The organism is Mesorhizobium sp. WSM4976, from assembly GCF_029625685.1.
GTDB lineage: Bacteria > Pseudomonadota > Alphaproteobacteria > Rhizobiales > Rhizobiaceae > Mesorhizobium.
Genome location: NZ_JARTVT010000001.1, coordinates 114,619 through 171,560 on the forward strand (window position 1 = coordinate 114,619; position 56,942 = coordinate 171,560).

A 56,942-nucleotide genomic window follows, 5' to 3' on the forward strand; every position below is an offset into this window, starting at 1 on the left:
CGGACTGCATTTGGCGGCGCCGTAGGTAATGGAGGGCGTGCAGGCGATGGCAAGCACCAAGCCCATCAAAGCAATGCCAATCCGTTTCCGGTCCATTTACCCTCCAGGCCGGGCTACCTCACAGCGCCTTCACCCACACCTTCACCGGCTTTTCGATCTCCAGCGGATTGCGCAGCGGCAGGCCGAAATCGGGCGCCTCGATCTCGAAAATATCGCCGGCTTCGGTCCTGATGCCGTCGGCGAAGGAAAGCGTCGCGGTGCCAAACATATGCACATGCACGTCGCCCGGCTGGCGGAAGGCGGAATATTTGAAGTGGTGGTGCTCGAGATTGGCGATGGTGTGCGACATGTTCGCCTCGCCCGACAGGAACGGCTTTTCCCACAGCAGCTTGCCGTCGCGCCAGATGCGCGATGCGCCGCGGATGTCGGCCGGCAGGTCGCCGATCAGGATCTCGGGGCCGAACGAGGCGTTGCGCAGCTTGGAATGGGCGAGGAACAGATAGTTCACCCGCTCGGTGACGTGATCGGAGAACTCGTTCGACAGCGTGAAGCCGACGCGGAACGGCGCGCCATCGTCGCCGATGACATAGATGCCGGCGATCTCGGGCTCCTCGCCGCCGTCCTGCGCGAAGGCCGGGGACATCAGCGGTGCGCCTGGCGCCACCGCCATCGTGCCGTTGCCCTTGTAGAACCACTCCGGTTGGACGCCGACCTGCCCCTTGGCGGGCTTGCCGCCTTCGAGACCCATGCGGAACATCTTCATGGAGTCGGTGAGCTCCTCCTCACCGCCCTCGCTGAGCTTCTTGTGCATGGAATCGCGCGTCGCCGCGGAGCCGAGATGCGTCAGCCCGGTGCCGGTGAGATGCAGATGCGCGGGGTCCGGATGGTTGATCGGCGACACGAGTCGGCCCCTCTTATAGACGGCATCGAGATCGACCGTCTCGCCATAGCCCTTGCGCTCGATCAGCGCTTCGAGGCCAACGCCGGTGCGCGCGGCCTCCATCGCCAGCGAATAGACACTGCGCGCGCCATTGATGACCCTTGTCTTGCCGCCGCCATTGCGTGCGACGACGCGGATCGTTTCGGCGTCGTCGAGGATCTGGGAGATCAGCATGTTCGAATCCTCTCTCATTTAGCGGCCGCCCGCGGGCAAGCCTTACCCAGCGCGGCGTGGAGCGATCCCCGCCACGGTTGAAACTTTTCGTCCGGATTGCGCTCGCGAGCTCGGTCCTTGCCTGGACTTCTTGGCGCCGACGGGTTGCCGGCAGCGTCGCGATCTGAAACCCGTATGCCTCCTGAACTTGTTCCGGCCCTTAAGCCTTGTTCTTGTTGTAGACGTCGAAGATAACGGCGCCGAGCAGCACCAGGCCCTTGACCACCTGCTGCCAGTCCACATTGACGCCCATGATCGACATACCGTTGTTCATCACCCCCATGATGAAGCCGCCGACCACGGCTCCGATCACCTGTCCGACGCCTCCCATTGCAGAGGCGCCGCCGATGAAGACGGCCGCGATGACGTCGAGTTCGCTGCCGAGGCCCGCGGCCGGCACGGCCTGGCCGAGGCGTGCTGCGATGATCAGGCCACCCAGCGCTGATAGGACGCCCATGTTGATGAAGACCAGCAGCGTCAGCCTTTCGGTGTTGATGCCCGACAACTGTGCAGCCTTGGCGTTGCCGCCCATGGCATAGATGCGGCGGCCTATGGTCATGCGCTTGGTGACGAAGACGAATAGCGAGATCAGCACGCCCATTACCAGCAGCACGACCGGTAGGCCTCTGTAGCTCGCGAACTGGAAGACCAGGAACAGCGCCAGCGCGCTGCCCACCAGCGTCTTGATCACGAACAGCGGGAAGGGCTCAGCCTCATAGCCATGGCGCTCGCGCTTACGCCGCGTCCTGAAGCCGAAATAGGCGTAGGCGAGCACTGCGATCAGGCCGAGCACGATCGTCGTCATGTGCAGCGTCAAGCCGCTGCCGACGATGGTCTTGCCGGCGGCATTGACCGTTGGCGGGATCAGCGTCAGCGGGCCGATCACGTCCGGGATGAAGCCCGAGCTCAGCGCCTTGAAGCTGTCCGGCAGCGGTCCGACCGACGAGCCGCCGCCGAGCAGCGCCTGGCAGATGCCGCGGAAGATCAGCATGCCTGCCAGAGTTACGATGAAGCTGGGTATCCGGTGATAGGCGATCCAGTAGCCTTGCGCCGCGCCGATCACCGCGCCGACGATCAGGCAGACGATCGAGACCACCAGCGGATTCGAGAATATGCCGAGCGGCCAGATGACCATCATCATCGCCGCTAGCGCGCCGATGAAGCCTGCCACCGATCCTACGCTAAGATCGATATAGCCGGCGACGATCACCAGGAGCATGCCCAGCGCCATCACGATGATGAAGGAGTTCTGCTGCACCAGGTTCGAGAGGTTGACCGGTTTGAACAGCGTTCCCGACGTCGTGTACTGGAAGAACAGCATGATGACGATCAGCGCGATGATCAGGCCGTATTCGCGCAGGTTCGTCGTCAGCGCCGAGACAGCGACGCGCGGGCCCTGCTTGACGTCCTCGGCGACGCCGCTTTGCGGCGCGGGAGCGCTTTCTGTGCTCATGATGCTTTTTTTCCTTCTCCCCGAACAATGGCGCGCATGATTTTTTCCTGGCTGGCGTCGCTTGCCGCCATCTCGCCGACGATACGCCCTTCGTTCATCACATAGATGCGGTCGGTGATGCCGAGCAATTCGGGCATTTCCGACGAGATGACGATGATCGCTTTGCCCTCGGCGGCAAGGCGCGCGATGATCGTATAGATTTCGTACTTGGCGCCGACGTCAATGCCGCGCGTCGGCTCGTCGAGGATCAGCAGTTCCGGGTCGGCGAACAGCCATTTCGACAGCACCACCTTCTGCTGGTTGCCGCCTGAGAGATTGCCGGTCAGCTGATAGACGCTGGAGGCGCGGATGTTCGTCTTCTTGCGGTAGTCGTTGGCCACGCTCATTTCGCGCATGTCGTCGATGACGCCGCGGCTCGAAACGCCGCCCAAATTGGCCAGCGTCACATTGTGCTTGATATGGTCGATGAGGTTGAGGCCGTAGGTCTTGCGGTCCTCGGTGACATAGGCGATGCCATTTGCCACCGCCCTGCTCACCGTCGAAAGATCAACGGGCTTGCCTCGGTGCAGGACCTCGCCGGTAATATGCCGGCCATAGGAGCGGCCGAACAGGCTCATCGCGAATTCGGTGCGGCCGGCGCCCATCAGCCCGGCAATTCCAACCACCTCGCCCTTGCGCACATTGAGGCTTACGTTCTTGATCACCTGCCGCTCGGCATGGATCGGATGGTAGACCGACCAGTCCTTCACTTCGAAGATCACCTCGCCGATCTGCGGCTCGCGCGGCGGATAGCGGTCGTCCAGCGAGCGGCCGACCATCGAGGTGATGATGCGGTCTTCCGAGATGTCCTTCCTCGGCAGGGTCTCGATGGTCCGCCCGTCGCGGATCACCGTCACCTTGTCGGCGACGCGGTTCACCTCGTTCAGCTTGTGCGAGATCAGGATCGAGGTCATGCCCTGGCGCTTGAACTCGAGCAGGAGGTCGAGCAGCGCCTGGCTGTCCTTCTCGCTGAGCGACGCGGTCGGCTCGTCCAGGATCAGGAGCTTCACTTCCTTGCTCAGCGCCTTGGCGATCTCGACCAGCTGCTGCTTGCCGACACCGATATTGGTGATCAGCGTCTTGGGATCTTCCTTCAGCCCGACCTTCTTGAGCAGGGCGGCCGTGCGTGTCTCGTTGGCGTCCCAGTCGATGACGCCATAGGTGGCGTGCTCGTTGCCGAGGAAGATGTTTTCCGCGATCGACAGCATCGGCACCAGCGCAAGCTCCTGATGGATGATGACGATGCCGATATGCTCGCTGTCGTGGATGCCTTTGAAATGGCATTCCTGGCCGCGGAAGATGATCTGGCCATCATAGGTCCCGGACGGATAGACGCCCGACAGCACCTTCATCAGCGTCGACTTGCCGGCGCCGTTCTCGCCCACGATGGCGTGGATCTCACCTTCCTCGACGCTGAGATTGACGTTCGACAACGCCTTCACGCCGGGGAACGTCTTGGTGATGTCGCGCATCTCCAAAATCGTCGAGGCCATCGGGTCTGCTCCTTGGCGCATGCTTTCCATCATCGGAGAATGCCATGCGCGAACTCAAAATGCTGCGGCTGCCTTCGCACCATGACGGAGCGCTGCGCTGCAGAAGCCGGCAAAAACAATACCGGGGTCGCTTCTGAACGAAAAGGGGCCCTGCGTCGCGCAGGACCCCTTCCTATGAGGCCGGATTACTTCAGGTCTTCAGCCTTGATGTAGCCGGAGTCGACGACCTGCTCCTTGTAGTTCGACTTGTCGACCTCATGCGGCGTCAAAAGGATCGAAGGAACGACCTTGACGTCGTTGTTGTAGGTCTTTTCGTCAAGGCCCTCGGGCTTGCCGCCGGAGAGAACCTTGTCGACCAGCTGCACGGTGGCCTTGGCCAGTTCGCGGGTGTCCTTGAACACCGTCGAATACTGCTCGCCCGAGATGATCAGCTTGACCGAGGCGGTCTCGGCGTCCTGACCGGTCACGATCGGCCAGGGCTGAGCATCGGTGCCGTATCCGACGGCGCGCAACGAGGCGGTGATGCCGCGCGACAGGCCGTCATAGGGCGACAGAACGCCGTCGACGCGGCTGCCGTCCGAGTAGTTGGCGGAGAGCAGATTGTCCATGCGCGCCTGCGCGGTGGCGGCGAGCCAGCGCAGCGTGCCGACCTTGTCCATGCCCATCTGGCCCGACTTGATCTTGATCGTGCCGTTGTCGATCAGCGGCTGCAGGACCGACATCGCGCCATTGTAGAAGAAGAAGGCGTTGTTGTCGTCCGGCGAGCCACCGAACAGCTCGACATTCCACGGCTTGGTGTTCGGGAAACGCTCCTTGAGGCCCTTGACCAGGGAATTCGCCTGGATCACGCCGACGCCGAAATTGTCGAAGGTGGTGTAGTAGTCGACATTCTTGGTCTTCTTGATCAGGCGGTCGTAGGCGACGGTGACGACGCCGGCATCATTGGCCTTCTGCAGCGCGTCGGCCATGGTCGTGCCGTCGATGGACGCGATGATCAGCGCCTTCGGGCCCTTGGTAATTTCGTTCTCCAGCTGGCTGAGCTGGTTCGGGATATCGTCCTGCGCATATTGCAGGTCGACCGTATAGCCGAGCTTCTCGAGCTGGGATTTGACGGCGTCGCCGTCGTTGATCCAGCGCTGCGAGGTCTTGGTCGGCATCAGCACGCCGATGAGGCCCTTGTCGGCGGCGTGCGCCGAATAGGTCATGGCGGCGATGCCGAGGGCCGCGACGGCGGCCAGTGTCTTGATGATCTTCACGATTACTCTCCCTGGTTGATGGACGCGACACCTCGGGGCTTCGCGGGCCGCGCAGTCGAGCAGGAGCGCTGGCGCGCCACTGTCGGCTTTATCGATCTCCGGTATCCTCCCAATCGGCTCCGGGACGCTTTTCAATCGATACGATTTTACTCGCTGTCGACCTTCTGGCCCCGGAACGCGCGAAGGGTGTGGCCCTTTGACATAACTGTCAAATGCGATCTTTGGTGGTTGATATATTGAAACTGATATGACTTAAACGGTTCGGGGGCAGCCTGTTGGAGAGACTTGGGACTATGGCTGAACTGCAAAATACTGTTGTAATTTCAGATAGTTACGAAAAGTCAACCAGAGACGGCGAGACGCTGCTGCGCAGCGGCCTGAGCCTCCGCCACATGCGCATGATCACGGCGCTGGACGATCACGGACGGGTGAGCGCGGCCGCACAGGTCATGAACATCTCGCAGCCGGCCGCCTCGCGCATGATCGCCGAGATGGAGGCCGTGCTCGACGTCAAGTTGTGCGAGCGGCTGCCGCGGGGCGTGACGCTGACCCCTTACGGCAAGGCGCTCGCCCGGCGCGCCCGCTCGATCCTGCTCGAGATGCGGGAGGCCGATCGCGAGATTTCCGAGCTCAAGGCCGGCAAGGGCGGCTCCGTATTCCTCGGCGCGGTCACCGCTCCGGCAATCGAGTTGGCCGTGCCGGCGATTCGCGAAATCCGCCGCATCTATCCGCGCATCGAGATCACCATGCAGGTCGAGACTTCCAACGTGCTTGCGCGCGAGCTGATTGCGTCGCGCCACGACTTCATCATCGCGCGCATTCCCGACGACCTTAACCCGCGGCTCTTCGAATCGCGCGTCATCGGCGTCGAGAAGGCCTGCCTCATCGTACGCCGCGGGCACCCTCTGGCTAGCGGCAAGACGGTGAAGCTGGAAGACACGGCAGCCTATGACTGGGTGTTCCAGTCCGGCGGCTCGCCACTGCGCCAGGCGATGGAAAGCAATTTTTTGAACCGCGACATTCCGCTGCCCGACCGCATCCTCAACACCTCGTCGCTGTTGCTCACCCTGGTGATGGTGGCGCAGTCCGATGCCATCGCGCCGGTCTCGATCCAGGTCGCCAGGTTCATCCAGGGGGCCGACGGGCTGGCCGGCGCCATAGACGTGGTTCAGACCGAGTTCGATATCGAGGTCCGGCCCTACAGCCTGATCACAGTCAAGAATCGCGTGCTCTCGCCCGCCGCGAAAATGCTGCACGACTTCATCTTGCGCGAAGTGGGCTGATGGAACGAGAATGCTACTTATACGTTCAAACCCATCGGTGGCTCGCTGGAGCCCGTTGCGGGTGAGGGAAGAGCTGCCGATGCTCAACAGCTCGGGAGGTTATTGATGGAACGTCGGTTATTTCTGACTGGAATGCTTGGCGTTGCGGGGGCAGCGGCACTTGCGAGCCTGGCCGGACCCAGCAAGGCTGTCGCCGGTATTCCGACTGGCAACGGAATTCTGAACGAACTCGACAAGCCGGACAACGCGGTCTTCGAAGGCGACGATCCGGCCGAAGTGGAGCTGGTTTCCCACCGGCATCACCATTACGGAGACTGGCGCTGGCGGCACCGCCCGCGTCGCCGTCGGCGCGGCTGGAGGCATGTCTGCCGCCGCTTCTGGCATCGCGGCCGCTGGCACCGCCGCTGCCGGCGCGAGCGAGTATGGGTTGGCGTCTGGCTATAGAACAACCCGTTCCCGACTGGATGTTGGATGCGAGGCGTTGGGTGTTGCACGACCGTGCAGGACCCAACGCAGTTCAAGACGAATACGCCACCGTACGGTGCCGAGGCCATACCACACTGATTGAAGGTGAGAGACTGGAGCGGGTAGCGGGAATCGAACCCGCGCGTTCAGCTTGGGAAGCTGACAGGCTACCATTACATCATACCCGCGCGGCAGCCTCGTTACCACGATGGCCGGGCTCCAAGCAATCGGCAAAACAGAACCGCTGACGACGGCGTCGACGGACGAGGCTGTCCTTTAGTCATGGAAGCATGGCCGGCATTGCCCGAACCTCTCGACATGAATTACAAAAATGCCGCTGCCTGAAAGGCATCGGTGTTCGCCGCAGCGGCGGTCTGGGGCATTGTGTTGCGGGTCATCTACTTCCATTCCGATACCCATCCTTATGACAAGGCGATCTATCCGGGCGTCGGTCCGGCTTTTGCGCGGCCGCTCGGCTGGGAAGCCAGGCCCATCAGCGGGATGGACGGTGGCGATTTCGATACCGGCGTCGTCGACAACCGTCTTGAGCAGGCAGACGTAGCGCGCCTCAGGCGGTATCTTGAGTATCCAGCGAAGTGCCGGCGTCCGATCTTCTTTCGGATCAGCGACCCGGACATGCCCGACACGCTCAACCCAAGCGTCCGCTTCATCTTCGATTGCGCCGACCTGCCCGGCGTTCATTACGCGACGACCTACGACCCGGAAGGTCCGTTCCTGGCTTTCACCAGGCGGCTCAAGGCCTCCGGCGTCGCTCGTCTCCCATTTGCCTATGATAGCTCGCGCGAGATCGACGCCCCTCTTCGAGGCCGCAGCCGCCGGCTCTTCCTGTCGGGCGCCAATTCACGAGAACTCTATCCAGTCCGCTACGCCTTGCGCCGCAGGCGGCGCTGGTCTCCGTTGCTGAGACACCTCATCCACGATCTGGAGCATCCGGGCTATCCCGAACAAGGCAAGCCGCAGCGGCACGACATCACCCATGACCGTTTTGTCGCTCTTGCCGCTCGTTTCACGCACTTCCTCTTGTGCGGCACGCGGTTCAATGTCGAATTGATGAAATATGTCGAATGCGCTTATGCCGGTTCGGTACCCGTTGGCGTCCCGGCGAACTCCCTCAGCGCGGCCGCTAAGCGATGTTTTCGGCCGTATACGGTCCGCTCGCGGGACCTTGTGAGCGATCTGCGCGAGCCGATCTTAGGGCTGGAAAAGCGTGCGGCGGCCTATCGCGACGCCATGCGCGAGTTGCGGTCGCCGTCAAGGATCGTCGGCGAATTCGTTGCCCAGGCGAGCGCGATCGTGGCCGGGCGTGCCGCATGAGACCGGCGGAACCCGTCGTAAACGCCCTTTGGATCGGCGACGCGCTTGGGGAGATCCATGCTGCCTGCCTGCGTTCCTTCCTGCTCGCCGGGCACCATGTGCTTCTTCATTGTTATGATGTCCCGGGCAACGTGCCCAAGGGCGTCGAGATTTTCGACGCCTCGCAGTTGATGCCGAGGGAACGCATCATCGCCTATAGATCCAATGGCAGTCCTTCATTGTTCTCCAATCTCTACCGGCTGAAAATCCTCGAGGCCGGGATGGGCCTCTATGTCGACTGCGATGTCTACTGCCTGAAGCGGATCCCGCAGGCTGCTTATATCTTCGGTTACCAGACCGACACCGAGATCAACGGCGCCGTGCTCAAACTGCCCGCGGACAGCGACATGCTGCGCGAGGCGCTAAAGATGGTGGACGATCCCTACTTCATCGCCCCGTGGCTCGGCGAGCGCAAGCGCCGACGCTACCATTTGCGTAGGGCGATAGGCCTGCCGATCGATATCTCACACTATGGATGGGGCATGCTTGGGCCCTGTGCGATGACCTACTTTGCCGGCAAGGCCGGCGTCATGGGTCACGCGTCGTCCATCGATGTCTTCTATCCGGTCCACTACAGCCAGGTCTCGCTGTTGCTCGATCCCGACCTCTCGCTAGCGGACATCGTGACCTCGCGCACGCTCTGCATCCATCTCTGCGACAACTCGCTCAAGGTGCCGCTCGGCGACCGTCCTGTCCCCGCCGGTTCTCCGCTCAGCCAACTGCTCGAGCTTTCCAGCTTGCCGGCCGTCGGCTGACGACACAGGCTCCTCTCACATGCCGTCAGCTTGATGGAAGACAGCCGAGTGCGTATCTCTGATACCGCGCTGCCGAATCGGGCGGCTCGTACCGGAGAATGGCCTTGTCCGCACTGACGCGCTTTCTCGGCGACACGCCGCTCAGGGTGTTCCTGAAGCTGCTCGTGGTTTCTTTCCTCGTCGGCCTCGTCATGCATGCCTTCGGCTGGTCGCCGATGGACGTCTTCTACGGCGTCCGCCAGTTCTTCGTGGATCTGTGGAATCTCGGCTTCCACGCCATCGACCGCTTCCTGAACTATATCCTGCTCGGCGCGGCGATCGTCGTTCCTGTGTTCATCCTGCTCAGGATCGCCAACTACCGGAAATAGCGTGCGCCTTGATCACGCATATCGGGAGGCGACCTCGAACAACATGGCGTGACGCGCGGCCAGCGCCGGCACATCGGTCGAGTAGCCGCCGCCGATGACGCCGCACAGCGGAACGCCGTGGTTACGGAAATGGCCGATGACCATGTCTTCGCGGGCGCGGAGGCCATCGTCGCTCAGCGCCAGCCGGCCGAGCCTGTCCTCGGCATGCACATCCACGCCCGCATTGTAGAAGACGATGTCCCAATGCTTTTGCGCGGATAGTTCCGGTAGGACGGCGGCGAGCCGATCGAGATAGGCGTCGTCGCTGGTGCCGTCCGGCAAGGCGATGTCGAGGTCGGAGGCGATCTTGCGCACCGGGTAGTTGCGCTCGCCATGCATGGAAAAGGTGAAGGCGCGCGGTTCGTCCTTCAGAATGTCTGCCGTGCCGTCGCCCTGATGCACGTCGAGATCGACAATCAGCACGTTTTCGACGGCACCTTCCCCCAGCAGCGCCAGCGCGGCGACGGCGACATCATTGAAGGTGCAGAATCCGGCGCCTTGCGCCCGCCTGGCGTGATGGCTGCCGCCGGCGGCGTTGCAGGCGATGCCGTGTTTCAAAGCCAGCCTGGCCGCCAGCAAGGTGCCGGCGGTAGCGAGCTGCGCCCTCAGCGACACGCGCGGGCCAACGGGAAAGCCGATCTCGCGCTCTATCTTCTCCGCCACCTGGCAGGCGATCACCTGGTCGACGTAGTCGGCTGCGTGGGCAAGCTTCAGCCGTGATGCCGGCGCCGGTTCCGGCATCGAGAGAGCGCCCGGCACGGTCAGCCCGCGCAGGCGCAAGGCCTCCATCAAAAGCGGGTATTTGCTCATCGGAAAGCGATGGTTCACGGCGAAGCCGGCGTCATAGTCGGGGTGATGGACGATCTGCAGCGGCATGGATCGAGAGGCTACGCCAGCTATGGAATTCGGCTGGCAGTCCGACGGATGTGGTTGCGTGACGCCGGCAAACTGGGGCACATCGGGTCCTCGATCAAGCCGCAATCAGACAGGCAGCAATCCCCTTGGACGCGACTGAAGCCAATCCCAGGTCCTTCGCCGTGACCAATCGCTCGGTGCTGGCGATCGCCGTGCCGATGACGCTCGCCTATCTGACGACGCCGCTGCTCGGCATCGTCGACACGGCGGTGGTCGGCCAATTCGGCGACGCCGCCCTGCTCGGCGGCCTGGCGGCGGGCTCGCTGGTTTTCGATGTCGTCTTCACCACCTTCAATTTCCTGCGCTCCGGCACGACCGGCCTTGTCGCTCAGGCCTTCGGGCGCGGCGATGCGCTGGAAGAGCAGGCGGTGCTGTGGCGCGCCGTGCTGATCGCCGTCGTCGCGGGCGTCATGCTTGCCGCTCTTTCGCCGCTCTTTGCCGTTGCCGGCCAATGGTTCATGGGCGCCGAGCCGCGCGTCAGCGCGGCCATGTCGGTCTATATCCGCATCAGGCTGCTCGCCGCCCCCTTCTCGCTGATCAACTACGCCATACTGGGCTACGTGCTGGGACGCGGCGAAGGCGGACTCGGCCTGATGCTGCAGGCGGTGCTCAACGGCATCAACATCGCGCTCTGCTTCCTGCTCGGCCTTGAGCTGGGCTGGGGTGTTGCCGGGGTCGCCTGGGCGACGGTCACCGGCGAGTTCCTGGCCATGCTGCTTGGCCTTGCCATCGTGCTCAGCCGCTTCCGCACGCTGGAGCGGCCGTCGTGCCGGCGTATCCTCGATTTGTCGGCATACCGACGCATGCTGTCGCTCAACCGCGATATTATGATCCGCTCCTTCTCGCTGCTTGCCGCCTTCGCGCTATTCACCAGGCAGGGCGCGCAGTTCGGCACGGTGACGCTTGCCGCCAATGCCGTGCTGATGAATTTCTTCCTCATCGCCGGCTATTTCCTCGACGGGTTCGCCACCGCCGCGGAGCAGTTGGCCGGCCGCGCTATCGGCGCGCAAGCGCCTGCTCCCTTCCGGCAGGCCGTGCGGCTGACGCTGATTTGGGGTTTTGGGCTCGCAGGTCTCGCCACGCTAACCCTGCTGACCGCTGGCGCGAGTCTGGTGGCGCTGGTCACGACCTCGCCGGAGGTCCGCGCAATCGCCGACACCTATCTGCCCTGGGCGGCCTTCACGGCGCTGAGCGGCGTGCTGGCCTTCGAGATGGACGGCGTCTTCATCGGCGCCACCTGGTCGCGCGACATGCGCAACATGATGCTGTTGTCGTTCCTCGCTTTCAGCGCCGCGCTGATCACGCTGGCGCCCGCCTTCGGCAACAACGGTCTATGGGCATCGCTGCACGTCTTCCTGCTGGTGCGGGGAGTGAGCTTGCTTGCGATGCTGAGGATCAGGGCACGCACGGCATTCAACTGATCGGCCTTGCAGCCCAGTGGTCACAGGCGGTGTCGCGCAGGTCTCGGATCGAGCCAAGCCGCTCCCTCTCCGCGATCCGCGCCATGCCGGCAACGATGCGTCCGGGCAGCGCCGGGCCGGCATAGATGATGCCGGTGTAGAGCTGGACGAGGTCGGCGCCAGCGCGGATCTTTTCCAATGCCGCCTCAGCGGAGTCGACCCCGCCGACACCGATGATCGCCATCTGCGGTCCGACCAGCTTGCGCATCCGGGCCAGTATCGCGGTCGAACGCTCGAACAACGGTTTTCCCGAGAGCCCCCCGGTTTCATTGGCCACGCCGCCGCTCCGCAGTCCGGTGCGCGCCAGCGTCGTGTTGGAGACAATGACGCCGTCGATCTTCTTCTCGGTGACCTCGGCGGCAATGTCTTCCAACTCCGCCTCGACCAGATCCGGCGCGATCTTGAGGAAGACTGGCGGCTGGGCAGAAGCCGCGGCACGCGCTGACATCACCCGCGACAGCAATTCGTCGAGTTGCTCGCGCGCCTGCATGTTGCGCAGGCCCGGCGTGTTGGGCGAGGAGATGTTGACGGTCAGATAGCTTCCATAGGGCGCGAAGCGGGCGACGCCGCGCTCATAATCGGCGATGCGGTCGGCGCTGTCCTTGTTGGCGCCGATGTTGACGCCGACGATGCCTGGCCGCCCCTTGCGCGCGGCAAGCCGCTTTTCGGCCGCCGCATGGCCTTCATTGTTGAAGCCCAGCCGGTTGATCACGGCCTCGTCCGCGGTCAGGCGGAAGATGCGCGGCTTGGGATTGCCGGGCTGCGGCAGCGGCGTGATGGTGCCGACCTCGGTAAAGCCGAAGCCAAGCCCAAGCAGCGCGTCCGGCACTTCGGCGTTCTTGTCATAGCCGGCGGCCATGCCGAGGGGATTCGGGAACTCGAGGCCACAAAGCCTGATCTTGAGCCGCGCTTCGCGTGGCGCGGCCGCGCCAACCGGAAGCCCGCAGCGCAGTGCCGCGATCGACACGCCATGCGCTGTTTCCGGATCGAAGGAGAAAAGCAGCTTCTGGCCTATCCGGTCGAGCACGCTCATTCGCCCTCCAGCGCCGGGAATTCGTGGCCGCCGGCGCCGAGCGGCAGCGGCTTGACCCAAAGGACGGCATCGAGAGCGAGCGGGGCGTAGAGATGCGGGAACAGCGCGCCGCCCCGCGACACCTCGTATTTTAGGGTGTCACCCAACTTCTCCCCGTGGATGGCGATCAGCAGCAGGCCCGTCTGGCCGGCGAAATGTTTCGCCGCTGTCTCGCGCACCTGCGCCGCGGTGGAGAAATGGATGAAGCCGTCTGCGATGTCGATCGGCGCTCCGGTGAAGCGCCCGTTCTTTTCGGCCTCGCGCCAAAGCGCCTCGGGGGCGATCTTGTAGATAATCTGAGACATTCTCGCGCTATAGTCCGAACCGAAGAAGCGGGGAAGGCTTGAAGCTCGACTCTTCCGCATTTCGGGCGCAAACCTGTGATAGCCCGCCTTCACTGGCTCATGGAGGACAATATGCGTCTGCAGCACATCCTGATCCCCGCGGCGCTTTGCTCTTTAGTTGCCGCTTCCGCCTATTCCGAGGAGACCGATCACTACCGTTTGGAGAAGTCGGCGAACGGCTATGTCCGCATGGACACGAGGACCGGCGCCATGTCGATCTGCGAGGAGCGTACCGGTCAGCTCGTCTGCAAGATGGCGGCGGACGAGCGGGCCGCCTACCAGGACGAGATCGACCGGCTGGACAATTCCGTCAAGGCCCTCGATGCGCGGGTCGCCAAGCTGGAGAATTCACTCTCCGCCCGGCTGGAGTCGCAACTGCCGAGCGAAGAGGATTTCAACAGGACCATGGGCTACATGGAACGCTTCTTCCGGACCTTCAAAGACATCGTCAAGGAAATGGATAAGGAAGACGGTGACGGCGGGGGCAAGCTGAACCAGCAGAAAACCTGAGCCTGCGCGACTGGGCCGCCCCCTTGGGGAAAACCCCGCGCGCGGCCTTTGCCGCTTGAAAAAGCGCCGCGTCGCCGCATAATCATTCCGGTCCCCGCAAGAAACAGAAGACCGTGACGGGATCGGGGGAGGGATATTTGCCGCCGGGCCACACTTTCGTCATTGCCGACGACCACCCGCTTTTTCGCGGCGCCTTGAAGGAGGCGTTGGCCGGCATCGGCGACGTTACCGCCATTCACGAGGCCGGGGATTTCGAAAGCGCCAAGGCTCTGGTGCTGGCCAATGAGGATATCGACATGGTGCTGCTCGATCTGTCGATGCCGGGCGCCAGCGGCCTCTCCGGACTGATTGCGCTGCGCGGCATCCATCCGGCGGTGCCGCTGGTGGTCGTGTCGGCGCATGACGACCCCGTCACCATCCGCCGCGCCCTCGATCTCGGCGCTTCCGGCTTCATCTCCAAATCGGCCAGCATGGAAGAAATCCGTGCTGCGGTGCAGGCTGTGCTCGCCGGCGATATCGCGGCCCCCGCGGGCGTCGAGCTCGGCGTCGAGCGCGACCCGGAAATCTCCGACCTGATCAAACGCTTGCAGGCTCTGACGCCGCAGCAGACGCGCGTGCTCGGCATGCTGGCGGAAGGCCTGCTCAACAAGCAGATCGCCTATGAGCTCGGCGTCTCCGAAGCCACCATCAAGGCCCATGTCTCGGCCATCCTGCAGAAGCTCGGCGTCGACAGCCGCACGCAAGCGGTCATCCAGCTCTCCAAGATCGGCAATGACCCGCTGCAGCCGGTAAGTTAAGCTACATCTGCCTCTACTCCGCCGCCGGCGCCAGCGGCCTGACCCTTGCCATCATCGAGCGCAGCACGGCGGGCTTCACCGGCTTGTTGACGACCGGAATGTCGAGCTGGCTTGCGGCGGCGCGGACCTCGCTGGAGCGGTCGGCGGTGACCAGCACGCAAGGCAGGTCCTGGCCGTAGGCGGCGCGCAGCCTGGCGATCGCGTCGAGCCCGGTGCCGCCGTCGAGATGGTAGTCCGCGAGCACGACATCCGGCCTCGTTGCGTCAGGCCGCACGAGCTCTCCCGATCCCGAAGCCGTCTCGACATGGCAGCCCCAGCCTTCGAGCAGCAGCCGCATGCCGTCGAGGATGCGCGCGTCATTGTCGATGCAGAGCACGTTGAGCCCGGCAAGCGTCGATGCGGCGCGCGCCGGCGCCTTGCCGATCTCGCGCGGCAGCGGCGCGACAGCGGCGACCGGTAGGATAACGGAAAAGCGCGTGCCTTTGCCCGGGTTGGAGAAAATGCGTATTTCGAGCCGCAGCACCCGCGCGATGCGATCGACGATGGAGAGCCCGAGGCCAAGGCCTTCCGCTTCGCGCACGCCTTCGTCGAGGCGCGTGAATTCGTGAAAGACGGTGTTGAGCTTGTCGCCGGCGATGCCGATGCCGGTGTCGATCACCTGGATCTCGGCCAGTCCGCCGCGGCGCCGCACTCCCACAAGGATGCGGCCCTCGCGCGTGTATTTGATGGCGTTCGAGACCAGGTTCTGGATCAGCCGCCGCAAAAGGTTGCGGTCGGTCATGACGCCGAGCGAGGACGGCATGATCTTGAGGTCGAGCTTCTTTGCGGCGGCTAAGGGACGGAAATCATTGCCGATCTGGCCAAGCAGCCCGCCAAGGTTGAAGGCGGTGTCTTCGGGTTTCATGGCGCCGGCGTCGAGCCGCGAGATGTCGAGCACGGCACCGAGGATGGTCTCGACCGATTCCAGCGAGGACTCGATGTTGACCGCCGCCTTGCCGGCCGGCCCGTTGCCGGCCTTCTCGATCAGCGACGAGCAATAGAGCCGTGCGGCGTTCAGCGGTTGCAGGATGTCGTGGCCGGCGGCGGCCAGGAAGCGCGTCTTGCCGAGATTGGCCTCCTCGGCCAGCATCTGCGCCTGCGCCAGCTCCTCGTTGACCCGGGTGAGCTCGATGGTGCGGGTCTTGACCCGCTGTTCCAGCGATTCATTGGCCCGCTTGAGCGCCAGATCCTGCTCGACGCGGCCGGAGATGTCGGCATAGGTGGCGACGATGCCGCCGTCGGGCATCGGGTTGGAGCGCAGCTCCAGAATGCGTCCGCTGGTCTTCAGCTCCATCTGCCATGGCCCGGCGAAGCTGGTCAGCCGGTTGAGCATCGTCACGCGCTGGTCGGCCGGGATATCGCCTCGTTCGGCGAGATGGCGCAGGATCCGGTCGAGCGACACGCCGACCTGGCCCATTTCGTCCGGGAGGTCGAAAAGCAGGCGGTATTGCCGGTTCCAGCAGATCAGCCGGAAATCGCGGTCGAACACGGTGATGCCTTGCTCCATCTGGTCAAGTGCGATCTGGAGCAGGTCGCGATTGTGCTGCAGCGCCTCGGTTGCGTCGTCGAGCAGCTTGAAGGCATCCTTGGAATCGCGGTCGTTGCGGCGGAAGAGCAGCGACAGGATCAGCCGCGCCGAGGACGAGCCGACGGCGCTTGCCAGCAATTGCTCCGAGAAGCGGATGACATCCATGCTGGCCTGTTCGGTACCGTGCAGCGAGACTTTCGCGTCCCTCTCGAACGATTGGAAGGATCGCTCCGTGCGCTCGACGCCGAGATAGCGCGAGATCGTGTCCTTGAGATCATTGACCGTGACGGCGGTGCGGAAGCGCCTGAGGCTTGGCATCGGGCTCGCCTCGCGCGGCACGAAGATCGCCGCCTGGATGCGCTCCAGCGGCACCGACGCGCGCGACAGCGACCCCAGCACGAAGAACAGGGCGTTGACCGAGAGGCTCCACAGCACGCCGTGGTTCAGCGGCTCGCCGACCGTGCCGAACAGCGCCTGTGGCCTCAGCGCCTCGAAGCCGAACAGCCCATGGACGACGAGGTCGGAACCGGGGCCGGCGAGCGAAGGCAGAAGAAGCGTGTACCCCCAGACAACGATGCCCGCGACCATGCCAAGCGCGGCGCCCCGGCCATTGGCGCGGCGCCAGATCAGGCCGCCGATCAGTGCCGGCGCGAATTGCGCGATCGCCGCGAACGACATCAGCCCGATCGAGGACAGCCGCACGCTGTTGGTGCTCTCGCGGTAATAGAGGAACGCGATGAACAGCAGGATGAAGATGGACGCGCGGCGCACATTGAGGATCAGTGTCGACCAATCCTCGTTCTCCGAGGCGCTGGTCTTGATCACGCGGCGCACGAACAGCGGGATGATGAGATCGTTGGAGATCATGATCGACAGCGCGACGCTTTCGACGATCACCATCGCGGTCGCCGCCGACAGGCCACCGACGAAGGCGGCCATGGCGAGCACGTCATGGCCGCCAAGCAGCGGCAGCGATAGGACATAAAGGTCGCTGCTGGTCTTGGTGCCGACCAGCGACAGGCCGGCAAAGGCGATCGGCAGCACGAAGAGGTTGATCGCCACGAGATAGAGCGGGAACAGCCAGGTCGCCGTGCGCAGTTCGGCCTCGCTGCGGTTCTCGACGATGGTGACATAGAATTGCCGCGGCAGCATCAGAATGGCAAAGCCGCTCAAGGTCGTCAGCACCAGCCAGGTGGCCAGCGAGGTGTTGTAGCCCATCGCCTGGCGTACCTGGGCATTGACGGCGAGCTTGGCGAACATGTCGCCGGGGCCGCCGAAGATCAGGAACGTGACCATCAGGCCGATGGCGAGAAAGGCGGCAAGCTTCACCACCGTCTCGACCGCAACCGCCAGAACCAGCCCGTCCTGATGTTCCGTGGCGTCGGCGTGGCGGGTTCCGAACAGCACCGCGAACAGCGCCAGCAGCATCGCCACCACCAGCGAGATATCACTGACGAACGGATCGAAAGAGGGCGGCGAGCCGGTATAGTGCTCGATCATCAGGCTGACCGAGCCCGAGATCGCCTTGAGCTGCAGCGCGATATAAGGCACCGCGCCGATCGTGGCGATCAACGTCGCGATCGCCGCGACGGTGAAGCTCTTGCCGTAGCGGGCGCCGAGGAAGTCGGCGATCGAGGTGATCTTCTCGCTCTTCGCCAGCCGGACCAGGCGGTTGAGCAGCGGGAAGCCGAACACGAAGACCAGCACCGGGCCGGTATAGATACCGAGGAATTCGAGGCCGCGCTCGGAGGAAAGCCCGACGGAGCCGAAGAAGGTCCAGGAGGTGCAGTAGATGGCCAGGCTGAGCGCATAGATGAACGGCCGCGCCCTACCCAGGCCGTTGGCGGCGGCACGCCGGTCGCCGACGCTGGCAATGGCGAAAAGCAGCGTCACATAGGCGATCGCGATGATGACGACGAACCAGCCTTGCACGGCCCGTGCTTCCTCCCTGGCCGGTCTCCCACCCGGCCCGCCCAACCAATTCCGGGGAAAATACCAGGCAATTTGCGGTCCGGAATTGCGTCAGAACAAGTGCTCAAAGCAGTCGGGCATTTCGATGAAACGCTCGACCGACCTGACGCAAGCACAGCTCAGAGCGCGAGTCCATTGCGGCTTTCGGCGCATATGCGGCTGATGACGATGCGCGACACAAATCGGTGCCTTCGTTGCTTTTCCGGTTTTGCAACCGGGGGTTTTTGTTATTGTGGCTCGGGCCGGCGCCGAAGGACAATGGTGAGGCGGCAGCGCGGCTCGTCACGGCAAGGAGGGTCGAATGCTGAAAGAATTCCAGGAATTCATTTCCAAGGGCAATGTGATGGACCTGGCCGTCGGCGTCATCATCGGCGCTGCCTTCGGCAAGATCGTCGATTCCTTGGTCAACGACATCATCATGCCTTTCATCGGTGCGCTCGGAGGGGTCGACTTTTCCAATTACTTCATTGGCCTGTCGCACAACGTGACCGCCACAAATCTGGCCGACGCGCGTAAGCAAGGTGCAGTCTTTGCCTATGGCAACTTCATCACCGTGGCGCTGAACTTCCTGATCCTCGCATTCATCATTTTCCTGATGGTCAAGGCGGTGAACAATCTGCGCAAGCGGCTCGAACGTGAAAAGCCCGCCGCCCCCGCGGCCCCGCCGCCAGCCGACGTGCAGCTGCTGACCGAAATCCGCGACCTCCTCGCCAGGAGATAACGCCCGCACCAGCTTTCTGGACCAAAACCCCGGCTGCTCGCGGCCGGGGCTTTCTGTTATTCGATCTGCTATGAGCTCTGCCGGGACAGAAATGGATTTGCCATGGCGTTGATCGAGACCTTGCGCGCCGAAGCGCGTGCCGCCCCGGAAAGCGGCATCGTCGCTGTCATCAATCACGGGCGCCTGCGCGAAGGCCTGATCCCGCTCTGGGCCGGAGAGGGCGATCTGCCGACGCCTTCCTTCATCAGCGATGCAGCGGCCAAAGGCTTGGCCGATGGTGAGACTTTCTACACCTGGCAGAAGGGCATCCCCCCGCTCAGGCAGGCGCTCGCCCGCTACTACGCCAGGCATTTCGGCAAGACCTTCGCCGAGGAAGAGTTCATCGTCACGGGATCCGGCATGCATGCCATCCAGCTTGCCATCGACGCCATTGCCGGCGGCGGCGACGAGGTGATCTACCTCTCGCCCGCTTGGCCGAATTTCGCCGCGGCCGCCGGCGTTGCAGGTGCCGTGCCGGTGCCGGTCACGCTGGACCGGTCCGGCAATGGCTGGTCCTGCGATGTCGACAAGATCGCCTCCGCGATCACGCCGCGCACGAAGCTGTTGTTCATCAATACGCCCTCCAACCCGACCGGCTGGACCGCCGACAGAGAAACGCTCAAGGCGATCCTGGATCTTGCCCGCGCAAAGGGCCTATGGATCATCGCCGACGAGATCTATTCGCTGTTCCACTACGGCCATGGCCGCGCGCCATCCTTCCTCGACATCGCCACGGCCGAGGACCGCATCCTGTTCGTCAACAGTTTTTCCAAGAACTGGGCGATGACCGGCTGGCGCGTCGGCTGGATCAAGACCCATCCAGCCTTGCAGCAGGTGTTCGAAAACCTGATCCAGTACTCGACCTCGGGCGTCGCGCAATTCATGCAGCGCGGCGCTGTCGCCGCCCTCGACGAGGGCGACGGCTTTATCGCCGAACAGGTGGAGCGCGCGCGGGCTGCGCGCGATTTGGTCTGCGGCATCCTGGGCGAAACCGGCAAGGCACGGTTCACCGTGCCGCAGGGCGCTTTCTATTTGTTCTTCAGGGTAGACGGTCTCACCGATTCCCGAAAAGCCGCCTTCGATATCGTCGACAACGCCAATGTCGGCCTGGCGCCCGGCACCGCCTTCGGCCCCGGCGGCGAAGGCTTCCTCAGACTATGCTTCCACCGCCGCCTCGATCAGCTCGAGGAAGCGGCGCATCGCCTGGCGAAATGGATGAAGACGGTGTAGCCGAGCCGTCGACGAAGCCCGGATTGAAACTCGCTCCGGTGAGTCAGCGGTGTGACTTTCGAGAACCGGAGCGCAGCGGACATTCAGGCCCGTGAGCACGCGCATGACCCCGAAGATCGGATTCGATCTTTGGAAAGGATCATGCGCCAAATTGAAATTGCTACAGCGTGCTTTGCGCGTCCGAAATGGACGCGCGGCGCTGTAGAAGCGCAGAAAGTTGCAGCGGATGGCCGCCGGAGAGAGTTTAGAACGGGCTTCAGCCGCCTGACTTCGGCACCAAGAGGGGAATGATCCGATCGGTCTTGGCGACGGCGGGCTGGCCGGAGCCGGCATAGGGGATGCCCAGCGCATCCCAGGTCTCGACCAGCGCGTCCTGCAATTCGGCGATCAGCGGGTCGGAATGGAACGGCGTCGGCGTGATGCGCAGCCGCTCGGTGCCGCGCGGCACCGTCGGATAGTTGATCGGCTGGATATAGATGCCGTGCACGCCAAGCAGCCGGTCGCTCGCCATCTTGCAAAGCTCGGGGTCGCCGACCAGCACCGGCACGATATGGGTGGCCGATTCCATCACCGGCAGGCCCGCTGCGGCAAGCACCTGCTTGGTTCTGGCCGCCTGGCGCTGCTGCGCGTCGCGCTCGGCCTGCGAGCGCTTCAGGTGACGGATCGAGGCGGTGGCGGCCGCCGCGATCGCCGGCGGCAGCGCGGTGGTGAAGATGAAGCCCGGCGCATAGGAGCGCACCGCGTCGATCACAGCGCTGGTGCCGGTGATGTAGCCGCCGAGCGTGCCGAACGCCTTGGCGAGCGTCCCCTCGATGACGTCGATGCGGTCGGCCAGGCCCTCGCGCTCGGTGATGCCGCCGCCGCGCGGTCCGTACATGCCCACCGCATGCACCTCGTCGATATAGGTCATGGCGTTGTGGCGCTCGGCCAGCTCGACGATCTGCCTGATCGGCGCGATGTCGCCGTCCATCGAATAGACGCTCTCGAACACGATCAGCTTGGCGCGCTCACGGCCGGCAGCCTGAAGCAAGCTCTCCAGATGCGCGACGTCGTTATGGCGGAAGATCTTCTTTTCCGCGCCGGACCGGCGCACGCCCTCGATCATCGAGGCATGGTTGAGCTCGTCCGAGAGCACCAGGCAGTTTGGCAGCAGCCGGGCGATGGTCGAGATCGAGGCCTCGTTGGAGACGAAGCCGGAGGTGAAGACGAGCCCTGCCTCCTTGCCATGCAGGTCGGCGAGCTCCTGCTCCAGCTCGACCAGCGGGTTGGAGGTGCCCGAGATGTTGCGGGTGCCGCCCGCGCCCGAGCCCATCTTGCCGGCCGCGCTCTGGAAGGCGGCAATCACATCCTCGTTCTGGCCCATGCCGAGATAATCGTTGGAGCACCACACGGTGATTTCCTGGGCACGGCCGTTGGAACGCCAGATGGCGCGCGGGAACTTGCCCACCATGCGCTCGAGGTCGGCGAAGACGCGGTAGCGCCGCTCCGCGTGGAGCTGGTCGATCGCATCCTCGAAGAACCGCTGGTAATTCATGTCGACTTCCCGATTTTGCGCCGGATCATAGTGACTGCCCCATGCCGCGTCCACCGGACCCAACCGGTCAAAATGCCACGCCCTTGCCCTGTTCCTAACGATGCCGGATCGTGGCCTATTCCCCGGGGTGTGAACGAGCTTTGTTTCAGTAAGATGCCTCGGGCGGGAGGAACTGTTACGAACTTAACATTTAGGGGGAGGATAAAGGGCTTGCGGCGGGGTTTCCAGCACGGGGGCTGTTGAGACAGTTTCCGATAAATCTTGATCAGCGAGGTAGAAGATGACGGTTTTGGTGACGGGCGGTGCCGGCTATATCGGCAGCCATATGGTCTGGGAGTTGCTGGACGCCGGCGAGAGTGTCGTGGTGCTCGACCGGCTTTCCACCGGCTTCGAATGGGCAGTGGCCCCGGAAGCAAAGCTCGTCGTCGGCGACGTCGCCGACCGTAACCTGGTCGGCCGGATCATTCGCGAAAACAAGGTCGACGCCATCATCCACTTCGCCGGCTCGATCGTGGTGCCGGAATCGGTCGCCGATCCGCTCGGCTATTACGAGAACAACACCTGCAAGACCCGTACGCTTATCGAGACAGCCGTGCGCGAAGGCGTGCCGCATTTCATATTCTCTTCAACCGCCGCCGTCTATGGCGGCGCCGGGCTGGAGCCGGTGCGCGAGGATGCGCGGCTTGCACCGGAATCGCCCTATGGCCTCTCCAAGCTGATGAGCGAATGGATGCTGCGCGACGCGGCGCTGGCGCACGACATCCGCTATACAGCGCTGCGCTACTTCAACGTCGCCGGGGCCGATCCCAAGGGCCGCGCCGGACAGTCGACGCCTGGCGCCACGCATCTGATCAAGGTCGCCTGCGAGACCGCGCTCGGCAAGCGCCCCTTCATGCAAGTCTTCGGCACTGACTACCCGACGCCGGACGGCACCTGCATGCGCGACTACATCCATGTCAGCGATCTCGCCGCCGCGCACCGGCTGGCGCTGCAGCGGCTGCGCGCCGGCGGGACAAGCCTCGTCGCCAATTGCGGTTACAGCCACGGCTACTCGGTGCTGGAAGTGATCGACAGCGTTCGCCGCGCCTTCGGCCATGATTTCGATGTCCGCATGGGCGATCGCCGGCCCGGCGACGCCGCAGCCGTGGTCGCCAATTCCGAGCTCGCCCGCAAGGAACTCGGCTGGACACCGCAGCGCGACGATCTCGACCTGATCGTCAACGATGCGCTGGCCTGGGAGCGCGTCCTGACGACCAAGAACTCGGTTCGAAACTGAGCAATTCCAGGAAAAGTGTGTAGCGATTTTCCGTCCGGAATTGCGTCAAGACAACTAGTCCAGCTGTTGGGCCAAGGGCTCGTCCGACGCGCCGAGACGCGCTATGGGATCGCGGGGGGCGTTGTCCAAGCACGGCGCCTTGTTCGATCCTGAGGGGATGGCATGAAGGTCCTGGTTCTCGGCGCCGGCGTGGTTGGCACGGCGGCCGCCTATTATCTGGCTAAGGACGGTCACGAGGTGACGGTGATCGAGCGCCATGAGGCGGTGGCGCGCGGCACCAGCCAGTCGAATGCCGGCCTGGTGTCGCCGGGCGACGCCACCGCCTGGGCTTCCCCCGCCGCGCTGAAGACCTTCCTGCGCGCGCTCTGGAACCACGATCTCGGCATCAAGGTCAGGCTGCGCCTCGACCCGTATTTCTACGCCTGGAGCCTGCGCTTCCTGCGCGAATGCACGGTGAAGCGGCTGCGCGCCAACACCGACATCAAGCTGAGGCTCGCGCTTCATTCCCGCGACTGCATCAATCAACTGTCGGAGGAGACCGGCATCCACTACGACGAGCGCAAGAAGGGCATCCTCTATTTCTTCCGGTCGCAAAAGAGCCTCGACACTGGCACCGACAATTATCGCTATCTCGGCGAACACGGCCTGCCGATCGAGATTGTCGACCGCGAGCGCCTTGTCGAGCTGGAGCCTGGCCTTGCCGGCGTGAAGGAAAAGATTGCCGGCGGCATCTATTCGCCGATCGACCAGACCGGCGATTCCAAGCAGTTCTCCGACAATCTTGCCGCCTATGCCGCCGAGAAGCTCGGCGTGAAATTCCTATTCGGCACGACGGTCGAGGGCCTAGACATCGCGGGCGACCGGGTGCGCGCCATCATGACTTCGGCGGGCCCCATCACCGGAGATATCGTCGTTATCTCCATGGGACCCGAAAGCGGCCTGCTTGGCCGCCGCTACGGCATCGATCTGCCAGTCTATCCGGTGAAGGGCTACACCGCGACGATTCCGCTGGAGGACGAAAGCAAGGGGCCGACCATGGGCGGCGCCGACGAGGATCGGCTGATCGGCTACTCGAGGCTCGGCAATCGCCTGCGCATGTCATCGACCGCGGAGTTCACCGGCTTCGACCGCAGCTTCAAGCCGGGTGATTTCAGGACCATCCTGGAAACCGGCAAGGATCTTTTCCCGGGCGCCTTCGACGAGAAGAAAGCCGTGCTCTGGGCAGGTTTGCGGCCAATGATGCCGAGTTCGGTGCCGGTCTTCGGTCAGGCGAAATACCGCAACCTCTATCTCGACACCGGCCACGGCCATCTTGGCTGGACCATGGCCTGCGGCTCGGGGCAGCTGCTGGCCGACCTCGTCGCCGGCCGCAAGCCGCAGATCGATCCGCGGGGGTTGGTGTACGGAACAACAAGCTGAGGGCCTTCATTGCCGATTCAGACAGCGGTCGGTTACGTCTGAACAGCCAGCTGCCACGCCCTTGCATAGTCGCCCCAGGCCGGATCGGTCGGCGGTCCGGTGTGCTCACTCTTGCTCACAACGACCGCGCCATCGGCCGCCAGCAGCGCGGCGCCGATGCTGGTCCCGGTCGAGGTCTCCGACGCAACGACCGGTCGTCTCGTCGCTGCCGCCAGCATGCGGATGAAAAGCGGGTTGCGCGCGAAGGGTCCCTCGACCGTGGTCGGTCCGTCGCCGCCGATCAATTCCAGGCAGGTCGCGGTCATCAGCGCCAGATAGAATGAGATCGCGGCGAAGCGCTGGCCGGAGCTCAGGTCGTCGGCGTTGACCCACTGCGCGCCGCAATGCGGAAATGGTCCGGAGCCCTGCTGCGTCGAAGGCAGCAGCAAGACCTGGCGCGCCAGAACGGCGGCGACATCGGCCTCGCTCCATTCCTGCGGCTGGTCCTCGGTCAGCAGCGAAAATTCGCGTCCACCCATGAAACGTGCCGATGGCACCGGATCGCCGAGCGCGTTGACGTTGACCAGCGTGTCGCGCGCCGCGTCGAGCTCGACCTTCCGGCCGCCCACCGCCATCGACACCACCCATGTGCCGGTCGACACGACGGAGAAAGGCGGTGCGTCGGATAGCAGATGCGGCAGCAGCGAGGCGTTGGAATCGTGCAAGCCGCAGAACACTGGCGTCTGCGGGTCGAGCCCCGTCCGTTGCGCAATCGCCGGCAGGATCGGGCCAAGCCGGTCCTTGGCCGCCCGCACCGGCGCCATCAACCGGCGCCAGCCCATCCTGTCGACCAGCAAGGAATAGTCGGATGTCCAGGGGTTCCACAGATCGGTGTGGCAGCCGAGCGACGTCACCTCATTGGCGGCGACGCCGGTCAACCGCAGCGCCCAGTATTGCGGATACATCAGCATGGTGGCGACTCGGGCGAATTCCGCCGGGAAGCGTCTCTGCTGCCAGAAGAACTGCGCGCCGAGATTGAGGCCGATGGGCAGGCGCGGCGTGCCGGTCTCGGCAAAGGGAGGACGGACGGCATCGTACTCGACCGCAAGCTGGTCCGGACCGTCGAACTCATAATCGAGCACCGGCAGCGCCAGTTCGCCTGACCGGTCGACCAGCGCGCCGGTCGCGCCATGCGTGGTGATGGAGATAGCGCCGATCCGCCGTTTGCGGTTGAGATCGGCGAGGCTGTTCAGGATGAACGTCCACAGCGCCTCGACATCGTGATGCGGGTAGGGCGCCTGCCGCACCGGTGCATTCGCGGTACGGCGCAGCGCGATCTCGCTCGGCGTCGCGAGATCGACCAGCGCCACCTTGGCGTTGGTCTTGCCGATATCGATGACAGCGACAATCATGCCATATGGAACATTGTTTCCAGCGGCACCGCCACCGGCTCTTTGTCGGGCCTGGTCTCCATGAGGTCGGCCATATGCGCCCACCAGCGCTGCATCACCGGGTGCTTGGGCAGATCGGCCATACCGTGGTCGTCGCGGCGCCACAGCACGCCGAAGAGGATGCTGGTCTCCTCGTCGAGATGGATCGAGTAGTCGGAGATGCCGGCGTGCTTCAGAAGCGCAACCAACTCAGGCCAGATCTCGTCGTGGCGGCGCTTGTACTCGGTCTTCATTCCGCGCTTGAGCTTCATCTTGAAGGCATATTTTTCCATCAGGCGAAGCGCCCTTCGCGCAGCCGTCGCCACACGATCGGCAGCGCAATCACGATGATCAGCAAAAGGCCGATAAAGATCGACATGACGATGCCCGGCACGTTGAGCAACCCAAGCCCGAAAGTCACCAGCCCCATGATGAAGGCGGCGAGCACGACGCCGAGGATGCTGCCGGCGCCGCCGAGGATCGACACACCCCCAAGCACCACCATGGTGATGGCTTCCAGCTCATAGCCCTGCGCGATCGAGGGCCGCGTCGAGCCAAGCCGCGAGGTGATCAGCACCGAAGCGATGCCCGACATCAGCCCGGTGAGGCAGAACAGGATGAACTTGATGCGGTCGACACGCACGCCGGAGAACTGGCAGGCGACCGGATTGTTGCCGATGGCAAAGACGCGCCGGCCGAAGCTCGTGCGATGCAGCACGAACCAATAGATCATGGCCGCGACGAGGAAGAGCGTCAGCTCGAACGAGAAGACCCACCAGACATAACCCTGGCCGAAGAACGCGAAACTGTCCGGGTAGCCCTTGTAGGCCTGGTCGCCGAGAATAATGAAGGCGATGCCGCGGAACAGGCTCATCGTGCCGATGGTGACGACGATGGACGGCAGACCGAGCCGGGTGACGAGCAGCCCGTTGAAGGCGCCGCAGCCGAGCCCAACCACGATGCCGATCGCGACCAGCACCGGCGTGCCGGCGCCGGCCTGCACAGCCATGCCCATCATGGTCGAGGCGAGCGCTACAATGGCGGCGACCGAGAGGTCGATCTCGCCCGAAATGATCAGCAGCGCCATCGCAAGCGCGATCAGGCCCTTTTCGGTGAAGTTGAAAGTCAGGTCCGACAGCGACCACGGATCGAGGAAATAGGGCGAAGCAAAACTGTTCACCGCGAAGATGACGACCGCGATGGCGACCAGCAGCGCCTCCCAGGAGAAGATGGCCGATGAAAGCGGCTTGTCGAGCCGGTCGGGGATATGGCGCGGGGCAGGGGTGTCGGTCATGCCGCTTCCGCCTTTCTGAGGATGATGCGGCCCTGCCGGCGCTCGCCGCGCGCGTTGAGCACCACGGCCAGGATGATGGCGCTGCCCGAGATCGCCATCTGCCAGAAGGGCGAGATGTTGATGACCGGCAGCGCGTTGGAAATTATGCCGAGAAACAACGCACCCAAGACCGCGCCGCCGACCGACCCGATGCCGCCGGCGATCGAGATGCCGCCGATCACGCAGGCGGCGATGATGTTGAGCTCATAGCCGTTGGCGACCTCGACCGAGGCGATCACATAGCGCGAGATCCATAAGTATCCGGCGAGCCCGCCGATCATGCCGGAAATGCAGAAGACGATGAATTTGGTACGGCCGACATTGATGCCGGCATAGACCGAGGCGGTCGGATTGACGCCGATGGCGTAGATCGAGCGGCCGATTTGCGTTCGTGTCATCACCAGGAAGAACACCGCGATCACCAAAAGCGCGATCCAGGACAGCACCGGCAGGCCGAGGAAGGCGGCGCGCTGGAAATTGATGAAGTCGGGGCTCATCTGGTCGGCATTGACCCAGGCGCCGCCGGAGACGACGAAGGTGGCGCCGCGATAGATCGTGAGCGTGCCCAGCGTCACCACGATCGAGGGGATGTTCAGCCGCCACACCAGGAAGCCGTTGATGGCGCCGAGCACCAGCCCGACGGCTAGAGCGATGACGATCAACGCCGGGATGGGGATCGCCGGATGCGCGGCGTTGAGCATCGCCACCACCATGCCGGTGAAGCAGAGATTGGACGCCATCGACAGGTCGATCGAGCGCGTCAGGATGACCACCATCTGTCCCAGCGCCAGGATCATCAGGATCGATGTGTCGTTGAACACCTGACGCAGATTGGCAGGGTCGGCGAAGCCGGGGAAGCGGATGGAAATCAGGCCGATCAACACGACGATACCGGCAAGCAGCCAGATCTCGCGGTACTTGAGGAAGTTCTTCATGCCGCGATTCCCGCTGCTGTCCGAACCAGCGTCTCGGCGTCGAGGCCCTTGTTCTCGTAAGTCGCGGCGATGCGGCCTTCGCGCATGACCACGACCCGGTCCGACATGCCGAGTATCTCGGGCAGTTCCGACGACACCATGATCACCGAAAGGCCTCGCGCGACCAACTCGCCCATGAAGCCATGCACGGCGGCCTTGGAGCCGATGTCGATGCCCTTGGTCGGCTCGTCGAGGATGATGACCTTGGGTGCCGTCGCCAACCATTTGGCGATGACCACCTTCTGCTGGTTGCCGCCGGAAAGCGTGCCGACATCCTGGCTGAGCGATGAGGCGCGCAGGTCGAGCCGCTCGGTGTAGGAGCGGGCGAGCGCGAACTCTTCCGCCAGCCTCAACACGCCGGATTTCGATGTGCGCGCCAATGAGGGAAGGGACACGTTCTGGAAAATCGGCAAGCCGATGACCACGCCCTGCTTGCCGCGCTCTTCCGGCACATAGACGATCCCGGCCTCGATGGACTCGGCAGCCGATCTCGGCGCGATCGCTTTGCCGTCCAACGAGATGGTGCCGCGGCTCGTGCGGGTGATGCCGGCGATCGCCTGCATCACCTCGCTGCGTCCGGCGCCGACCAGCCCGTAGAAGCCGAGGATCTCGCCTTTGCGCAATTCGAAGCCGATTTCGTCGAACTCGGTCGGATGCGACAGGCCGGAGACGGACAGCACCGGCGCGCCGATCTTAGGCTCGCGCTGCGGGAAAATGTGGTCGACGTTGCGGCCCACCATCATACGCACGATCTCGTTCTGGGTCGCGTCCTTCAACAGGCCTTCGCCTACCATCTCGCCGTCGCGGAAGACGGTGTAGCGGTCGGCGATGCGGTAGATTTCGTCGAACTTGTGGCTGATGAAGAGCACCGCCTTGCCTTCGCTCTTCAGGAATTCGATCAGCAGGAAAAGCTCCTCGATCTCCTTCATCGAAAGGGCCGCAGTCGGCTCGTCCATGATGACGATGCGCGCGTCGATCGACATGGCGCGTGCGACGGCGACGAGATGCTTGTTGGCGATGCCGAGGTCCCTGAGCCTTGCGTCGGCGTCTATATGGCCGGCGCGCATCGTCTCCAGCACTTCGCGCGCGTTGTTGCGCATGGTGCGCCAGTCGATGGTGCCGAAGCGCGTGCGAGGCGCGTGCCCGAGGAAGATGTTTTCGGCAACCGAGAGATCGTCGAACAGCACGGTTTCCTGATGGATGGCGGTGATGCCGTGGCCGAAGGCGGCATGCGCGCTGGGCAGCGTCGTGGCCTGGCCGTCGATGCCGATCTCGCCTGAGTCGGGCTGGTAGATGCCGGTCATGATCTTGACCAGCGTCGATTTGCCGGCGCCGTTCTCGCCGATCAGCGCCGTGACTTGGCCCGGATAGAGCGACAGGCTGACTTTGTGCAGCGCGCGCACACCTGGGAAACTCTTGGAAATGCCTGAAAGTGTCAGGCGAGGAGAGGTGTTTTGAGCCGGACCTGAAGGCTCCGGCCGCTCTGCCTCCACTTTGTGCTGGGCTGTCGTGTCCATATCCGTATCAGGCCCTGAGAGGTCCGTTTGAAGATGTGGCGGGACATTGTCCCGCCACATGAGCTTGAAGTCGACAGGATCAATAGATCTTGGAGAACTTCTCGATGTTGGTCTTGTCGAACTGGAAGGGCGGAGCCATCGCGGCCGAGTTGGTATCGTCGAGCGTCACCTTGCCGACGCGGCCGATCGACAGCGTTGCGCCGGGCTTGGCCTTTTCCTTCTTCACCGCCAGGTCATGGGCGAGGTAGATCGCCGAGTAGCCGAGATCGATCGGATTCCATAGCGCGACAGCCTGCGAAGCGCCGTTGTCGATGAACTTCTTGAACTCGGACGGCAGCGCCAGTCCGGTGACATTCACCTTGCCGATGAGGTTCTCGTCGGTGACGACCTGCGCGGCGGCGACGACGCCGACGGTGGTCGGCGCGATGATCGCCTTGAGGTTCGGATAGGACTTCAAGAGACCCTTGGCTTCGTCGGTGCTCTTGGCCGAGTCGTCATCGCCGTAGACAGTGGCGACCAGCTTGATCTTCGGGAACTTCTTCGGCAGCACCTTCTTGGCCGCTTCGATCCAGGCGTTCTGGTTGGTCGCCGTCGAGGAGGCCGACAGAATTGCGACGTCGCCGCCTTCCGGCAGGTAGTCGGCGGCGAGCTTGATGATCGTCTCGCCTATCAAATTGGTGTCGGACGGGTTGAGGTGGAGCTGGCGGCCTTCCTTGGCGACGCCGGAGTCCCATGAGATCACGGTGATGCCGCGTTGCATCGCCTTCTTCAGCACCGGCACCAGCGCGTCGGCATCATTGGCCGAAACCGCGATGGCGTTGACCTTCTGCGCGATCAGCGAGTTTATCACTTCGATCTGCGCCTCGGCGGTAGCCTTGGTCGGGCCGGTGTAGATGACGTCGACGTCGCCCAGTTCCTTGGCCGCTTCCTCGGCGCCCTTGTTCGCGGCGTCGAAGAAGCCGTTGCCGAGCGACTTCACCACCAGCGCGATCTTGACGTTCTCGGCATAGGCGGCATTCACGAACATGGCGGCGGAAAAGGCCGCCGTAACCAGCAGTTTCTTCAAAAAGCTCATCGAATATCCTCCCTTGAGCGTTGCATTCCATCGCCGCTGCGGGCGCGAGTTCCCTCAGGCCTGCAGTGAAGATTCTTCCTTGTCGCTTGACTGTCTGCGGGCGACGATCAGCGCCACACCCGCTGTTTCGAGCATCTTGGCCTCCCGGTCCTCGATGCCGTCGTCGGTGATCACGGTCGCGATGCGCGACAGCCCGCACAGGATCAGGCTTGAGCGCATCCGGAATTTCGAGGAATCGACGAGCACCACCAATTCGTCGGCCTGGTCGATCAGCTTCTGCTCGGCCTGGATCAGCAGCGGATCGCCTTCCATCAGCCCGAGCGGCCCCAACCCTTGCGCCCCCATGAACATGCGCCGCGCATAGAAGTTGCGGGTCACGTCATTGTCGAAGGGCGACAGGATGATGTTCTGCTCGCGGTAGATCGTGCCGCCCGACAGCATCACCGTGTTCTTCGAATGCTTGAGCAGATGCTCGGCGATCGGGAAGGAATTGGTGAAGATCGGCATGCGGCGTCCGGTCAGGAAATGCACCATCTGGAAGGTGGTGGTGCCGCCATTGATGATGATCGGTTCGCCGTCCGTGCAAAGATTGACCGCTTCCCGCGCAATCGCCCGTTTCTGAGCGGCGTTCAGCGTCTCGTTGACCGAGAAGGGCCGGCCGGCAAGGCCGATGAATTGCGGCGGCGAGATCGCCTCGGCGCCGCCGCGCACCCTGCGCAGGCGCTTCTGCACATGGAGCGCCGCGATGTCGCGCCGGATCGTCGCTTCGGAGGAGTCCGTCAGCTCGACCATCTCCTGCACCGTCACCACAGGCTTTTCCTGGACGGCGGACAGAATGATCCTGTGGCGTTCTTTTTCGTGCATGGTTCCTCCCTGCCCAGGCATCAGGCCTTAGAAAACGCGCAGTGTCAATCATTTCCGATCATATATTTTCATTGTGCAGTGCAATATGATCGATATTGATCGTTTGTGATTGACAAGCGGGGCGCTAGCGTAGACATTTCCCCAGCAAGAAACGAGGGGCGCGGAGTTCGCGCTCCAAGGGAGGATACCTATGCTCGACAAGCGCTCCGGCTCGCGCCTCGCCAATCTGTGGGACGATGCGAAAGCCGAAGGGATGAGCGGTCCCGAGCTACTGGTCTATCGCTCGAACACACTGGGCTCCGACAAGCGCGTCACCAATTACGGCGGCGGCAACACATCATCCAAGGTCTGGCAGAAGGATCCGCTGACCGGCGAGCAAGTGGAAGTCCTGTGGGTGAAGGGCTCGGGCGGCGACAGCGCCTCGATCAAGCTCGACGGTTTCGCCACCCTCTACATGGACAAGCTGCGCGCCATCAAGGGGCTCTATCGCGGCGTCGCGCATGAGGACGAGATGGTGGGCTATCTGCCCCACTGCACCTTCAACCTCAATCCGCGCGCGGCCTCGATCGACACGCCGCTGCACGCTTACGTGCCGAAGGCTTGCGTCGATCACATGCATCCCGATGCTATCATCGCGGTCGCGGCCGCCAAGGATTCCAAGGCGATCACCAAGGAAATCTTCGGCGATGCGATCGGCTGGCTGCCATGGAAGCGGCCCGGCTTCGAGCTTGGCCTGTGGCTGGAGAAATTCTGCCTCGACAACCCCGAAGCCAAGGGCGTGGTGCTTGAAAGCCATGGCCTGTTCACCTGGGGTGACACCCCTAAGGAATGCTACGAGACGACCATCTCGGTGATCAACCAGGCAATCGAGTGGTTCGAGCGCCGGTCGGAAGGCGTGGCTATCTTCGGTGGCGAGGCGGTGCAATCGCTCGATGCCCCGGCGCGGCGCGCCATCGCCGCAAAGCTGATGCCGCGGATTCGCGGCCTGATTTCGGAAAAAAGCCACAAGCTCGGCCATTTCGACGACCAGCCCGCCGTGCTCGAATTCGTCAATTCCAAGGATTTGCGGCCGCTGGCGGCGCTCGGCACCTCATGCCCGGATCACTTCCTCCGAACCAAGATCCGGCCGCTGGTGATCGAGTTCGATCCGGCAAAGCCCGATATCGACGCCGTCATTGCGCGGCTCGCCGACGACATTGCTGAATACCGCGTCGGCTACCAGGCCTATTACGACGCCTGCAAGCATACGGATTCGCCGGCCATCCGCGATCCGAACGCGGTCGTCTACCTGATGCCCGGCGTCGGCATGTTCACCTTCGCCGGCGACAAGGCGACGGCGCGTATCTCGGGTGAATTCTACGTCAATGCCATCAATGTCATGCGCGGCGCCTCGACGGTTTCCTCCTATGTCGGCCTGCCGGCGCAGGAAGCCTTCGACATCGAATATTGGCAGCTCGAGGAAGCCAAGCTGCAGCGCCTGCCGAAGCCGAAGGCTCTGGCCGGCCAGATCGCCTTGGTCACCGGCGGCGCCGGCGGCATCGGCCGCGCCACCGCCAACCGGCTGCTGCGCGAAGGCGCCTGCGTGGTGCTGGCCGATATCGACGAGGGGGCGCTCGCCAGCGCTAATGAAGAGCTCTCGAAAGCCTACGGCAAGGATTTCGTCCGTCCGGTGCGTATCGACGTCACTTCGGAGGACCAGGTGCTTTCCGGTTTCGCCGAAACGGCGGTCGAGTTCGGCGGCATCGACATCCTGGTCTCCAATGCCGGCCTGGCATCCTCGGCGCCGATCGAGGAAACGACACTGGCCTTGTGGAACAAGAATATGGACATCCTGTCCACCGGCTATTTCCTGGTTTCGCGCGAGGCCTTTCGGCTGTTCCGCGCCCAGAACATCGGCGGCAACGTCGTTTTTGTCGCCTCGAAGAACGGGCTCGCCGCCTCGCCGAATGCGTCCGCTTACTGCACGGCAAAGGCGGCCGAGATCCATCTGGCCCGCTGCCTCGCGCTGGAGGGGGCGGAGGCGCAGATCAGGGTTAACGTGGTCAATCCGGACGCGGTTCTGCGCGGCTCCAAGATCTGGACCGGCGAATGGAAGGAACAGCGCGCCGCCGCCTACAAGATGTCGACGGACGATCTCGAGGAGCATTACCGCTCGCGCTCCATGCTGAAGCGCTCGGTCTTCCCGGAGGACATCGCCGAGGCGATTTACTTCTTCGCCTCCGACATGTCCGCCAAATCGACCGGCAACATCGTCAACGTCGACGCCGGCAACGCGCAGAGTTTTACGCGCTAGGTGCCCTTTTCCTTTTCCCCGTCTCTATACGGGGAGAAGGTGCCGGCAGGCGGATGTGGGGCAGCGCCAGCCGAACGTATTCTTGGGAGGAACCGCAGTGTCCGAAACCATCATCTCCGCCGATCTCGTCGCAAGCCACAACGCCGCGCGCCGCCCCGACCTCGAGCGCGACTATGCCGCCCTCGGCGAACGCCTCGATCGCCGCGGCCTCGCCATCGACGCCATCCTCGGCAAGGTGGAAAAATTCGGCGTGGCGATCCCGTCCTGGGGCGTCGGCACGGGCGGCACACGCTTTGCCCGTTTCCCCGGCCCCGGTGAGCCGCGCGACATTTTCGATAAGATCGAGGATTGCGCCGTCATCAGCCAGCTCACGCAGGCGACGCCGACCGTCTCGCTGCATATCCCGTGGGACAAGGCCGACCCGAACCGGCTGAAACAGGCGGCGGCCCGCTTTGGCCTCGGCTTCGATGCCATGAACTCCAACACCTTCTCGGACGCAAAGGACCAGAAGCTTTCCTACAAGTTCGGCTCGCTGTCGCATGCTGATGCCGGCACGCGCCGGCAGGCGGTCGAGCACAATCTCGAATGCATCGAGATCGGCAGGACGCTCGGCTCGAAGGCGCTGACGGTGTGGATCGGCGACGGCTCAAACTTCCCCGGCCAGGTCAATTTTGCAAAAGCGTTCGAGCGCTATCTCGACGCCATGCGCGAGATCTATGCCGGCCTGCCGGATGACTGGCGGCTGTTCACCGAGCACAAGATGTATGAGCCGGCCTTCTATTCGACGGTCGTGCAGGACTGGGGCACCAACTACATCATCGCCAGGGAGCTCGGCGACAAGGCCTTCTGCCTTGTCGACCTCGGTCATCACGCCCCCAACGTCAACATCGAGATGATCGTGTCGCGGCTGATCCAGTTCGGCAAGCTGGGAGGCTTCCACTTCAACGATTCCAAATATGGCGACGACGACCTCGATGCCGGGTCGATCGATCCCTACCGGCTGTTCCTTGTCTTCAATGAGCTGGTCGATGCCGAGCTTTCGGGCGCGGATGGCTTCAACCCGGCGCATATGCTCGACCAGAGCCACAATGTCACCGATCCGATCGAGAGCCTGATGATGTCGGCGGTCGAGGTGCAGCGCGCCTATGCGCAGGCTCTGCTGGTCGACCGCAAGGCGCTGGCAGGCTTCCAGGAGGCCAATGATGCGCTGATGGCAACGCAGACGCTGAAAGCCGCCTATCGCACCGATGTCGAGCCGATCCTTGCCATGGCGCGGCTGCGGACCGGTGGCGCCATCGATCCTGTCGCCGCCTATCGCGAGGCGGGTTACCGTGCGAAGGTCGCGGCGGAGCGGCCGGCTGTTGCGAGTGGCGGCGGCGGTATCGTCTGACAGGCAGATACCCGATTTGATCTGGTCCAGCGCCGTTGGCGGTGGACAAGCCGGACGACAGGGTCTTTCCTGGGAGTCCCCAACGCCAGGAGCACCGCCATGCCCTTGACCCGTCGGACACTGATCGGCGTCACTCTTTCGCTCGCAATTACCCTCAGTTCCTCGACGATCGCGTTCGCCGCCTCGCCCGCTCCCGCCAAGGGCGAGCATGGCATGGTGGTGACGGCCCAGCATCTCGCCACCGAAGTCGGCGTCGATGTGCTGAAGAAGGGCGGCAACGCTGTCGATGCCGCCGTCGCGGTCGGCTATGCGCTGGCCGTCGTCTATCCCAACGCCGGCAATATCGGCGGCGGCGGCTTCATGACCGTGCGCCTGAAGGACGGCCGTACGACCTTCCTCGATTTCCGCGAACGCGCGCCGCTTGCAGCCACAAGGACCATGTATCTCGACAAGAACGGCAAGCCGATCAAGGGCGCCAGCCTTGACGGCTATCTCGCGGTCGGTGTGCCGGGTTCGGTCGCCGGCTTCGAGATGGCGCGCGAGAAATACGGCACGCTTTCGAGGCAGGATCTGATGGCGCCGGCGATCGCCTATGCCAAGGACGGCTTCGTCCTCAACCAAGGCGACGCGACTTCCTTCGCAGACAGCGCCGACCGGTTGGGAAAGGACCCGGCAGCCGCGACCATCTTCCTGAAGAAAGACGGCAAGCCTTACGGCGTCGGCGAGAAGCTCGTTCAGCCGGACCTCGCCGCCTCGCTGTCGGCGATCTCTGAAAAGGGGCCGGACGCCTTCTACAAGGGCGCCATTGCGGACGCCATCGTCAAGGCGAGCGGCGCCAAGGGCGGCATCCTCGCCAAGGGCGATCTCGAGCAATATGCGGTGCGCGAGCTTAAGCCGGTGACCTGCTCCTATCGCGGCTACGAGATCATCTCCTCGCCGCCGCCAAGCTCGGGCGGCGTCATCATCTGCGAAATCCTCAACGTGCTCGAAGGTTACCCTTTGTCCTATCTCGGCGCCGGATCAGCCGAGACGGTCCATGTCATGGTCGAGGCGATGCGCCATGCCTATGTAGACCGCAACTCGGCGCTGGGCGATCCGGATTTCGTCGACAATCCGGTCTCGAAGCTGCTCGACAAGGCCTATGCCAAGGACATCCGAGAAAAGATCGATCCGTTCCGCGCCGGCGTCTCGAAGGACCTGATGCCGAAAGGTTTCGGCGAGTCGAAGGAAACCACCCATTATTCGATCATCGACAAGGACGGCAACGCGGTCGCGGTCACCTACACGTTGAACGGCTCCTTCGGAGCCGGCGTGGTTGCCGATGGCACCGGCATCCTGCTCAACAACGAGATGGACGATTTCACGCAGAAGCCCGGGGTGCCGAACCTCTATGGGCTGGTGCAGGGCGAGGCGAACGCCATCCAGCCGAGGAAGACGCCTCTATCCTCGATGAGTCCGACGATCGTGACCAAGGACGGCAAGCCATTCATGGTCATCGGCAGCCCGGGCGGTTCGCGCATTATCACCATCACGCTGGAGGCGATCCTCAACGTGATCGATCACGGCATGGACATTCAGCAGGCGGTCGACGCACCGCGCGTCCACCATCAATGGCTGCCGGATACGGTCTATGTCGAGCCTTTCGGGCTTTCGCCGGACACGGAGCGGCTGCTTGCCGGTATGGGCTACCATCTCGACCTGAGTGACGAGACCTGGGGGCGGGCGGCCGGCATCCTTGTCGGCGGGAAAAGCCTGGCGGAGATCGAGAAGGGCGGCGGCGCCCGCTACAACGGCGCCATCGACAGCCGCGCGGCCGCCGGCGAGGCGCTAGGCTATTAGACCACCAGCGTGATGGTCGAAGCGATCAGCATCACGGCGGCGATGGCGACGAACAGCGCATAGATGCGCGGCCGGTCCAGCAGCAGCGCATTGCCGGAAATCCAGGCCGCCGTGGCGCCGCCGAGCGCGAAGAGGAAGCCGTTGCGGTGGCCGAAGGACATGGAGGCGGCCATCAGGCCGCCGATGATCAGCGCGCCGAACACGATGATGACGGCGACCGCGTATTTCTCGAAATCATTGCCGCCGCCCATCACCGGCCCCATCGCGTTGAGATTGGGCAGGTCGTCCGGATCGAAAGGGTTGGCCGAGCCGTATTCGTCTTGACCGAGGGATTCGCGCATTATTCATTCTCCGCAGGGCGGCAACAAATCATCAACGCCCGCTAAGCGCAACCCGGCAAAGCCATCGCGGCGACGCGTTCATTGGACGGCTGGTGCCAACGTGCCACGGTTCTCCGGGCAAGCTAAACGGCCGGAGATTGGATCGGGTTCCACAAGCTTGATCTATCTGGAAAAATCGCTGCGCACGATACCGTGTCGCTGCAACTTATCGTAGAAGGTCTTGCGTGGAATGCCGAGCGCCTCGATGGTGCGGCGGACGTCGCCTTCATTGCGACCAAGTGTCTCGCGGATGATGTCGGCCTCGTAGCGATCGAGCCGTTCGGGCAACGGTATGGCGGCGTCGCTCTCCATTGCCGCCGGGAAAGGCGTTTCGGCAACGTCCTCAAGCCCAAGCACGAAGCGTTCGGCGAAATGGGCGAGTTCGCGCACATTGCCCGGCCAGTCATGCTCCCGCAGGTGCCGCTGGACCGCAGTGGACGTCGCCGGCACAGCGCGGCGAAAGCGGGCGGCGGCGCGCTCAGCAAAATAGCCGAACAGCAGCGGCACGTCATCCCGGCGCTCGCGCAGCGGAGGGATCGAAAGCGTCACCACATTGAGCCGGTAATAGAGGTCCTCGCGGAAAGCGCCGCGCTGGCTGGCATTGCCGAGGTCGACCTTGGCGGCGGCCACGACGCGCAAATCGACTGGCCGGATTTCATTGGTGCCGAGCGGCGTCACCTCGCGCATTTCGAGCACGCGCAGCATCTGCACCTGCGTCGAGGCCGGCATGCTTTCGATCTCGTCGAGGAACAATGTGCCGCCGCTCGAATGCTCGATGCGGCCGACGCGCTTCTTCTGCGCGCCGGTGAAGGCGCCGGCCTCATGGCCGAACAGCTCGCTTTCGATGACCGTCTCCGGCAGCGTGCCGCAATTGAGCGCGACGAAATTGCCCTTGGCGCGGCGGCTCCAGCGATGCAGCAGGTTCGCCACCACCTCCTTGCCCGAGCCCGTCTCGCCGGTCACCAGCACGTCGACATCGGTGTCGGCGATCTGCCTCAGCGTGCGGCGCAGTCGCTCCATTGCCGGCGTCTGGCCGATCAGCGGCAATCCCTCCTGCGCCTGCTCGGCCGCCTCGCGCAAGGCGCGGTTTTCCATCACCAGCCGGCGTTTCTCGGCGGCGCGGGCAACGCTCTGTGCCAGCCGGTCTGCGGCGAAGGGCTTGGTGATGAAGTCGTAGGCGCCGTCCTTGATCGCCTTGACGGCCATTGCGATATCGCCGTGCCCGGTGACCAGGATGACGGGTATATCGGGGTCGAGATGGAAGACGCGGTCGAAAAGCTGCAGTCCGTCGATCTCCGGCATGCGGATGTCCGACACCAGCACGCCGTCGAAATTCCGGTCGAGTGCCGCCAGCGCTTCGCTCGCCACCGAATAGGCCAACACCGCAAAGCCGGCAAGCTCCAGCGTCTGCCCTGTCGCCTTGAGCAGGTCCCTGTCGTCATCGATCAGGATCACGGGTGCGGGATCGTCCTTCGTCATGCGGCACCGGCTTTCGACAGGTGGATCGTAAAGCGTGTTCCCTGATCACCGCTCGTCACCTCGATGTGGCCGCCATAATCGGCGACGATGTCCTTGGAGATGACCAGGCCGAGGCCCAGGCCCTTTTCTTTCGAGGTGTTGAAGGGCGTGAACAGTGATTTCAGGATCGCGGGGGGGATGCCCGGCCCGTTATCCGAGACCGTGAGCGTCACGTCATCATCCTTCTCGGCCGCCGCAACTTCGACCCGTGCGCCGTCGCGGCCATCAAGCGCTTCCAGCGCGTTCTGGAACAGGTTGATCAGCACCTGTTCCAGCCGCAGCCGGTTGCCCATTACTTTCAGCGCCGGCGGCGGCGGCGTGATCGCCAGCGCGTCCAGCCGGCCGGCGAAGCGGCTCCTGAGCAGCACGACTGCGCCCTCGATCACGCTGCGCAATTCCACGGGCTCTGCCGCCGTGCGGCCCTTGCGGGCGAAGGCCTTCAGCTCCTCGGTGATGGTTCCGATGCGCTCGGTCAGTGCGGCGATGGCGCCAAGATTCTCCTCGGCTGAGGCGCTCTGCTTGCGCTCCAGGAACACGCGCGCATTGTCGGCATAGGCGCGGATGGTCGCCACCGGCTGGTTGATCTCATGCGCGACGCCGGCGGCGACCTGGCCAAGGGTTGCAAGCCGGTTGGCTTGCACCAGCTCCTGCTGCATGACCTGCAGCTTCGCCTCGGTGCTTCGATGGTCGGCGATCTCGGCCTGCAGCCGGTCGCGCGCCCGGCTCAGATCCTGCGTGCGCTCGACGACGCGGCGCTCCAGCTCGGCGCGCGCGGCTTGTTCGGCGGCAATCCGCATCTGGGCGGACTGCCGGCGCCAAAGCAGATAGGCGGCCAAAGCGATGAGCGGCACAAGGACGCCCAGCACCAGGAGCCGCATTTCGCGCTGCGCGGCGGCGATCGGCGCTTCGGCTGGAACAAGATAGTCGAGCCGCCACGACGTCGACGGCACCGCGGTTGAAAGCCGCAGATACTCCGCGTCGCTGCTTCCAGGCGTAAGGGCATGAACCAGCGCGACGTCGCTGGAGAGCGCCTCCGGCCTCGTGATCGGCAAAGGCACCAGGGGCGCATCGCCGAATTGCTGGCTGGCGCGGATTTCGGCGAGCACCGGCCGGCTGAGCGGTTCCGTCGTCAGGAAGCGCCAGGAGGGCACGCTTGTGATCAGCACCACGCCATGCGCGTCGCTGACAAAGGCCGGCCGGTTCGCCTCGTGCCAGTCGGCTTCGAGCTGGTCGAATTCCATCTTGACCACGACGACGCCGAGCGGCCCCGAGGCGCCGTCGACTCGCCGCGAGATGTATAGCCCGGGACGCTTGCTGACATTGCCGAGTGCGAAATATTCGGCGGTGCCGGTCTGCATCGCGCCTGAGAAATAGGCGCGGAAGCTGTAGTCGCTGCCGACGAAGCTCACCGGTTCGCGCCAGTTGCTGGAGGCGATCGCAAAACCATCGGTGCCGGTGACGTAGAGCACCGAGGCCTTGGTGCCGGAAACCAGCCCTTCCAGCTTGCGGTTGAGCATGTCGATCGAGGCAGGGCTTCGCTGGGTCAACGCGTCGTGTACCTGCTGGTCCTCCGACAGGAGCAGAGGCAGCGCGCGCGGATTTTCCAGCACCGCGCGCAGCAGAGCGACCTTGAGGTTTGCGTCGGTGCGTCCTTGCGTGGTTAAAGCCTCGATCTCCGTCGAACGGCCATAAAGGCCGGCGCCATAAAGCGCTGCCGCGATGATCGCCATAGCCACCGCCGTAAACAGCAGCCAGGCGCGCTGGGCTCGCCCGGCAAGCAGTTCGGGCGTCGAGGCAAGGGCAGCGGCAGGGCGTTGCAGCATGCCGCATTTGTGCATGTTTTCGCACAAAACACAATTCGACCTATGCGGATAACCGCACGGAAACTCTTGAGGGTGCCTGCCTTCAGTTCAAAAAAGTCAACAAAATCAGAGTTAAGAGGCTGCCGGCGCCATCTGGCACGCCCGTTGCAACTAGGTCCGTAGCAGCCGCGAGGCTGTGGAGGTCAACAGCCCCCTGGGAGGTCGAGCGTCTCGATCGGGGGCCGAACGGAGGATATGATGCAGACAGCAATCGCTGCCGCCGAACCGCGCGGCAAGGTTCCCTTTTACCGGCATCTCTATGTGCAGGTCCTGGTGGCGATCGCCGCCGGCATCCTGCTCGGCCATTTCTATCCCGATCTGGGCGCTTCGCTGAAGCCGCTTGGCGATGCCTTTATCAAGTTGGTCAAGATGGTCATCGCGCCGGTGATCTTCCTCACCGTGGCGACCGGTATCGCGGGCGTCTCCGACCTGCACAAGGTCGGCCGAGTCGCTGGCAAGGCGATGATCTATTTCCTTGTCTTCTCAACATTGGCGCTGATCGTCGGCCTCGTTGTGTCGAACGTCATCCAGCCCGGCGCCGGCATGCACATAAACCCCGCGACCCTCGACGCCTCGAAGGTCTCGACCTTCACTGAGAAGGCGCATGACACGACCATCGTCGGCTTCCTGATGAACATCATCCCAGACACCATCACCGGTGCCTTTGCGCAGGGCGACATTCTGCAGGTGCTGTTCTTCTCGGTGCTGTTCGGCATTGCGCTGGCGCTCGTCGGCGAGCGTGGCCGCCCTGTGGTCGATTTCCTGCAGGCCTTGACCGCGCCGATCTTCCGCCTCGTCGCCATCCTGATGAAGGCGGCGCCCGTCGGCGCGTTCGGTGCCATGGCCTTCACCGTCGGCAAGTACGGCATCGGCACGATCGCCAATCTCGCCTTCCTGATCGGCACCTTCTACCTGACGTCGCTGCTCTTCGTGCTCGTCGTCCTCGGCGCGGTCGCATGGTACAACGGCTTCTCCATCCTGGCGCTGATCCGCTACATCAAGGAGGAACTGTTGCTTGTGCTAGGGACCTCTTCGTCCGAGGCGGCACTTCCCGGCCTAATGGCCAAGATGGAGCGTGCCGGCTGCAACCGCTCGGTGGTCGGCCTGGTCATCCCGACCGGTTATTCCTTCAACCTCGACGGCACCAACATTTACATGACACTGGCCGCGCTGTTCATCGCCCAGGCGACCGACACGCCGCTCACCTTCGGCGACCAGATCCTGCTTCTGCTCGTCGCCATGCTGAGCTCGAAGGGTGCTGCCGGCATCACCGGCGCCGGCTTCATCACACTGGCCGCCACGCTCTCGGTCGTGCCCTCGGTGCCGGTCGCCGGCATGGCGCTGATCCTCGGCGTCGACCGCTTCATGTCGGAATGCCGTGCGCTGACGAACTTCGTCGGCAATGCGGTGGCGACCATCGTCGTGGCGCGCTGGGAAGGCGAGCTCGACCAGAAGCAATTCGCCGCCGCCATGGCTGGCCAGTTGCCGGAAGAGGCGGACCTCGCGCTGTCCGGCGGCCTGCTGCCGGCGGAGTGACAGGCAACTTCAGGCATCCCTTCCGAACCTGTGCAGGCTGCGGCTCAGCCGCGGCCTGTTCTTTTTGCCGGCCGCCGCATAGGGTGAGCGAGCCGGATTCTCGGCGAATTATTCAGCCGAGAGGGCGTTCTATGAGCGGTGCGTTCCCCGAAATCTACGCGGTCCGCCACGGCGAGACCGAATGGAGCGCCTCGGGCAGGCACACTGGCCGCACCGACATTCCGCTGACGGTGAAAGGCGAGGAGGCCGCACGCGGTCTTGTCGACCGTTTTGAGGGTCTGACGTTCCAGGCGATCTGGTCGAGCCCCTCGCAGCGCGCCTTCGATACCTGCCGCCTCGCTGGCTTCGGCGAGGACGCAATCAAGAAGTCGGACCTGCAGGAATGGGATTATGGCGCTTACGAGGGCATGACGACCAAGGAGATCCTGTCGAAGCGCCCCGGCTGGCAATTGTTTCGCGACGGCTGTCCTGACGGGGAGACGGCGGCCGATGTCGGCGCCCGCGCCGATGCCGTCATCGCCGGGCTTCGCGCGGTTGCCGGCAATGTGCTCATCTTCTCCAGCTCGCATTTCCTGCGTGTTCTCGCGGCGCGCTGGGTCGGCCTGCCGCCGGAAGGCGGCGAGCATTTCGTCCTCGATACCGCGAGCCTCAGCATCCTGGGCTACGAGCATGACCTGACCGAGCCGGTCATCCGGCGCTGGAACCAGAAGTAGCGAGCGCGGGCTCTCCCTCATCCGGCCGCTGCGCGGGTGAGGAGAAGTGCGTGACGCATCAAGTTGCCAAGGTCGCCAACTCGTCGCTTGTCAGGTGCCGCGCCTTGCCCTTGGCAAGCTCGCCGAGCTGAAGGCCGCCGATGGCCACCCTGATCAGCCTCAGCACCTCGATGTCGAAAGCGCCGAGCAGCCTGCGGATCTGCCGATAGCGCCCTTCGTCGAGCACGATCTCCAGCCAGGCCGTCCGCCCGCCGCTGCGCAGCAGCGCGATCGAGCTTGCCGTGAGCAACTCGCCGTCGACGACAGAGCCCTGGCGAAAGCGCTCGAGCATTTCCTCGTCAGGCACTGAAGCGATCTGCACGTGATAGGTCTTGGCGACATGCGAGGCGGGGTCGAGAAGGCGGTTCGCCCAGCGCGTGTCATTGCTCAGCAAAAGCAGGCCTTCGCTTGCCTTGTCGAGGCGCCCGACGGGAGCCACGAAAGGCAGGTCGAGCCCTCCCAGGCAGTCATAGACGGTGCCGCGGCCTTCGGGATCGTCGCGGGTGGTGACCAGCCCGCGGGGCTTGTTGAGCATCAGATAGACCTTGCGCTGGGCAACGACGCGCTGGCCGTCGACGGTGATGCGGTCGCGGTCTGGATCGATGCGCAGCAAGGCATCGCGCGCGGTCTTGCCGTTTACCTGCACGCGCCCGTCCGCGACGAGGCGCTCGGCCTGCGTGCGCGAGCAAAAGCCAAGCTTGGACAGGGCTCGGGCGAGGCTGACCTTCGGGGTTGCGGATCGTCGGTCGGGTTGGCGTGCCACTGTCTTTGTCTTCAATCGTCTCAAAACGCCGCAACCGATGCCACGCCTGGCGAGATCGGCGCAAGCGGCTCCGTCACCTCTCTCGGGTCGCCAATTCACTCCTGCGGCGCGCTCAGCCGCCGGTAGGAGACGCCGTCGAATGTTGCCGTCACGAAGCTTTTGACCGACATCGTGCGCTTGCGTCCGTCGCTGCAGGCATAGAGCGGCCAGCCGGCTTCGCTGCATTCGCTGGCCATGCAGATGCGGGCGACGCAGTTGCCCGTGGTCAGGCGAAAGCCGCCCTTGCCGGCAAAGCCCTGCAGCAGGCTGCCGTCCGCCGAGCGCCATGTCCGTTGCTGGAATTCTGGCCGCAGCAGCCGGGGCTCGAGCGGCGCGGCCAAACCGGCCTGGATCGCGGCGCTCGAATACTGAAGCCGATAGCGCGCCATGCCGGTCGTGTATGCGGTGACAAGATCGGATTGGCCCGAATAGGCTGTCGCGAGATCAGTTCGGTCGAAAAGATGAGACGCGCGCGGCTCCGCCCCTGACAGTCTCGTCAGGGCAGCGATGACGACAAGGGCCAGGCAGACGCGCAACATCCCGATTTCCAGCAGCCATACCCATGCGGCGCCGGGTTGCCCGGCTGCCTGTGCGTACAATCTTTCCAATCGGATTTTCGCGCAAGCCGCCCTGTATTCGAGAGGTGCAGGGAATGACCTCGTTTTCGTCAGCTATTGGCGGCCGGTGGCAGCTCGAACAGGTGGGCGCCGTTCTCCCGCCCTCGGTCGACATAGCCGATCACACGGAACCATTTCGCCACGTCCGGCCTGTCCAGCCAGCTGCGCGAATGTATGGGGAGGTTGCCGGCAAGCGCCTGGACATGGCGGATGTGCCGCTTGCAGAAGCGAACCGTCGAGGCGTTGAAGAAATCCTCCCGCGCCGCGAACAGCGTATCCGCGGCATCCGCACGTTCATGCCAGGCGATGATCGCCACTGCCCTGTCGTCCTGGACGAGCGCATGCGCCCGGCCTTCCTTCAGGTTCATCATCAGATTGTCATAGGCGCTTTTGGTGTCCTTGCCGGCAGCCACATATTCGTCCGACATTCGCCTGGACAGGCCGTGGAAAACATCTTCCAGGTCTCCGACCGTCGCCGCGCGTGCTCTCATTTCTCCTCCTGAAAGCCCAATAGCAGTTTGCCTCAGGGAAGTAGGATCACCAAGGGAACTGAATCCTCATTCTGGTCATATCACGAAATCTCATTCTGCGTGGATGGGTTCGGTCCCTGGTTGCGCTCGCATATAAGCATCGGCTTGAGATTGGATTTCCGCTGTCGGAGACTGGTCGCCTTCTGGGCCGGCTCCGGCCACATCGTCCCTAGGCGGCTATGATCGACCTGATTGAAGCATATACGAGGCGGCCTTCGTTCCGCAGCGGCGGGATGACGGGTTCGCATGGGCTGAGGTCGACGGGCTCTATGCGTTGCTGCGGCACCTGCCCGTGCCAGCCCTTGCAGCTACTGGCGCCCAATGACCGGTGTCGAGATGTCGGCGAAAGGCGTATCGTTGAATTCGTCGACGGCCTGCCATAAAAGGCGCAAGTTCTCGACCGGCTTGAGGAGTTCCGGACGCGATCGCAGGCTGTCGGCGAAAGGTCGGTCCGGTCTGACCACAACGTTTGGGGACATGCATTGACGTCGAGCGGGCCTATCCTGATCACCGGCGCGGCCGGCTTCATAGGGTTTCACCTCTGCCACAGGCTGCTTGCCGAAGGCCGGCAGGTTGTCGGCCTCGATTCCATGAACGAATATTACGACGTTGCCCTGAAGCAGGCGCGGCTCGACAGGCTGAAAGCGTTCGCGAACTTTCGTTTCGAGCATGTCGATCTCGCCGACCGCGATGACATTTCGGCGGTCTTTGCCTCGGCAGCGCCGGAGATCGTCGTCAATCTCGCCGCGCAGGCGGGCGTCCGCTATTCGCTGATCAACCCGCACGTCTACGCACGGAGCAATCTCAGCGGTTTCCTCAACATCCTGGAAGGGTGCCGTCAAGCCTCGGTCGGCCATCTTGTCTATGCGTCGTCGAGCTCGATCTATGGCGGCAGCACGCGCATGCCGTTCTCAGTGCATGATTCCACCGACCATCCCCTGAGCCTCTATGCCGCCAGCAAGAAGGCGAACGAGCTGATGGCCCACACCTACAGCCATTTGTTCGGGCTGCCGACGACCGGCTTGCGCTTCTTCACCGTCTACGGTCCATGGGGACGGCCCGACATGGCCTTGTTCATCTTCACCAGGGCCATCCTCGCCGGCCAGCCGATCGACGTCTTTAACCACGGCAACATGCAGCGGGACTTCACCTACATCGACGACGTCGTCGAGAGCGTAATCCGCGTCATGGAGCATCCCGCGACGCCCGACCCCGATTGGACAAGCGCGGCCCCGGACCCGGCGACAAGCAATGCGCCGTACAGGATCCACAACATCGGCGACAGCTCGCCTGTCCAACTGAGCCGGCTGATCGACGTGCTGGAAGACGCGCTCGGCCGCAAGGCAATCCGCAACCTGATGCCGCTCCAGCAGGGCGACGTGCTGGCGACCTACGCCGACGTCACCTCGCTCGAGGAGGTGACCGGCTTCAAGCCCAGGATCCCGATCGAGGTCGGCGTTCCGCGCTTCGTGGAATGGTATCGGGATTTCTACCAGGTCTGATTGGGCGCCTGCGACAATGGCCTCGTGGCCGGGTACTAAAGCATGTCTCCCGAAAGTGGGAACCGGTTCGGGATAAAGACATGCGTAAAAAATCAAAACCTAAAGCGCATGGAGCGAATCTGAAAGATCGCGACGCGCTTTAGCGGCCGGTCGTCGAGGCATGACTGTCGATCCACAGCGCGATCAGCGTGCAGGCCGCGCCTGAAAGCAGATAGGCGCCCGCGGCGATGAGGCCGAAAGTGCCGGCCAGCAGCAGCGCTGCAAGTGGTGCGAAGCCGGCGCCGAACATCCAGGCGAGGTCCGAGGTCACCGCCGAGCCGGTGTAGCGGTGCTGGCGCGAGAAGCTCGACGCGACCACGCCCGAGGATTGCCCGAAGCTCAAGCCCAGCAGGATGAATCCCATCACCATGAACACGGTCTCGCCGACAGTGCCGCCATTGAGAAGCTGCGGGGCAAAGCCGCTGAATGCGGCGATGGCGACGGCGCCGCCGCCGAGCAAAGCACGACGCCCGACGCGGTCGGCCAGCGGCCCCGACGCGACGATCGCGGCGATGCCGAACAGCGCGCTCACCGCCTCGATGACCAGGAACCGCTCCGGCCCTTCATTGGTGAACAGGAACACCCAGGACAGCGGGAACACCGTCACCATATGGAACAGTGCGAAGCTCGCCAGCGGCGCGAAGGCGCCGACGACGACGTTGCGGCCTTCCGTGCTGATCATGTCCCTGATGCGGGTGGGCTGCAGGTCACCGCTCTCGTAGAGCTTCGAGAATTCGGGCGTGACGACGATGCGCAGCCGGGCAAACAGCGCCACGACATTGATGGCAAAAGCGACGAAGAACGGATAGCGCCAGCCCCAGGCGAAGAAATCGTCGGCCGAGAGATTGGCGACGAAGAAGGCGAACAGCGAGCTTGCCACGATTAGCCCGATCGGCGCGCCGAGCTGCGGGATCATCGCATAGATGCCGCGCCGGTTCTGCGGCGCGTTCAGGGCCAGCAGCGAAGGCAACCCGTCCCAAGTTCCGCCAAGCGCCAGGCCCTGCAGGAAGCGGGTAAGCGCCAGCAGCCAGGCGGCGACCGCGCCGACATCTTCATAGGACGGCAGGAACGCCATGGCGACCGTCGAGGTGCCAAGAAGGAAAAGCGCGATCGTCAGCTTGGCGCCGCGGCCATAGGCGCGGTCGATTGCCATAAACAGCACCGTGCCGAACGGACGCGCGATAAAGGCCAGCGCGAAGATGGCGAAGGAGTAGAGCGTCCCGGCCAGCGGATCGTGCGTCGGAAAGACAAGCTTGGGGAACACGATCACGGAAGCGATCGCATAGACGAAGAAATCGAAGAACTCCGACGTCCTGCCGATGATCACGCCGACAGCGATATCGCCAGCGCTGACCTGGCCGTGATGCGAGCCGATCAGCCTGCTGTCAGTTTCGGCAGTCGAAGTTTCAGCCATCTTTTCCGTCGCCACCGAGTTGGATGTAGGACGCGCTTGTCATTCCCATTGTGCGTTGCACACTTTCGCCAAAGCCGCGCCGACTGGGCATTGGACAAATTGTCCAATGTCGTCTCGGGTCCGTCAGCGATAGCCGTTGGTCGATACCGCATTGCACATGATAGGCCTGTTGCGCCGGACGATCGAGAGCAGCATTTGATGAAACGATCCGGAGCCCTGCTTCTGTTCCCCCTGGCCGTGCTGCTTAGCGGCTGCGATTTCGTCGTGCTGGCGCCCGCGGGCGACGTGGCAGTGCAGCAGCGCGACCTGCTCGTCGTCTCGACCCTTTTGATGCTGCTCATCATCGTGCCCGTCATGGCGCTGACCGTGTTCTTTGCCTGGCGCTACCGCCAATCCAGCACCACGGCGACCTACACGCCAGACTGGGATCATTCGACCAAACTGGAGCTGGTGATCTGGGCAGCGCCCCTGCTCGTCATCATATGCCTCGGCGCGCTGACCTGGCTCGGCACGCATCTGCTCGATCCCTACCGGCGTATCGACCGGATCGAGGCCGGCCAGCCGGTCACGCAGGAACACAAGCCGCTCAGGGTCGAGGTCGTCGCGCTCGACTGGAAGTGGCTCTTCATCTATCCGGATTACGGCATCGCTTCCGTCAACGAGCTTGCCGCGCCGGTCAACCAGCCGATCGACTTCCGCATCACCTCGTCCACGGTGATGAACTCCTTCTACATTCCTGCCCTTGCCGGACAGATCTACGCCATGCCCGCCATGGAGACGAAGCTTCACGCCGTCATCAACAGGCCGGGCACCTATACGGGCTTCTCGGCCAATTACAGCGGTGCCGGCTTCTCCGGCATGCGCTTCGCGTTTCACGGCCTGTCCGACCAGGCCTTCACTGACTGGGTGGCGCAGGCGAAAGGCGCGCAGGCCAAGCTTAGCCGCGAGACCTATCTCGAGCTCGAACGTCCGAGCGAGAACGAGCCGGTCCGGCACTATGCCTCCGTCGATCCCGACCTTTATGGCGCCATCCTCAATTTGTGTGTCGAGCCCGGCAAGATGTGCATGAACGAGATGATGTCGATCGACGCCAAGGGCGGTCTTGGGCTCGCCGGCGTCCGCAACACCCTGCCGCTGCAATATGACAAGCTTGCCCGGCGCGGCGCCGTGTTCGGCAGCGATCCGTCCTATGTCGCCAGCATCTGCACGGCGGAGGAGGCTGCTGCCGCCTCGCGCGCGACCCGTAATGACGATGACAGGGATTGGCCGCTCAGGGACCTGTCCCCGCTGCGCGGCGTCGGCCTGCTCGCGCCGGGCGCCGGCAGCCGCCGCGCCGACGCCGGCACGCCGTCGCTCGGCCTGCTGCGCTTCGAATTGTGAGGAATGGCGGATGCCTGAAACGCTGACCAAATTCATCTTCGGCCGCCTCACTCTGGAGTCGCTGCCGCTGCACGAGCCGATCCTCGTCGCCACTTTCTTCGTGGTGGCGCTCGGCGGCTTCGCGCTTCTCGGCGCCATCACCTATTTCAAGCTCTGGGGCTACCTCTGGCGCGAGTGGTTCACCAGCGTCGACCACAAGAAGATCGGCATCATGTACATGGTGCTCGGCCTCGTCATGCTTTTGCGCGGCTTCTCCGACGCCATCATGATGCGCCTGCAGCAGGCGATCGCCTTCAACGGTTCGGAAGGTTATCTCAACGCCCATCACTACGATCAGATATTCACTGCCCATGGCGTGATCATGATCTTCTTCGTGGCGATGCCCTTCGTCACCGGGCTGATGAACTTCGTCGTGCCCCTGCAGATCGGCGCGCGCGATGTCTCCTTCCCCTTCCTCAACAATTTCAGCTTCTGGATGACCGTGGGCGGCGCCATCCTGGTCATGGCCTCACTGTTCGTCGGCGCGTTCGCCCGCACCGGCTGGCTGGCCTATCCGCCGCTCTCGGGCATCGATTACAGTCCGGATGTCGGCGTCGACTACTACATCTGGGCGCTGCAGGTCGCCGGCGTCGGCACGACCCTATCGGGCATCAACCTGATCTGCACCATCATCAAGATGCGGGCCCCCGGCATGACCATGATGCGCATGCCCGTCTTCACCTGGACCTCACTCTGCACGAACGTGCTGATCGTGGCGTCCTTTCCGGTGCTGACGGCGGTGCTCACGCTCTTGGCGCTCGACCGCTATGTCGGCACCAACTTCTTCACCAACGATTTCGGCGGCAACCCGATGATGTATGTGAACCTCATCTGGATATGGGGTCACCCGGAGGTCTACATCCTCATCCTGCCGCTGTTCGGCGTCTTCTCCGAGGTCACCTCGACCTTCTCCGGCAAGCGCCTGTTCGGCTACACCTCGATGGTCTACGCCACGGTGGTCATCACCATCCTGTCCTATCTTGTCTGGCTGCACCACTTCTTCACCATGGGCTCCGGCGCCAGCGTCAACTCCTTCTTCGGCATCACCACGATGATCATCTCCATCCCGACAGGGGCGAAGATGTTCAACTGGCTTTTCACCATGTATCGCGGCCGTATCCGGTTCGAGCTGCCGATGATGTGGACGGTGGCTTTCATGCTCACCTTCGTTGTCGGCGGCATGACAGGCGTGCTGCTTGCAGTGCCGCCGGCCGACTTCGTTTTGCACAACAGCCTGTTCCTGATCGCGCATTTCCACAACGTCATCATCGGCGGCGTGCTGTTCGGCCTGTTCGCCGGCATCGCCTACTGGTGGCCCAAGGCCTTCGGCTTCAGGCTCGATCCGTTCTGGGGCAAGGTCTCGTTCTGGTGTTGGGTGCTCGGCTTCTGGTTCGCCTTCATGCCGCTCTATATCCTCGGCCTGATGGGCGTGACGCGCCGCATGCGCGTCTTCGACGATCCATCGCTGCAGATCTGGTTCGTCATCGCTGCCTTCGGCGCGGTGCTGATCGCCTGCGGCATCGCCGCCTTCCTGGTGCAGATCTTCGTCTCGATCCGCGAGCGGGCCGAACTGGTCGACGTCACCGGCGATCCGTGGGACGGCCGCACGCTCGAATGGTCGACCTCCTCGCCGCCGCCCGCCTATAATTTCGCTTTCACTCCGGTCATCCGCGACAACGACGCCTGGTTCGACATGAAGAGAGCCGGCTACCGGCGCCCACTCTCCGGCTTCAGGCCGATTCACATGCCGAAGAACACCGGTACCGGGGTCATCCTGGCGATCTTCAGCGTCGCCCTCGGCTTCGGCCTGATCTGGTACATGTGGTGGCTGGCGGCGCTGAGCTTCGTCTGCCTGATCGCCACCGCGATCGGCCACACCTTCAACTATCACCGCGACTTCGACATCCCGGCGGCCGAGGTCGCACAAACGGAAGAGGCGAGGACGGCGCTCCTCTCCGCTCAGGGGGCTAGGGCTTGAGCATGGCATCCACGGCTATCACGGCCGGCGCCGAGCCGGTCTTCCACCTGGAAGAGGAGCATGCGCACGCCGAAGGCGGCAGCACCATGCTCGGCTTCTGGCTTTATCTGATGAGCGACTGCCTGATCTTCGCCATGCTGTTCGCGGCCTTTGGCGTGCTCGGCGGCAATTACGCGGCGGGTCCGGCGCCGAAGGACCTGTTCGATCTCGGCCTGGTGGCGGTCAACACCACCATGCTGCTGCTCTCCTCGATCACCTATGGCTTCGCCATGCTGACCATGGACAAGGGCCGTGTCGGCGCGACGCAAGGCTGGCTAGCCGTGACCATGCTGTTCGGCTTGGCGTTCCTGTCCATCGAACTCTACGAATTCGCCCACATGATCCATGAGGGCGCGACGCCGCAGCGCAGCGCCTTCCTGTCGTCCTTCTTCACGCTGGTCGGCACGCACGGCCTGCATGTCACCTTCGGCATCGTCTGGATGGTGACGCTGATGGTGCAGGTCGCGAGACACGGCCTCATCGAGGCCAACCGCCGCCGGCTGATGTGCCTCTCGATGTTCTGGCACTTCCTCGACGTCGTCTGGATCGGCGTCTTCACCTTCGTCTATCTGATGGGAACTTTGCGATGAGCGCTCATGATCATGCCGGTCACGACCACGCCCATGGCGGCGCAGCGCACGGATCGCTGAAGGGCTATTTGATCGGCTTCGTCCTTTCGGTGGTGCTCACCGCCATCCCGTTCTGGATGGTCATGACCGGCGCCATCGACAACAAGCAGGCCACGGCCGTCATCATCATGGCCTTCGCCGCGGTGCAGATCGTGGTTCACATGATCTTCTTCCTGCACATGACCCCCGCCTCGGAAGGCGGATGGTCGATGCTGGCGCTCATCTTCACGGTGATCCTCGTCGTCATCGTGCTGAGCGGCTCGCTCTGGGTGATGTACCACCTCAACGCCAATATGATGCCTGGGCTCCACGAAATGCGGCAGATGCCATGAGCCCTGTTGCGGGCGTGAGGAGGGCCAATTTCAAGGCAAAAGTCAGGGCCGGCCCGGAAGGTATAGGCACTCCAGCCGCGCCGTCGAAAGGCTCCGCTTCGCGCTTCTTGCTTGCGCTGTTGGGACTTCTCGGCGTTCTGACGTTTCTTGGGCTCGGCATCTGGCAGCTGGAAAGGCGCGCCTGGAAACTCGATCTGATCGCCCGCGTCGACCAGCGCATCCATGCTCCGGTCGTCGATGCGCCAGGACCCGCGACATGGGCTGATATCAATGCCGCAGGCTATGAATATCGCCATGTGCGCCTGACCGGCAGGTTCATCGGCGGCGCCGACACGCTGGTGCAGGCGGTGACCGAGCTTGGCGGCGGCTATTGGGTGCTGACGCCGATGCGCGAAGACCGCGGCTTCACGGTCCTCGTCAACCGCGGCTTCATTCCGCAGGAGCGCAAGGCCGCATTTCAACAAGAGAGCGGCGGCCCGAGCTCGCCTAGGACGATTGACGGGCTGTTGAGGATCAGCGAGCCCGGCGGCGGCTTCCTGCGCAGCAACGATCCGGCCGCCGGCCGCTGGTATTCGCGGGACATCGCGGCAATCGCCAAGGAGCGCCGCCTGACCGATTTTGCGCCCTATTTCATCGATGCCGGGACGTCCGGCGCGGACAGCTGGCCGCGCGGCGGCCTTACCGTCGTCACCTTCCGCAACAGCCATCTTGTCTATGCTCTGACCTGGTTTGCCCTGGCAGCGATGCTGGCGGTGGCGCTTGCCAGGCCTATCCTCGCCACTTGCTGGCGGGGAAGCGCCGCAAGATGAACATCCCCATCTCGCGGCTTCATCACGACAAGCCGTTGCTGACGGTTCCTCCCGCCCAGCAGGGAGGCGCCGTCTCGAACGCCGACGTCACGAACAGGAAGAATCTCCTGCTCCTCATCCAACTGCGCTGGCTGGCGGTGGCGGGGCAGGTGCTGACCATCCTGGTGACGCAATACTGGTTCGCCATCCCGCTGCCGCTCATCGAGATGGCCGGCGTGGTGCTGTTCCTCGTCGGGTTGAACATCTTCAGCCTGCTCGCCCTGCGCGGCAATCGCCGCATTAGCAACGCGCAGCTCTTCGTCGCGCTGATCTTCGACATGGCGGCGCTGACCACGCAGCTTTATCTGAGCGGCGGCGCCTCGAATCCGTTCGTCTCGCTCTATCTGCTGCAGATCACCCTCGGCGCCGCGTTGCTGGCGCCATGGTCGACCTGGATCCTGGTGGTGGCAGCCTCCGCCTGCTTCGTCTTCCTTATCTTCGTCTTCCAGCCGATCGCGCTTCCGCATCACGGCGGCAGCGATCTGCTGTCGCTGCATCTGCGCGGCATGTTCATCTGCTTCGTGCTGGCGGCTGGCCTGATCGTGATCTTCATGACGCGCATCAACCGCAACCTGCGCGAACGCGATGCCTATCTCGCGGACCTGCGCCAGCGTTCGGCCGAGGAAGATCACATCGTGCGCATGGGCCTGCTGGCCTCTGGCGCCGCGCATGAACTTGGCACGCCGCTCTCGACCATATCGGTCATCCTGTCCGACTGGCGCCAGATGCAGGTCGTCAGGCGCAACCGTGAGCTTTCCGAAGATGTGGCCGAGATGCAGGCGCAGATCGAGCGCTGCAAAAGTATCGTGACCGGCATCCTGATGTCCTCCGGCCAGGCGCGGGGCGAGGGCACGATCCGCACCACAATCCGCCACTTCCTCGATGACCTTGTCCAGGAGTGGCGTGTCAGCCGCCAGCCTTCCAAGCTGGACTTCAGCAACGGTTTCGAGCCGGACGAGCAGATCGTGTCCGATACGGCGCTGCGGCAAGTGATCTTCAATGTGCTCGACAATGCGCTGGAAGCATCGCACGATTGGGTCGGCGTCACTGCCGACCGGCAGGATGAAAAGCTGGTGCTCACCGTCAAGGATCGCGGACCGGGTTTCGACAAGGATATTCTGGCCGCGCTCGGCCAGCCCTATATGTCGAGCAAGCAGCGTCCGGGCGGCGGCCTGGGCCTCTTCCTGGTGTTCAATGTCGTGCGCAAGCTCGGCGGCGACGTTTCGGCGCGCAACATGGCCGACGGCGCCTGCGTTACCCTTTCGCTGCCGCTGGCGGCGCTGACCGATGGAGGTGATCGTGAAGCCTGATCGATCCCTGTTCGTCGTCGAGGACGACACGACTTTCGCGCGCACGCTCAAACGCTCGTTTGAAAAGCGTGACTACGACGTCGTGGTCTGCCATGACCGCGAGGCGCTGCTTGTCGCGCTGGAGAAGGCCGTTCCGGCCTACGCCGTCGTCGATCTCAAGCTCGGAGCGGGATCGGGCCTCGAATGCGTCAAGCTGCTCAGCGCCCGCAACCCGTCGATGCGAATCGTCGTGCTGACAGGTTTTGCCAGCATCGCCACGGCGGTCGAGGCGATCAAGCTCGGCGCCTGTCACTATCTGGCCAAGCCCGCCAACACCGATGACATCGAAGCCGCCTTCGGCCGCGACGAGGGAGATGTGTCGGTGCCGCTCACCAGTCGTCCCACCTCGATCAAGAACCTGGAATGGGAGCGCATCCACGAGACGCTGGTCGAGACCGGCTTCAACATCTCGGAAACCGCCCGCCGCCTCGGCCTGCACCGGCGTACGCTCGCCCGCAAGCTCGAGAAGCGCGTGGTGCAATAACTATCCGACCGCCACGGCCAGCACCGAGATGCAGTCGCCCGCCTTGACCAGACCTGGAAAGTGACGCGCGGCGAGCAGCCCCGACATCCGGGCCCTGATCTCCTGCGGCGCCTGGCCGGTGCGGCCGAGCGGATGGATGCGCGCTACCACCTGGCCCTCTTCCACGGGCTCGCCGAGATCGATCATGGTCTCGATCATCCCGTCCTCCTCGGCGAAGGCGAAGCAATCGCCCGACGGCATATCGAGCCACTGCGTTCTGCCCTTTTCGACCGCACCATCGACGATGCCGGCGTGACGCAGCACGTTGAGGATGCCGCACCGGGCAATCCGCACCGTCTCGGCCCGCGAGGTCCCGCCGCCGCCGAGCTCGGTGGTGACGAAGACCTTGCCCATGTCCTCGGCCGCAGTGTCATACATCCCGACGGCATCAATCTCGGTCATTCGCATCGAGAACGGCGCCGAGAAGGCCTCGACCGCGGCGAAGGCCTTTTTCTCCTGCACCTTGTCCGGCAGCGTATGCGCGGCGCAGAAGGGCACGAAATCCAGCGTCTTGCCGCCGGAATGGAAGTCGAAGACGATGTCCGCGCGCGGCAGCAATTCACGCTGGAAATAGTCGGCGATCTTCTCCGTTACGGTGCCGTCGGGGCGGCCGGGGAAAGAGCGGTTCATGTTACCCTTGTCGATCGGCGAGGTGCGGGTGCCGGCCCGGAACGCCGGATAGTTCATCGCCGGCACGATGATGATCGTGCCGGAGACTTGTTTCGGATCGAGCGTGCGGGCGAGCTCGTAGAGCGCCAACGGCCCTTCATACTCGTCGCCGTGATTGCCGCCGGTCAGCAGCGCCGTCGAGCCCTTGCCGTTGCGGATGGCGCACACCGGGATCATCACCGATCCCCAGGCGGAATCGTCGCGGCTGTAGGGCAGGCGCAGGAACCCGTGCTGGACGCCGTCGCGCTCGAAGTCGACGGTCGGCGTGATCGGCGATGGACGCAAAGCGGACATCGGCCTCAGTCCTTCACGAACAGCTTGCGCGGCACATTGGCGAGGCATTCGACGCCGGTGTCGGTGATCAGGATCGACTCGGTGATCTCCAGGCCCATCGTCTCCAGCCACAGTCCCGTCATGAAGTGGAAGGTCATGCCGGGCCTGAGCTCGGTGCGGTCGCCGGGACGCAGGCTCATGGTGCGCTCGCCCCAGTCCGGCGGATAGGAGATACCGATCGGGTAGCCGGTGCGGTTGTCCTTGACGATGCCGTATTTCTTCAGGACGGCGAAGAAGGCATTGGCGATGTCCTCGCAGGTGTTGCCTGGTTTTGCGGCGGCCAGGCCGGCCTCCATGCCTTCCAGCGTTGCCTTCTCGGCGTCGAGGAACGCCTGCGTCGGCTTGCCGAGGAAGACTGTGCGCGACAGCGGACAATGGTAACGGTTGTAGCAGCCGGCGATTTCGAAGAACGTGCCCTCGTTCGCCTTCATCGGTTTGTCGTCCCAGGTGAGATGCGGCGCCGAGGCGTCCGCCCCCGAGGGCAAGAGCGGTACGATCGCCGGATAGTCGCCGCCGATGCCCGCGACGCCGCGCGTGCCGGCATCGTAGATCTCGGCGACGAGATCGCATTTGCGCATGCCGACCTCTATTTTGTCGACGATGCGCTGGTGCATCGCCTCGACGATGCGGGCGGCATTGCGCAT

General features: G+C 63.7%; 51 protein-coding genes and 1 tRNA gene (2 of these 52 only partly in view). 25 read left to right on the forward strand and 27 right to left on the reverse strand.

The window, feature by feature from the left end:
• The 5 genes from P9272_RS00535 to chvE form a co-directional block, all read right to left on the reverse strand.
• Nucleotides 1-57, reverse strand: the 5' end (the start) of a protein-coding gene (locus tag P9272_RS00535; protein ID WP_278158022.1) for a hypothetical protein. The gene continues 357 nt to the left of window position 1, outside the view; 57 of the gene's 414 nt are visible here — the first part of the coding sequence; the start codon lies at nucleotides 55-57; its stop codon lies off the left edge, out of view.
• Nucleotides 58-118: 61 nt separating this feature from the next.
• Nucleotides 119-1,114 (reverse strand): AraD1 family protein, encoded by a 996-nt coding sequence (gene araD1, locus P9272_RS00540; protein ID WP_278158023.1) that lies wholly within the window; start codon nucleotides 1,112-1,114, stop codon nucleotides 119-121.
• A 199-nt stretch (nucleotides 1,115-1,313) separates the two neighbouring features.
• Nucleotides 1,314-2,606, reverse strand: a complete 1,293-nt coding sequence (gene mmsB / locus P9272_RS00545) for a multiple monosaccharide ABC transporter permease (protein WP_278158025.1) — start codon at nucleotides 2,604-2,606, stop codon at nucleotides 1,314-1,316.
• The gene (gene mmsA / locus P9272_RS00550) at nucleotides 2,603-4,138 is read right to left on the reverse strand and encodes a multiple monosaccharide ABC transporter ATP-binding protein (RefSeq protein WP_128256822.1); all 1,536 of its coding nucleotides are present in this window, start codon (nucleotides 4,136-4,138) and stop codon (nucleotides 2,603-2,605) included. Before mmsA ends, mmsB begins: the two co-directional genes overlap by 4 nt.
• A gap of 185 nt (nucleotides 4,139-4,323) precedes the next feature.
• Nucleotides 4,324-5,394 (reverse strand): multiple monosaccharide ABC transporter substrate-binding protein, encoded by a 1,071-nt coding sequence (chvE, locus tag P9272_RS00555; RefSeq protein WP_128256821.1) that lies wholly within the window; start codon nucleotides 5,392-5,394, stop codon nucleotides 4,324-4,326.
• A gap of 293 nt (nucleotides 5,395-5,687) precedes the next feature.
• On the opposite strand from chvE, the gene P9272_RS00560 reads away from it, so the two are divergent.
• The gene (locus P9272_RS00560; protein WP_128256820.1) at nucleotides 5,688-6,677 is read left to right on the forward strand and encodes a LysR family transcriptional regulator; all 990 of its coding nucleotides are present in this window, start codon (nucleotides 5,688-5,690) and stop codon (nucleotides 6,675-6,677) included.
• Between the two features lie 105 nt (nucleotides 6,678-6,782).
• Nucleotides 6,783-7,121 carry a protamine-2 (modular protein) gene (locus tag P9272_RS00565; protein WP_128256819.1) on the forward strand — a complete coding sequence of 113 codons (339 nt, stop codon included), beginning with the start codon at nucleotides 6,783-6,785 and terminating at the stop codon, nucleotides 7,119-7,121.
• Between the two features lie 135 nt (nucleotides 7,122-7,256).
• On the opposite strand, the gene P9272_RS00570 is transcribed toward P9272_RS00565, so the two are convergent.
• Nucleotides 7,257-7,330, reverse strand: a tRNA-Gly gene (locus tag P9272_RS00570).
• A gap of 166 nt (nucleotides 7,331-7,496) precedes the next feature.
• Here P9272_RS00570 and P9272_RS00575 point away from each other — a divergent pair.
• From P9272_RS00575 to P9272_RS00585, 3 genes are all read left to right on the forward strand, one after another.
• Nucleotides 7,497-8,477 carry a hypothetical protein gene (locus P9272_RS00575; RefSeq protein ID WP_278158030.1) on the forward strand — a complete coding sequence of 327 codons (981 nt, stop codon included), beginning with the start codon at nucleotides 7,497-7,499 and terminating at the stop codon, nucleotides 8,475-8,477.
• Nucleotides 8,474-9,271 carry a hypothetical protein gene (locus P9272_RS00580; protein WP_278158032.1) on the forward strand — a complete coding sequence of 266 codons (798 nt, stop codon included), beginning with the start codon at nucleotides 8,474-8,476 and terminating at the stop codon, nucleotides 9,269-9,271. Before P9272_RS00575 ends, P9272_RS00580 begins: the two co-directional genes overlap by 4 nt.
• A 104-nt stretch (nucleotides 9,272-9,375) precedes the next feature.
• Nucleotides 9,376-9,639 (forward strand): DUF6460 domain-containing protein, encoded by a 264-nt coding sequence (locus P9272_RS00585; RefSeq protein WP_128256816.1) that lies wholly within the window; start codon nucleotides 9,376-9,378, stop codon nucleotides 9,637-9,639.
• Between the two features lie 12 nt (nucleotides 9,640-9,651).
• Here P9272_RS00585 and P9272_RS00590 read toward each other — a convergent pair whose 3' ends face one another.
• The gene (locus tag P9272_RS00590; protein WP_278158035.1) at nucleotides 9,652-10,554 is read right to left on the reverse strand and encodes a histone deacetylase; all 903 of its coding nucleotides are present in this window, start codon (nucleotides 10,552-10,554) and stop codon (nucleotides 9,652-9,654) included.
• Nucleotides 10,555-10,679: 125 nt separating this feature from the next.
• Between P9272_RS00590 and P9272_RS00595 the strand changes: the two genes are divergently transcribed.
• Complete coding sequence (locus P9272_RS00595; protein ID WP_278158037.1) at nucleotides 10,680-12,014, forward strand: MATE family efflux transporter; 1,335 nt, start codon at nucleotides 10,680-10,682, stop codon at nucleotides 12,012-12,014.
• On the opposite strand, the gene P9272_RS00600 is transcribed toward P9272_RS00595, so the two are convergent.
• Complete coding sequence (locus P9272_RS00600) at nucleotides 12,007-13,086, reverse strand: quinone-dependent dihydroorotate dehydrogenase (RefSeq protein WP_278158039.1); 1,080 nt, start codon at nucleotides 13,084-13,086, stop codon at nucleotides 12,007-12,009. The genes P9272_RS00595 and P9272_RS00600 overlap by 8 nt on opposite strands.
• On the reverse strand, nucleotides 13,083-13,430 hold the full coding sequence (locus tag P9272_RS00605; protein ID WP_278158041.1) for a DUF952 domain-containing protein: 348 nt from the start codon (nucleotides 13,428-13,430) through the stop codon (nucleotides 13,083-13,085). The genes P9272_RS00600 and P9272_RS00605 overlap by 4 nt, the downstream gene beginning before the upstream one ends.
• A 111-nt stretch (nucleotides 13,431-13,541) precedes the next feature.
• On the opposite strand from P9272_RS00605, the gene P9272_RS00610 reads away from it, so the two are divergent.
• Nucleotides 13,542-13,979 carry a hypothetical protein gene (locus P9272_RS00610; RefSeq protein ID WP_128256813.1) on the forward strand — a complete coding sequence of 146 codons (438 nt, stop codon included), beginning with the start codon at nucleotides 13,542-13,544 and terminating at the stop codon, nucleotides 13,977-13,979.
• Between the two features lie 137 nt (nucleotides 13,980-14,116).
• On the forward strand, nucleotides 14,117-14,776 hold the full coding sequence (locus P9272_RS00615) for a response regulator transcription factor (protein WP_128256812.1): 660 nt from the start codon (nucleotides 14,117-14,119) through the stop codon (nucleotides 14,774-14,776).
• 13 nt (nucleotides 14,777-14,789) lie between these two features.
• Here P9272_RS00615 and P9272_RS00620 read toward each other — a convergent pair whose 3' ends face one another.
• Nucleotides 14,790-18,275: a PAS domain-containing hybrid sensor histidine kinase/response regulator gene (locus tag P9272_RS00620; RefSeq protein ID WP_278158043.1), complete on the reverse strand. Its 3,486-nt coding sequence runs from the start codon at nucleotides 18,273-18,275 to the stop codon at nucleotides 14,790-14,792.
• 340 nt (nucleotides 18,276-18,615) lie between these two features.
• Here P9272_RS00620 and mscL point away from each other — a divergent pair, with 340 nt between their 5' ends.
• A complete protein-coding gene (gene mscL, locus P9272_RS00625; RefSeq protein WP_278158045.1) occupies nucleotides 18,616-19,035 on the forward strand; it encodes a large conductance mechanosensitive channel protein MscL in 420 nt (139 codons plus the stop codon).
• A 102-nt stretch (nucleotides 19,036-19,137) separates the two neighbouring features.
• Nucleotides 19,138-20,304: a pyridoxal phosphate-dependent aminotransferase gene (locus tag P9272_RS00630; RefSeq protein WP_278158047.1), complete on the forward strand. Its 1,167-nt coding sequence runs from the start codon at nucleotides 19,138-19,140 to the stop codon at nucleotides 20,302-20,304.
• Nucleotides 20,305-20,560: 256 nt separating this feature from the next.
• Here P9272_RS00630 and hemA read toward each other — a convergent pair whose 3' ends face one another.
• Nucleotides 20,561-21,838 carry a 5-aminolevulinate synthase gene (hemA, locus tag P9272_RS00635; protein WP_278158049.1) on the reverse strand — a complete coding sequence of 426 codons (1,278 nt, stop codon included), beginning with the start codon at nucleotides 21,836-21,838 and terminating at the stop codon, nucleotides 20,561-20,563.
• Nucleotides 21,839-22,118: 280 nt separating this feature from the next.
• Here hemA and galE point away from each other — a divergent pair, with 280 nt between their 5' ends.
• Together galE and P9272_RS00645 are read left to right on the forward strand one after the other, a co-directional pair.
• Nucleotides 22,119-23,114, forward strand: a complete 996-nt coding sequence (gene galE / locus P9272_RS00640; protein WP_278158051.1) for a UDP-glucose 4-epimerase GalE — start codon at nucleotides 22,119-22,121, stop codon at nucleotides 23,112-23,114.
• A gap of 162 nt (nucleotides 23,115-23,276) precedes the next feature.
• Nucleotides 23,277-24,533 carry a D-amino acid dehydrogenase gene (locus tag P9272_RS00645; protein WP_278158053.1) on the forward strand — a complete coding sequence of 419 codons (1,257 nt, stop codon included), beginning with the start codon at nucleotides 23,277-23,279 and terminating at the stop codon, nucleotides 24,531-24,533.
• Nucleotides 24,534-24,565: 32 nt separating this feature from the next.
• On the opposite strand, the gene P9272_RS00650 is transcribed toward P9272_RS00645, so the two are convergent.
• The 7 genes from P9272_RS00650 to P9272_RS00680 form a co-directional block, all read right to left on the reverse strand.
• Nucleotides 24,566-25,924: an FGGY-family carbohydrate kinase gene (locus P9272_RS00650; RefSeq protein WP_278158055.1), complete on the reverse strand. Its 1,359-nt coding sequence runs from the start codon at nucleotides 25,922-25,924 to the stop codon at nucleotides 24,566-24,568.
• A complete protein-coding gene (gene rhaM / locus P9272_RS00655) occupies nucleotides 25,921-26,235 on the reverse strand; it encodes an L-rhamnose mutarotase (RefSeq protein WP_278158057.1) in 315 nt (104 codons plus the stop codon). Before rhaM ends, P9272_RS00650 begins: the two co-directional genes overlap by 4 nt.
• The gene (locus P9272_RS00660) at nucleotides 26,235-27,236 is read right to left on the reverse strand and encodes an ABC transporter permease (protein WP_278158059.1); all 1,002 of its coding nucleotides are present in this window, start codon (nucleotides 27,234-27,236) and stop codon (nucleotides 26,235-26,237) included. Before P9272_RS00660 ends, rhaM begins: the two co-directional genes overlap by 1 nt.
• Nucleotides 27,233-28,210 (reverse strand): ABC transporter permease, encoded by a 978-nt coding sequence (locus P9272_RS00665; RefSeq protein ID WP_128259635.1) that lies wholly within the window; start codon nucleotides 28,208-28,210, stop codon nucleotides 27,233-27,235. The genes P9272_RS00660 and P9272_RS00665 overlap by 4 nt, the downstream gene beginning before the upstream one ends.
• Nucleotides 28,207-29,766, reverse strand: coding sequence for a sugar ABC transporter ATP-binding protein (locus tag P9272_RS00670; RefSeq protein ID WP_278158063.1), 1,560 nt, complete (start codon nucleotides 29,764-29,766; stop codon nucleotides 28,207-28,209). Before P9272_RS00670 ends, P9272_RS00665 begins: the two co-directional genes overlap by 4 nt.
• Nucleotides 29,767-29,845: 79 nt before the next feature.
• The gene (rhaS, locus tag P9272_RS00675; RefSeq protein WP_128259637.1) at nucleotides 29,846-30,841 is read right to left on the reverse strand and encodes a rhamnose ABC transporter substrate-binding protein; all 996 of its coding nucleotides are present in this window, start codon (nucleotides 30,839-30,841) and stop codon (nucleotides 29,846-29,848) included.
• A gap of 54 nt (nucleotides 30,842-30,895) precedes the next feature.
• Nucleotides 30,896-31,705: a DeoR/GlpR family DNA-binding transcription regulator gene (locus tag P9272_RS00680; RefSeq protein ID WP_128259638.1), complete on the reverse strand. Its 810-nt coding sequence runs from the start codon at nucleotides 31,703-31,705 to the stop codon at nucleotides 30,896-30,898.
• Nucleotides 31,706-31,895: 190 nt separating this feature from the next.
• On the opposite strand from P9272_RS00680, the gene P9272_RS00685 reads away from it, so the two are divergent.
• The 3 genes from P9272_RS00685 to ggt all read left to right on the forward strand — a co-directional run bounded on the left by P9272_RS00685 (nucleotide 31,896) and on the right by ggt (nucleotide 37,227).
• The gene (locus tag P9272_RS00685; protein ID WP_278158066.1) at nucleotides 31,896-33,998 is read left to right on the forward strand and encodes a bifunctional rhamnulose-1-phosphate aldolase/short-chain dehydrogenase; all 2,103 of its coding nucleotides are present in this window, start codon (nucleotides 31,896-31,898) and stop codon (nucleotides 33,996-33,998) included.
• 97 nt (nucleotides 33,999-34,095) lie between these two features.
• Nucleotides 34,096-35,388 (forward strand): L-rhamnose catabolism isomerase, encoded by a 1,293-nt coding sequence (gene rhaI / locus P9272_RS00690; protein ID WP_278158068.1) that lies wholly within the window; start codon nucleotides 34,096-34,098, stop codon nucleotides 35,386-35,388.
• A gap of 99 nt (nucleotides 35,389-35,487) precedes the next feature.
• The gene (gene ggt, locus P9272_RS00695; protein ID WP_278158070.1) at nucleotides 35,488-37,227 is read left to right on the forward strand and encodes a gamma-glutamyltransferase; all 1,740 of its coding nucleotides are present in this window, start codon (nucleotides 35,488-35,490) and stop codon (nucleotides 37,225-37,227) included.
• On the opposite strand, the gene P9272_RS00700 is transcribed toward ggt, so the two are convergent.
• From P9272_RS00700 to P9272_RS00710, 3 genes are all read right to left on the reverse strand, one after another.
• Entirely contained in the window at nucleotides 37,224-37,568 is a 345-nt protein-coding gene (locus P9272_RS00700) for a hypothetical protein (protein WP_128259642.1), read from the reverse strand. The two genes, ggt and P9272_RS00700, sit on opposite strands and share 4 nt — an antisense overlap.
• 162 nt (nucleotides 37,569-37,730) lie before the next feature.
• Complete coding sequence (locus P9272_RS00705) at nucleotides 37,731-39,086, reverse strand: sigma-54 dependent transcriptional regulator (RefSeq protein WP_278158073.1); 1,356 nt, start codon at nucleotides 39,084-39,086, stop codon at nucleotides 37,731-37,733.
• Complete coding sequence (locus P9272_RS00710; RefSeq protein WP_278158075.1) at nucleotides 39,083-40,948, reverse strand: ATP-binding protein; 1,866 nt, start codon at nucleotides 40,946-40,948, stop codon at nucleotides 39,083-39,085. The genes P9272_RS00705 and P9272_RS00710 overlap by 4 nt, the downstream gene beginning before the upstream one ends.
• A gap of 237 nt (nucleotides 40,949-41,185) precedes the next feature.
• Here P9272_RS00710 and P9272_RS00715 point away from each other — a divergent pair, with 237 nt between their 5' ends.
• Together P9272_RS00715 and P9272_RS00720 are read left to right on the forward strand one after the other, a co-directional pair.
• A complete protein-coding gene (locus tag P9272_RS00715; RefSeq protein ID WP_278158077.1) occupies nucleotides 41,186-42,523 on the forward strand; it encodes a dicarboxylate/amino acid:cation symporter in 1,338 nt (445 codons plus the stop codon).
• A 131-nt stretch (nucleotides 42,524-42,654) separates the two neighbouring features.
• Entirely contained in the window at nucleotides 42,655-43,236 is a 582-nt protein-coding gene (locus tag P9272_RS00720; protein ID WP_128259646.1) for a histidine phosphatase family protein, read from the forward strand.
• 58 nt (nucleotides 43,237-43,294) lie between these two features.
• Here the strand turns inward: P9272_RS00720 and P9272_RS00725 are convergent, their stop codons facing one another.
• The 3 genes from P9272_RS00725 to P9272_RS00735 form a co-directional block, all read right to left on the reverse strand.
• Nucleotides 43,295-44,038: a pseudouridine synthase gene (locus tag P9272_RS00725; RefSeq protein WP_278158079.1), complete on the reverse strand. Its 744-nt coding sequence runs from the start codon at nucleotides 44,036-44,038 to the stop codon at nucleotides 43,295-43,297.
• 95 nt (nucleotides 44,039-44,133) lie between these two features.
• Nucleotides 44,134-44,616 (reverse strand): hypothetical protein, encoded by a 483-nt coding sequence (locus P9272_RS00730; RefSeq protein ID WP_278158081.1) that lies wholly within the window; start codon nucleotides 44,614-44,616, stop codon nucleotides 44,134-44,136.
• Between the two features lie 128 nt (nucleotides 44,617-44,744).
• Entirely contained in the window at nucleotides 44,745-45,185 is a 441-nt protein-coding gene (locus tag P9272_RS00735) for a hypothetical protein (protein WP_278158083.1), read from the reverse strand.
• Nucleotides 45,186-45,706: 521 nt separating this feature from the next.
• Between P9272_RS00735 and P9272_RS00740 the strand changes: the two genes are divergently transcribed.
• Complete coding sequence (locus P9272_RS00740) at nucleotides 45,707-46,726, forward strand: NAD-dependent epimerase (protein ID WP_278158085.1); 1,020 nt, start codon at nucleotides 45,707-45,709, stop codon at nucleotides 46,724-46,726.
• 139 nt (nucleotides 46,727-46,865) lie between these two features.
• On the opposite strand, the gene P9272_RS00745 is transcribed toward P9272_RS00740, so the two are convergent.
• Nucleotides 46,866-48,179, reverse strand: a complete 1,314-nt coding sequence (locus P9272_RS00745; RefSeq protein WP_278158087.1) for an MFS transporter — start codon at nucleotides 48,177-48,179, stop codon at nucleotides 46,866-46,868.
• A gap of 198 nt (nucleotides 48,180-48,377) precedes the next feature.
• On the opposite strand from P9272_RS00745, the gene cyoA reads away from it, so the two are divergent.
• From cyoA to P9272_RS00780, 7 genes are read left to right on the forward strand one after another with little or no spacing between them, the layout of a single operon-like run.
• A complete protein-coding gene (cyoA, locus tag P9272_RS00750) occupies nucleotides 48,378-49,559 on the forward strand; it encodes a ubiquinol oxidase subunit II (protein WP_278158089.1) in 1,182 nt (393 codons plus the stop codon).
• 10 nt (nucleotides 49,560-49,569) lie between these two features.
• Nucleotides 49,570-51,576 (forward strand): cytochrome o ubiquinol oxidase subunit I, encoded by a 2,007-nt coding sequence (gene cyoB / locus P9272_RS00755; RefSeq protein WP_278158091.1) that lies wholly within the window; start codon nucleotides 49,570-49,572, stop codon nucleotides 51,574-51,576.
• 2 nt (nucleotides 51,577-51,578) lie between these two features.
• A complete protein-coding gene (cyoC, locus tag P9272_RS00760; protein ID WP_112131187.1) occupies nucleotides 51,579-52,205 on the forward strand; it encodes a cytochrome o ubiquinol oxidase subunit III in 627 nt (208 codons plus the stop codon).
• Nucleotides 52,202-52,576, forward strand: coding sequence for a cytochrome o ubiquinol oxidase subunit IV (cyoD, locus tag P9272_RS00765; RefSeq protein ID WP_278158095.1), 375 nt, complete (start codon nucleotides 52,202-52,204; stop codon nucleotides 52,574-52,576). Before cyoC ends, cyoD begins: the two co-directional genes overlap by 4 nt.
• The gene (locus tag P9272_RS00770; protein WP_278158097.1) at nucleotides 52,573-53,385 is read left to right on the forward strand and encodes an SURF1 family protein; all 813 of its coding nucleotides are present in this window, start codon (nucleotides 52,573-52,575) and stop codon (nucleotides 53,383-53,385) included. Before cyoD ends, P9272_RS00770 begins: the two co-directional genes overlap by 4 nt.
• Nucleotides 53,382-54,734 carry an ATP-binding protein gene (locus P9272_RS00775; protein ID WP_278158099.1) on the forward strand — a complete coding sequence of 451 codons (1,353 nt, stop codon included), beginning with the start codon at nucleotides 53,382-53,384 and terminating at the stop codon, nucleotides 54,732-54,734. Before P9272_RS00770 ends, P9272_RS00775 begins: the two co-directional genes overlap by 4 nt.
• Nucleotides 54,724-55,257, forward strand: coding sequence for a response regulator transcription factor (locus P9272_RS00780; RefSeq protein ID WP_278158101.1), 534 nt, complete (start codon nucleotides 54,724-54,726; stop codon nucleotides 55,255-55,257). Before P9272_RS00775 ends, P9272_RS00780 begins: the two co-directional genes overlap by 11 nt.
• Here the strand turns inward: P9272_RS00780 and doeB are convergent, their stop codons facing one another.
• Complete coding sequence (gene doeB, locus P9272_RS00785; RefSeq protein WP_278158103.1) at nucleotides 55,258-56,259, reverse strand: N(2)-acetyl-L-2,4-diaminobutanoate deacetylase DoeB; 1,002 nt, start codon at nucleotides 56,257-56,259, stop codon at nucleotides 55,258-55,260.
• 5 nt (nucleotides 56,260-56,264) lie between these two features.
• Nucleotides 56,265-56,942 carry the 3' portion of an ectoine hydrolase DoeA gene (gene doeA / locus P9272_RS00790; RefSeq protein ID WP_128259658.1) on the reverse strand. The gene runs 501 nt beyond the window's last position, so 678 of the gene's 1,179 nt are visible here — the last part of the coding sequence; its start codon lies off the right edge, out of view; its stop codon occupies nucleotides 56,265-56,267.

Coding starts and splice junctions, on each gene's coding strand:
- araD1 (WP_278158023.1), bottom strand. CDS start 1,114: ATGCTGATCTCCCAGATCCTCGACGACGCCGAAACGATCCGCGTCGTC.
- mmsB (WP_278158025.1), bottom strand. CDS start 2,606: ATGAGCACAGAAAGCGCTCCCGCGCCGCAAAGCGGCGTCGCCGAGGAC.
- mmsA (WP_128256822.1), bottom strand. CDS start 4,138: ATGGCCTCGACGATTTTGGAGATGCGCGACATCACCAAGACGTTCCCC.
- P9272_RS00560 (WP_128256820.1), top strand. CDS start 5,688: ATGGCTGAACTGCAAAATACTGTTGTAATTTCAGATAGTTACGAAAAG.
- P9272_RS00565 (WP_128256819.1), top strand. CDS start 6,783: ATGGAACGTCGGTTATTTCTGACTGGAATGCTTGGCGTTGCGGGGGCA.
- P9272_RS00580 (WP_278158032.1), top strand. CDS start 8,474: ATGAGACCGGCGGAACCCGTCGTAAACGCCCTTTGGATCGGCGACGCG.
- P9272_RS00590 (WP_278158035.1), bottom strand. CDS start 10,554: ATGCCGCTGCAGATCGTCCATCACCCCGACTATGACGCCGGCTTCGCC.
- P9272_RS00600 (WP_278158039.1), bottom strand. CDS start 13,086: ATGAGCGTGCTCGACCGGATAGGCCAGAAGCTGCTTTTCTCCTTCGAT.
- P9272_RS00605 (WP_278158041.1), bottom strand. CDS start 13,430: ATGTCTCAGATTATCTACAAGATCGCCCCCGAGGCGCTTTGGCGCGAG.
- P9272_RS00610 (WP_128256813.1), top strand. CDS start 13,542: ATGCGTCTGCAGCACATCCTGATCCCCGCGGCGCTTTGCTCTTTAGTT.
- mscL (WP_278158045.1), top strand. CDS start 18,616: ATGCTGAAAGAATTCCAGGAATTCATTTCCAAGGGCAATGTGATGGAC.
- P9272_RS00630 (WP_278158047.1), top strand. CDS start 19,138: ATGGCGTTGATCGAGACCTTGCGCGCCGAAGCGCGTGCCGCCCCGGAA.
- hemA (WP_278158049.1), bottom strand. CDS start 21,838: ATGAATTACCAGCGGTTCTTCGAGGATGCGATCGACCAGCTCCACGCG.
- galE (WP_278158051.1), top strand. CDS start 22,119: ATGACGGTTTTGGTGACGGGCGGTGCCGGCTATATCGGCAGCCATATG.
- P9272_RS00645 (WP_278158053.1), top strand. CDS start 23,277: ATGAAGGTCCTGGTTCTCGGCGCCGGCGTGGTTGGCACGGCGGCCGCC.
- P9272_RS00650 (WP_278158055.1), bottom strand. CDS start 25,924: ATGATTGTCGCTGTCATCGATATCGGCAAGACCAACGCCAAGGTGGCG.
- rhaM (WP_278158057.1), bottom strand. CDS start 26,235: ATGGAAAAATATGCCTTCAAGATGAAGCTCAAGCGCGGAATGAAGACC.
- P9272_RS00660 (WP_278158059.1), bottom strand. CDS start 27,236: ATGACCGACACCCCTGCCCCGCGCCATATCCCCGACCGGCTCGACAAG.
- P9272_RS00665 (WP_128259635.1), bottom strand. CDS start 28,210: ATGAAGAACTTCCTCAAGTACCGCGAGATCTGGCTGCTTGCCGGTATC.
- P9272_RS00670 (WP_278158063.1), bottom strand. CDS start 29,766: ATGGACACGACAGCCCAGCACAAAGTGGAGGCAGAGCGGCCGGAGCCT.
- rhaS (WP_128259637.1), bottom strand. CDS start 30,841: ATGAGCTTTTTGAAGAAACTGCTGGTTACGGCGGCCTTTTCCGCCGCC.
- P9272_RS00680 (WP_128259638.1), bottom strand. CDS start 31,705: ATGCACGAAAAAGAACGCCACAGGATCATTCTGTCCGCCGTCCAGGAA.
- P9272_RS00685 (WP_278158066.1), top strand. CDS start 31,896: ATGCTCGACAAGCGCTCCGGCTCGCGCCTCGCCAATCTGTGGGACGAT.
- ggt (WP_278158070.1), top strand. CDS start 35,488: ATGCCCTTGACCCGTCGGACACTGATCGGCGTCACTCTTTCGCTCGCA.
- P9272_RS00700 (WP_128259642.1), bottom strand. CDS start 37,568: ATGCGCGAATCCCTCGGTCAAGACGAATACGGCTCGGCCAACCCTTTC.
- P9272_RS00705 (WP_278158073.1), bottom strand. CDS start 39,086: ATGACGAAGGACGATCCCGCACCCGTGATCCTGATCGATGACGACAGG.
- P9272_RS00710 (WP_278158075.1), bottom strand. CDS start 40,948: ATGCTGCAACGCCCTGCCGCTGCCCTTGCCTCGACGCCCGAACTGCTT.
- P9272_RS00715 (WP_278158077.1), top strand. CDS start 41,186: ATGCAGACAGCAATCGCTGCCGCCGAACCGCGCGGCAAGGTTCCCTTT.
- P9272_RS00720 (WP_128259646.1), top strand. CDS start 42,655: ATGAGCGGTGCGTTCCCCGAAATCTACGCGGTCCGCCACGGCGAGACC.
- P9272_RS00730 (WP_278158081.1), bottom strand. CDS start 44,616: ATGTTGCGCGTCTGCCTGGCCCTTGTCGTCATCGCTGCCCTGACGAGA.
- P9272_RS00735 (WP_278158083.1), bottom strand. CDS start 45,185: ATGAGAGCACGCGCGGCGACGGTCGGAGACCTGGAAGATGTTTTCCAC.
- P9272_RS00745 (WP_278158087.1), bottom strand. CDS start 48,179: ATGGCTGAAACTTCGACTGCCGAAACTGACAGCAGGCTGATCGGCTCG.
- cyoA (WP_278158089.1), top strand. CDS start 48,378: ATGAAACGATCCGGAGCCCTGCTTCTGTTCCCCCTGGCCGTGCTGCTT.
- cyoB (WP_278158091.1), top strand. CDS start 49,570: ATGCCTGAAACGCTGACCAAATTCATCTTCGGCCGCCTCACTCTGGAG.
- cyoC (WP_112131187.1), top strand. CDS start 51,579: ATGGCATCCACGGCTATCACGGCCGGCGCCGAGCCGGTCTTCCACCTG.
- cyoD (WP_278158095.1), top strand. CDS start 52,202: ATGAGCGCTCATGATCATGCCGGTCACGACCACGCCCATGGCGGCGCA.
- P9272_RS00770 (WP_278158097.1), top strand. CDS start 52,573: ATGAGCCCTGTTGCGGGCGTGAGGAGGGCCAATTTCAAGGCAAAAGTC.
- P9272_RS00775 (WP_278158099.1), top strand. CDS start 53,382: ATGAACATCCCCATCTCGCGGCTTCATCACGACAAGCCGTTGCTGACG.
- doeB (WP_278158103.1), bottom strand. CDS start 56,259: ATGTCCGCTTTGCGTCCATCGCCGATCACGCCGACCGTCGACTTCGAG.